Origin of the sequence: Streptomyces sp. NBC_00388 (genome assembly GCF_036061255.1) — a bacterium.
Classification (GTDB): domain Bacteria; phylum Actinomycetota; class Actinomycetes; order Streptomycetales; family Streptomycetaceae; genus Streptomyces.
The window spans coordinates 6,463,440-6,520,075 of record NZ_CP107948.1 but is presented as its reverse complement, the minus strand read 5'-3'; the positions used below and the strand labels follow the sequence as shown (position 1 = coordinate 6,520,075).

Below are 56,636 nucleotides of genomic sequence, written 5' to 3'. Positions count from 1 at the left end.
CGTGTGCGGGGCGATGAAGCCCGTGTTACGGCCGCACGAAATGAACGGCGCCCCCAGCTGCCCGCCCCGCCCTGACAACGCGCCCCCATGCTCTCCCGCATGGGGGCGTTTCTCCTGTTCAGAGGGGTCGGAGCCGTGCGCTCCGCGGACCGTGCGCCCCGCCCCGCGAGCCCGTTCACACACCCGGCCCGCGCATTGACGCCGTCTTCCCCGCATGGGTTACTGACGCCGGACCGGCCCGGTGGACCCCCGCCGGCCCGGCGGCCACGGCTCCGTGTGCCGCCCGTTCGACCGAGCGTCCCGGACGGACGCCTGTACGGCAGAGAGATCCAGGGTGAGCAGCATGGAGAGCGCACCGCAGAGGGCGGCAGCCGGCCACCTCCGCCGCGCCGTGCCGCGCCCCGGCTCCCGGTGCGCGCAGCCGCCCGCGGGTCCCCCCTGTTGCCCGTGTACCGGCGGGTCGCGGGAGTGCGCTCCGCACCGCGGCCGCTGACCGCCCGGACACAATCCGGCCGGCGCCCGAAGCCCGTCCGTACCGCCTTTCCAGGGCCCCTGCCCGGGGTTTCCGACTCAGCCCGACCGCTGCCCGCCGTCCGGCCAACTCTTGCCTCCTGGAGTACCCATGCCCGAGACGTCCGCGCCACCGGACGAGCCGGTGACCGCCGATTCGTCGCCCGTCCCGCCAGGACGGCCCCCGGCGCGTCCGGACACCGGTTCCGGCCCGGCGCACGACCCGCGGCTCGCGGCCGAGCGGGTACTGCCGCTGCGCCACCCCTGGCGCTGGGTGCTGACGGCCGTGGTCGTGGTCCTGGCCGCCCAGTTCGCGCACGGGCTGGTGAGCAACCCCTTCTACCAGTGGGACCGTTTCGCCTACTGGTTCTTCCGGCCCGTGGTACTCGACGGACTGGTGATCACCCTCGAAGTCGCGGCGCTCAGCGCGGTGGCCGGGCTCATCGGCGGTGTGGTCCTCGCGCTCTGCAGGCTCTCCCCCAATCCGGTGCTCAGGTCGGCATCCTGGGTCTACATCTGGCTGCTGCGCTCCGTACCCCTGATCGTCGTCCTGTTGTTCCTGTACAACTTCAGCGCGCTGTACCGGACGCTCAGCCTGGGCGTCCCGTTCGGCCCTGCCTTCTTCAGGTTCGACGAGTCCCGCCTCGCCACGGACATGGTGGTCGCCGTGGTCGGCCTGAGCCTCAACGAGGCCGCGTACGCCGCCGAAGTGGTCAGGTCCGGGGTGCTCTCCGTGGACCAGGGCCAGCACGAGGCGGCCTCGGCGCTCGGCCTGCCGCGCGGCTTCCAGTTCCGGCGCATCGTGTTCCCGCAGGCCCTGCGCGTCATCGTGCCCACCTACGTCAACCAGCTGATCGGCCTGGTCAAGAGCACATCCCTGGTGTTCTACGTCTCGCTGCTCGACCTCTTCGGCACCGTGCAGAGTCTGGGCAGCACCTATCCGGGGGACATCGTGCCGCTCCTGCTCGTCGCCACGTTCTGGTACATCGTCCTGACGAGCGCCGTATCGGTGGTCCAGTTCTACGTGGAGCGCCACTACTCGCGGGGCGCGCTGCGCACCCTGCCTCTCACACCGCTGCAGAAGATCCGGTCCGCGATCCGCAGCGCCCGTGCCCGTATCGCGGTCGGAGCCGGCATATGAGCGTCAGCACATCCGGGATCCCGCAGGCAACCGCCCGCTCGGCGCCGGTCGCCGTGGAGATCCACCGGGCACACAAGTGGTTCGGGAACCACCAGGTGCTGCGCGGCATCGATCTGACGGTGGAACCGGGATCGGTCACCGTCGTCGTCGGCCCGTCCGGCTCGGGAAAGTCGACGCTCCTGCGGGCGGTCAATCATCTGGAGAAGCTGGACATCGGCCATGTGACCGTCGGCGGCGACCCCATCGGGGTCCGCCACCACCGCGGGCGGCTGAAGGAGCTGCCCGAGCGGACGATACGGGCCCAGCGCAGCCGGATCGGCTTCGTCTTCCAGCACTTCAACCTGTTCCCGAACCTGACCGTGCTGGAGAACGTCGCCGCGGCCCCGACAGCCACCGGCCGCACCGGCCGGGAGGGCGGCCGGGACCTGGCCCGCACCCTGCTGGAGCGGGTGGGTCTGGCGGACAAGGCCGGCTCGTATCCGCGGCAGCTCTCCGGCGGCCAGCAGCAGCGGGTGGCCATCGCGCGGGCGCTCGCCCTCGAACCGGGGGTCATCCTCTTCGACGAGCCGACCTCGGCACTCGATCCGGAGCTCGTCGGCGAGGTCCTCTCCGTCATCAAGGAGCTGGCGACCGGCGGGACCACGCTGATCGTGGTGACCCACGAGATCGGATTCGCCCGCGAGGTCGCGGACCAGGTCGTCTTCCTCGACCACGGGCGCATCGTCGAACAGGGCCCGCCGGCTGAGGTACTGGACAACCCCCGTGCGGCCCGCACCCGGGAGTTCCTCGGCCGGGTTCCCTGACGGGTCGTCATCTCTCCTCGCCGACTTCCCCGTTGCCGCCCCACCGGCTCCTCCGTCCCGTTCCCCGTACTCACCCTCAAGGATGCCGCCATGCCCCGCCGCAGATCACGCCTCTCCACGCTCGCCGCCGCCGGCACCGTCCTCACCCTGGCCGCCGGGCTCAGCGCCTGCGGCAGCAGCGATGACGCGTCCGGCTCATCGGGCACCGTCGCCAAGGGGTCGGTGGTCATCGGCGCGTTCTCGAACGGCGCCGCCAGGAAGACCGTCCTGGACGTCCCCGAAGTGGCCGCGATCCGGGCACACCTGCCCAAGTCCGTGACTGCCGACGGCAAGCTGACGATCGGGCTCGGCATGCTCCCGGCGGGCTCGGCGCCCCTGGGATACGTGGGTGACGACCAGAAGACCCTGACCGGGTCCGAGCCGGACCTCGCCCGGCTGATCGCCGCGGTCCTCGGTCTGCAGCCGGACGTGAAGAACTCGACCTGGGAGAACCTGTTCGTCGGGATCGACAGCGGGCGCACCGAGGCGGGCTTCTCCAACATCACGGACACCGAGGAGCGGAAGAAGAAGTACGAGTTCGCCTGCTACCGGCAGGACAACCTCGGCTTCGAGGTGCGCAAGGACTCCGACTGGAACTTCGACGGCACGTACAAGAGCCTGGCGGGCAGAACCGTCGCGGTCGGAGCGGGCACCAACCAGGAGAAGCTCCTGCTGGAGTGGCGGGACAAGCTGGCGGCCGAGGGCAAGAAGCTGACAGTGAAGTACTACCAGGAGAGCAACAGTACTTATCTGGCGCTGAACTCGAAGAAGATCGACGCCTACTTCGGCCCGAACCCGAGCCTCTCGTACCACATCACCCGTACCGCCTCCACCCCGCAGGCCACCCGCAGCGCGGGCACCTTCTCGGGTGCCGGAGTCTCGTTGCAGGGCCTGATCTGCGCGACCGCCAAGAAGGACAGCGGCCTGGCCAAGCCCCTGTCCGAGGCCATCAACTACCTGATCAAGAACGGTCAGTACACCAAGTGGCTGCGGACATGGAACCTCGGGAACGAGGCCGTGAAGAGCGCCGAGGTCAACCCGCCCGGCCTGCCGGCCACCAACTCCTGAGCCCTGCCGCCACCCGCCCGGCGCGAGGACGTACGCGCGCCTCACCCCGCAGCGCGTGCCGCGGAGATGTCCCCAGCGAGAAGAGAAGGCGCCCCATGTCCACCGGCATCCAGCCGCCGCAGCACCTCCCCCTGCCCGCGCCGGGTCCGGCCGCCGGACCCGACCCCGCACATCTGCTGGACAACGCCGCCTGGGCGGCGCTCACCGGGCCGCACCGGCGGTTCGCCGAGACGGTCGGTTCCGCCGCGCGGTACCGGACGGACGTGGCGCCCTTCGTCGCGCTTGCGGATCCGGCGTCCCCGCAGGCCTGGGACGACCTGGCCGTACTGGTCGGCCCCGGTGAAGAGACCGCGGTCACCGGGGTCACGGCCGTACCGGACACCTGGGAGACGGTCCGCAGCGGCGCGGGAGTGCAGCTCGTCGCCGACACGCTGCGCACGGCATCCGACCCGGAGGCCGTGCGGCTGACACCGTCCGATGTGCCCGAGATGCTGGACCTGGTGGCACGGACCCGGCCCGGCCCCTTCCTCCCCCGCACCATCGAACTGGGCGCGTACTGGGGGATCCGGCGCGGCGGACGGCTGGTGGCGATGGCCGGTGAGCGGCTGCGCCCACCCGGCCACACCGAGATCAGCGCCGTCTGCACGGACGCCGGACACCGGGGCCAGGGGCTCGCCTCCCGGCTGGTACGCCATGTGGCGGACGGCGTCCGCGAGCGCGGGGACACACCGTTCCTGCACGCGGCGGCCGAGAACGAGAACGCCGTCCGGCTCTATCTGTCGATGGGCTTCAGGCTGCGCCGCCGCAGTCTGTTCGTCGTGGTCCGGGTCCCCGGCGGCAACTCCCCTCCCGTACCGGGGAGTTGACCAGCCGCAGACCGGCCGCCGCTCCCCCGCACCCCCCGCCGCCCCTCAGGAAAGGCACCTCGCGGACATGTCCCCCTCTCCCTCCCCTTCCTCACCCCCCGGCCCCCTGCATCTCGCCGTCGCACTGGACGGCACGGGCTGGCACCCCGCCTCCTGGCGGGAGACCGTGTCCCGTCCCGGCGAACTCCTCACCGCCCGCTACTGGCTGGACACCGTGCAGGAGGCCGAGAGCGGTCTCCTCGACTTCGTGACCTTCGAGGACGCCCTGTCGCTCCAGTCCACCGACCCGGCCGGTGACGACCGGCGCACCGACCAGGTCCGGGGCCGGCTGGACGCCGTGCTGACGGCGTCCACCGTGGCACCGCTGACGCGCCACATCGGACTGGTCCCGACCGCGGTGGTCACTCACACCGAGCCGTTCCACCTCGCGAAGGCCATCGCGACCCTGGACCACGTCAGCGCGGGGCGGGCAGGCGTCCGCGTACGGGTCTCCGCCTCACCGCAGGAGGTGGCGCACTTCGGGCGGCGGCAGCTGCCGGACGTCACGCCCGGGGAGGCCGGGGCTGCCGACCGGGAGAAACTGGCCGCCGAGCTGCTCGGTGAGGCCGCCGACTATGTCGAGGTGCTCCGCAGGCTCTGGGACAGCTGGGAGGACGACGCGGAGATACGTGACGTCGCGACCGGCCGGTTCATCGACCGCGCGAAGCTGCACTACATCGACTTCCGGGGCGACCGGTTCAGCGTCAAGGGCCCGTCCATCACTCCGCGCTCGCCACAGGGCCAGCCCCTGGTGACCGCGCTGGCGCACGGGTCCGTCCCGTACGGACTCGTGGCGAGGTCCGCCGACGTCGGGTACGTCACCCCGCACGACGCCGCAGGAGCGCGGGCCGCCGCCGGGGAGATCCTCGCCGCCCGGGACGCGGCCGGACGGCACGAGGACACCGTCCACGTCTTCGGGGACCTGGTGGTCTTCATCGACGAGAGCGCCGCCGCAGCGAAGGACCGCAGACAGCGTCTCGACGACACGGCCGGCGCCCCGCTGACCAGCGACGCCGAAGTGTTCACCGGCACCCCCGCCGAGCTCGCCGGCCTGCTCCTCGACTGGCAGCGCGCGGGCCTGACGGGATACCGGCTGCGCCCCGCCGTGACCGGTCACGACCTGCCCGCCATCACCCGGGGGCTGGTCCCCGAACTCCAGAGCCGGGGCGCCTTCCGTCGCGCCTACGAGGCCGACTCGCTGCGCGGGCTGCTCGGCCTGGCCAGGCCCGCCAACCGCTACGCCCAAGTCCGGGCCGGAGGACAGTCATGAGCGGCACCCAGAAGCAGATCCATCTCGCGGCCCACTTCCCCGGGGTCAACAACACCACGGTCTGGAGCGACCCCGAGGCCGGCAGCCAGATCGACTTCGCCTCCTTCAGCCACTTCGCACGCACCGCGGAACGGGCCCGATTCGACTTCCTGTTCCTGGCCGAGGGTCTGCGGCTGCGGGAGCAGGGCGGCGAGATCTACGACCTGGACGTGGTCGGCCGCCCGGACACCTTCGCCGTGCTCGCGGCGCTCGCCGCGGTGACGGACCGGATCGGACTGGCCGGCACGATCAACTCCACCTTCAACGAACCGTACGAGGTGGCACGGCAGTTCGCTTCGCTGGACCATCTGTCGGCCGGCCGGGCCGCGTGGAACGTCGTCACCTCCTGGGACGCCTTCACCGGGGAGAACTTCCGGCGCGGCGGCTTCCTCCCCGAGGAGGACCGCTACACGCGCGCCGAGCAGTTCCTGCGCACCGCCTGGGAGTTGTTCGACTCCTGGGCGGACGGCGAGGTGCTGGCCGACCGGGAGAGCGGACAGTATCTCCGTACGCCGGACGCAGGTACGTTCGCCCACCGCGACCAGCACTTCGACATCGCGGGCCGGTTCGACGTGCCGCGCTCCCCACAGGGCCGGCCGGTGATCTTCCAGGCCGGCGACTCGGACCAGGGTCGGGAGTTCGCGGCCGCCACGGCGGACGCGATCTTCAGCAGGCACTCCGCGCCGGAGGCGGGCCGCGCCTTCTACCGCGACGTCAAGGGGCGGCTGGCCCGCCACGGGCGCACACCGGAAGAGCTGCTGATCCTGCCCGCCGCCACCTTCGTGCTCGGCGACACCGACGCCGAGGCGGAGGAGCGCGCCCACGAGGTGCGGCGCGGCCAGGTCAGCGGACAGACCGCGATCAAGTTCCTTGAGCACGTCTGGAACCGGGACCTGTCCGGCTACGACCCGGACGGTCCGCTGCCGGAGATCGACCCCGACACCGGGGAGCACACACGGGCGCGCGGCCGGGCCAGCGTGCGGATGGTGCGTGACCCGCTGGCCACGGCGTCCGAGTGGCGGCAGCGTGCGAAGGCGGAGGGGCTCTCCATCCGTGAGCTGGTGATCGAGACCAGCGCGCGCCAGACGTTCATCGGTTCGCCCGCCACGGTCGCCGAAGCGGTGAACGCCGCCGTGCAGAGCGAGGTGTCCGACGGTTTCATCCTGGCGCCGCATCTGGTCCCCGGCGGCCTGGACGAGTTCGCGGACACGGTGGTCCCGCTGCTGCAGGAGCGCGGGGTGTTCCGTACCGAGTACGAGGGGGTGACGCTCCGCGATCACCTCGGGCTGCGCGTCCCGGACCGCCTGCCGCGGGTCCGCTGAGGTCCGGGGACACCGAGTGGGGGGGGCGGGCACCGGCGCCGGGGGCCCGGTCAGTACGCGGCGCCTGGCGTCAGGTGTTCACGCAGGACCGTGCGCAGGGCGATGGGCTCGCGGCCGAGCAGGGTGGTCAGCGTCGCGTCGACGGTGCTGAATTCGCCGGCGCGGCTCGCCGCGAAGATGCCCAGCAGCTGCTCCGCCGGCCCGGCGGGAACGCCATGGCCCACCAGCTGCTCCCGGTAGTGGCTGTCGGGAACGGTGGTCCTGGTGAGGGTGCGGCCCGTGACCTCGGCGGCGAGGCGCGCGATGTCCCCGAAGGTCAGCGCCTGCGCCCCGGTCAGCGGCGGCGTGGGCCCGTCGAAGCAGCCCTCGTCGGCCAGGATGACCGCGGTGGCCTCGGCGAGGTCGGCGTGCGCGGTCCAGGCGACAGAGCCGTCGGCGGGCAGCGCGAGGTCACCGGACTCCAGCCCGGGACCTGCCAGTTGAAGCGCGCTGGCGGCATAGAAGCCGTTCCTCAGCGACGTGAACGGCACGCCGGACGCGCGCAGCGCATCCTCGGTGGCGGCGTGGTCGCGGCAGGCCTGGAAGTGCGACGAGGCGCCCGCGCCCATCTGGCTGGTGTAGAGAATGCGGCGGGCGCCCGCGGCGACGGCTCCGTCGATCGCGGCGCGATGATCCCGCACGGTCTCCTCACCCATCTTGTCGACAGACACGATCAGCACCTGCGAAGCGCCCTCGAAGGCGTGGGCGAGGCTGTCCGCGTCGGTGAAGTCGCCGCGCCGCACCCGTACACCCCGGTCGGCGAAGGCCCGGGCCTTCTGCGGGTCGCGGACGCTCACCCCGACCCGGCCGGCGGGGACGCGCGTCAGCAGCCTCTCGACGATCCGTTGTCCGAGCTTTCCGGTGGCCCCAGTCACGACGATCATGATTCTCCCCAGCGGTAGTTCCATTGGAATCAATTTCAAGGTATCACCGATATTATCGAGGGAACAGTTCGAGCGGTATCGTTGATACATGCCATCACGCCCATCAGTCAGGGACGGCTCGGCCCCCATCGAGTCCGACGCCACAGCCACCGACGCGGCAGCCGCAGACCGGGATCCCCGGCAGCGGGTCATCGAGGCAGCCGCCGATCTGCTGGCACGCGAGGGCCGCGACGCCGTCACCACTCGCGCGGTCGCCGTCGCAGCAGGCCTGCAACCCCCGGCCATCTACCGGCTGTTCGGCGACAAGGCGGGCCTCCTCGACGCGGTGTCGGAGTACGGCTTCGCCTCGTTCCTCGCAACCAAGCAGGGCAGGCGCACCGAACCCGAACCGCAGGACCCCATCGAGGACCTGCGGGCGGGATGGGACCTGGCGGTCGAGTTCGGCCTGGCCAATCCCGCCCTGTACTCCCTGATGTACAGCGAACCCACCAGGGAAGCGTCAGCCGCCTTCCAGGCCGGGATGAAGATCCTGATGGGCCGCATCCGGCGCCTCGCCGCCGGCGGCTGGCTCCGCGTCGACGAGGAGCTCGCGGCCGCGCTCATCCACGCGACGGCGCGCGGCGCTGTGCTCACCTGGCTGTCGACGCCCGAGGATCGGCGCGACCCGGCGCTGCTGAGCACGCTGCGGGAGTCCATGGTCGCCGCCGTGACCAACGAGGAGCCGGCCGTACGGACCGCAGGCCCGGCGGGCGCCGCCCGCGCTCTGCAGGCCGCACTCCCCGACCAGACGACGCTCAGCGGCGCGGAGCAGCATCTGCTCGGGGAGTGGCTGACCCGCCTCGCGTCCGACGGCTGAGGCATCGCCACCCCGGCCCGCGGTCACGCCACCAAAAGGATCAGCCCACCCCGCCGCCGAGCCCGCCGAGCCGCAGCATCCCGTTCCTCTCGGCCGAGCCGGGGAAGCGGCCGGCCCGCTCGGCCTTGCGGCCTCCGAAAACGGTTCAGGGCCGGCCTCACCGAGGCGGGAAAGGACGCCCCCCCATGGGCAGGTCATGGAGGGCGAGTTCGGGGGCCGCAGCCGGATCCAGAACCCGGCCCACCAGGGCTCGCCACTGCGCAGGGCCCTCCCGCCGTGCGACTCCGCGCTCGGATGACAGCAAGCCGCGGCCGGGAATTCCGCCACGCCACCCCGCCCGCTGAGCCGCCACACCCCCGCTCCTCTCGACCCAAGCTCGACCGAAGAGTGAGCGCCTCGGAGGCCCATCGCACCGCGATCGACAGAACAGCCCTCAGGCGCCCCGGGCCGGCGAAGTACCGGACGGCAGCCCCCTGCGGGCGCGTGGGGGTGGTGCTGTTCACACCACCTCGCGTGAATCCAGCCATCTTGACCCCCTGGTGGCGCTCACCCCGTCGGCGGCATTGGCCAGAAAGACACTTTCGAGCAAAGAAACAAAAAAGTGGAACCCATGAATCCGTCAAGAACCGGACTCAGGGCCATCCCTATGTCCCTTTTATGCAAATTTTGAGGGCTCATGATCAGACCGTAAAGAAGAGGTCAAGCGAAATGATCAAGCAACGAGGAGAAAGATCGCTTCCCTGGACAACTAATCTCCGGTCATGAAAAGGTAATAACGAATTCACGGGGGAAGTGACAGCAATTTGCGAACCATCCGGTATCGGAGTGAACGCAAAAGCAGTTGCTTGACAAGGCGGCCGTCTGCCCTGTGGGTGACATGCGGGGTTGAATGCAGATCCCGGCGCCTTTGCATCAAGCGCCGGCCCTGCACAAACCCCTCGGTTCCGTGTCCTGCAGTAGCCGTTGAATGCAAGCCCTGGTGCAAGCCAGAGGCGCGAAGGGGAAAAATGAAGAAGAAGTTCGTCGCTGCGACCGGAGTCGCTCTGGGCGGTCTCGCCCTGGTGATCAGCACTCAGGGTTCCGCGCAGGCCGCGGCTCCGACCGCGGACGTCTCCGCTCAGGTCTCGGCCAAGCAGAACGATGACGTGCACCCGCAGGCGATCGGGGGCCTGGCGAAGCTGGCAGGCAAGGCGGCTGTCCACGTGAAGGCCGCGTGCCCGTCCGTCGCGAGTGCGGCCGGCAAGGTTGCCGGTGACTTCCTTGGGCTCCGCGTCACGCCGGCCGAGAAGACCAGCAACATCAACGAGATCGACACGGTCTTCGACAAGTGACACAACACATCATGGTCAGGAGGGCAGCGCTGATTTTCGGCGCTGCCCTCCTGGGCGCCTACTTCCTGCTCGCATCCTTTTCCCAGACCCCCCTCACCCCGGTCAAGGTGAAGTACTACGACCAGGTCAACGCGGTCATGCAACCCTATTTGGCGCAGAACTGGATGCTCTTCGCCCCGAACCCGATGTCGGAAGACCGGGGAATCCTGTCACGGGCCAGGTGCGCCGACGGCACAGTGACAGACTTCTACGACGTCACACAGCCCTATGTGGAAAAACTCCAGCACGACCGTTTCTTCCCGTCACGCGTAAGCCGGCTGGTCAGTGGGACCATCACGCAGCTGGACAACGGTGATCCGCTTTTGCAGAGGCTGAGGGACACCAGGAAGGAAAAAAAGAAGAAGCAGCTTCCTCTTCTGCCGTACGAGAAGACATCACAGGACCAGGCCGAGAGGTTCATGTCCCGGTACTCGCTCGCGCAGATGCCGGGCGTGTGCGACGGGCACCCTGCCGCGGTCCAGGTACGCGCGTACCTGCATGAGCTGCCACCGTGGTCCAAACGCAAGGATGCTTCCGCCACGGGGACCACAAAATATCAGGACCTGGCCTGGCGAGAGGTAGGCGAAACGAAATGAGGAGGGTATCGGCCCGAATCGACGGATGGGCATCAAGCCCCGTGAGCGTGGTCGGTGTATCAGGGACCAGAGTCCTCCTCGGATTCATCGGCCTCATGTTCTATGTGAGCCAGTACGGCGACCGCGGGTTCCTGTTCGGCCCGGACAGTGTCCTTCCGTGGCATGAGTTCACTGAACGTGTCGCGGCCAACGGCTCCTTCAGTCTCTACGCCCTCAGCTCGTCCGACGCCTGGTTCCAGGTGATCTTCCACTTGGGGATCGTCGCCGCGCTGATGGTCATGCTGGGCATAGGGGGGAGGGCAGGACTTGCTGTCCACTGGATTTTCCTGTGGTCGATATATGAGCGCCAGACGGTCCTGCTGGATGGCGGCGACAACCTCGCCTATCTCGTCGTCCTCATGCTTCTCCTGACACGCTGCTACGACCGATTCTCATTCCCCACCGGGATCGGCGAGAAGATCGTGGCCCGCCTCCCCGGCCACGTACGTGCCATAGGGGCCCCACTGCACAATATCGGCGTGGTCGGGATCGCTCTCCAAGTGTGTCTGGTCTACGTCGTTAGCGGCCTCTACAAGGTGCAAGGCCAGATGTGGCAGGACGGCACGGCACTCTTCTACGTCCTCAGAGTTCCGGAATTCAGCTTCCCCGCCCTGTCTCACTTTGTGTACGAGAATGATTTCCTCGTCTTCTCTGGGACCTACGTGACCGTGCTCTTCCTCGTCTACTTCCCCCTGGGCGTCCTGGTGCCGGCCCTTCGGCCGTGGGCCGCCGTCATGTCGATCGGTTTCCACCTGGGGATCGCCCTTCTCATGGGGCTGACTGGATTCGCGCTGACCATGGTGGCCTGCGATCTGGTCTTCCTGAGCAGGGGGCTCGACGAAGCGATCTCCCTGGCTGGCCGGCTGCTCCGGAGGGTTCGTTCACACACCGACAGAGGAAGTGCGCCGGGCGGGAGTTCGCCCGGCGGAAAAGACCTCTCCGCGTCCCCGCCGGCTGTGGAGAGAGTCGGTTAGCCGCCCCGCCGTGACCCGCCCCCTCACCAGTGCGACGCACAGCCCTGTCTCATCGAGAAACAGAACTGCCATCGACGTTCCTCCACTTCACGGCTCACATGCGGCAGCGCATCCAGGGGTCTGCATTTCGAACCGCGACGCAATCCCGTCGTCGGCCAAAGGATCGGATCCAGTACGCATTCCAGGAGGTAACGGGCATATCCCTGCATGGCCGGAAGGGCCACTGCGCGGGGCCCGCCCTGACATGATCGGGCCCCGCCGGCAAGAGGGGGAGCCGCCCGGCCCCGGAGCCGTGCGCATCCCGGAGTTGTCCCCCGACGATGCACGCGCCACCGGTGCGGCCCAGGTCGCGGGGACGGGCACACCCCTGTCCGTGATCGAGGAACGGAGCTCGGAATTGGGAACCTCATTCCCCCAGGACAACGATCGGCCAGGCAGCATGATCGGCCTGTTCTGGATAGAGGAATCCAGGGTGTGCCTCGGCGCGCCCCCGATCGAAGAAGCCCCCGGCGTGTACCTCTCCCCTGCCGGGCTGTCGGTCACCGGGCCCGGACAACGTGTCTGGGCCTGGGAGGAGATCACCGATATCCAGGTCCTGGACGTGCCGGTGCGGTCGGCTGCCGTCCGCTGGGCGACCCGGGTGACGACGGTCGTCGCTGCGGCCCTTGACGCCTGGGTACCTGGCAGTCCGGCACGGATGACCGTAGTGGTGCACACCCGGGACGAACGCGTCGGGACACCGGTCCTCTCCGCCGCGGCTGTCGCGTACACGCAGCGGGAAGTCGACCTTTCGCTCGGCCTGCTCGCCCACTTCGTCCGCGGCAGTGCCTCACCGTCCACCCTGACCCAGTGGTGGACGGAGAACCGGCCGGACGAACTCCTGCGCTCACGCCACCGGGAGAGAGCCCTGGAAAGCCGGCTGGCCCCCCTGCTGTGAACCGGCGCAGATCCGTTACCCCCTCCCCCGCGTCACGATTGCCGTCCCGTTCCCTTCCATGAAGAAAGAGGGTTGCCTCAGCCATGGGCGACACCGCCATGAACAGCACCGCGGCCGGCGCCACCGAACTCCGTGCCGTGCTGGCCTACGACGGGGACTGCGGCTTCTGCCAGGCCGCCGTCCGGCAGATCCAGCTCCGGGCCCGCCCCCGGACGAGGGCCGTCACCTGGCAGACCCTCCCACCGGAACTGACCCGGCCCCACCTGAAGCGCCTGGACAGGGAAGTGCTGCTGTTCGACGGGGGCCGAGTGAGCTGCGGCGGCTCCCCTGCCATCGCCGGATTCCTCGGCTCGTCCCCGGCCCGGCTGTACCGGGTCGTCGGGCGCTGCCTGCGGCTTCCCCCCATCAGCCTGGCAGCACACGTCATCTACCGGACAGTGGCCAGGAACCGACATCGCATGCCCGGCGGTTCAGCAGCGTGCGCGCTGCCCCGCACCACCGACTGAAAGCGCGCCATGCCCCAGGTACCCACCTGCATTCTCAGCAGCTCCCAGGCCCCCCGGGTCAGCCACGGCCACGCCCTCGACCGCTTCGTCCAGATCGGCTCACTGACCAAGCCACTCACCGGGACCCTGCTCGCCCAGCTGGCATCAGCAGGGGTGGTCCAGCCGGGCGACCCGCTCGACCAGTACCTGCCCGTGCCCGCCGGGACCGGCATCACTCTGCGGCACCTCGCGGAGCACACGGCCTCGCTGCCCCGGGTTCCGCCAGGTCTGCGACGACGCGACCCGTACGCCGGCTTCGGTCCCGAAGCCCTGAACGGCGTCCTGGAACATCTCGACACCCTCACCACCGGCCCTCCGGGAGGCGAGGCGGACTACTCCAACCTCGGCTACGCCATCCTCGGTGCGGCACTCTCCGCTGCGGCGGGCGCGCCGTACGAGGAGCTCCTGAACCGGTACGTGCTGGCCCCCCTGGACATCACCGAGGTCACTTCGGACCCGCCGCACGACGAGCGGCTCAGCGGACGCGGGTTCCTGGGCCGTCCCCTCCGTCCCTGGACCATGAGCAGCGCGATCCTGCCCGCCGGAGGACTGTGGGCCACCCCGCGCGAGACCGCACGTCTGGTGACAGCGCTCCTCGTCGAACGCAAGCTGGGTGAACCCGCGCTGTCCTGGCAGACGTCCGGCCGCCTGCGCTGGCACAACGGCGCCACCCGCGACGCCTCCGTCTTCGCGGGTGCCCTGGATGACGGCACCTGGGTCGTGGTCCACCGCCTCTCCGGGAAGCCGGCGCCGACCGAGGACATAGCTGTCCGGATCCTGAAGGACGCGGCCGCCGAGCCATCCGGCTGAGAGGAGCCGGACGCCGCCGGCGAACGAGTGGTGCGACCGGGGGTGGCCGGGGTGGCTGACGAGCAGCCGTCCGGCGGCCCTCGAAGGTGCTGCCGGAAAGCGTTCGGAGCAGCCTTCCGGCGCAGGTCCGGCGGATCCGCCCTGGACCGCGGGATCGACAGAAACGATCAAGGGCCGGTTTCGGATTGCTCCGAAACCGGCCCTGACCTCGACTCTCACGAGTCGGGACGACAGGATTTGAACCTGCGACCCCTTGACCCCCAGTCAAGTGCGCTACCAAGCTGCGCCACGTCCCGATGCCGATCCGGCCCGGGGCTTCCCCGGCCGATCGCGCACCGAAACAATACCGCACTCCAGCTGGTGATCACGAACCCGATTGCACGGCCGGCCACACGGTCGGCCCGTTTGACCTCAAGTGCGCTTGATGTTGGATCGTCGGCCGCATGGACACAGACCTGAACCGGCTGATGGCCCTCATGACGGGCGACGAGAAGCACGGCCCTGCGGCGACCTCGACTCTGGACGCGCTCTGGGTGCTGTACGACCGGGTTCTGCGGGTCACGCCGCAGACCGCCTCAGCGCCGGACCGTGACCGCTTCCTGCTGTCGAAGGGGCACGGCCCCATGGCGTACTACGCGGTCCTCGCGGCGAAGGGGTTCTTCCCCGAGGAACTGCTCGCGGGCTTCGGCTCGTACGACTCACCTCTCGGCCACCACCCCGACCGGCTGCTCGTGCCCGGCGCCGAGATCGGCAGCGGATCACTCGGGCACGGACTTCCGCTGGCCGTGGGCACTGTGCACGGGCTGCGGGCGCAGCGCCTCACCGCGCCGCGGGTGTGGACGCTGATCGGGGACGCCGAGCTGGACGAGGGCTCGGTGCACGAGGCCATCGCGTACGCGGGGCCCGCCGGGCTCGGGCAACTGCACACCGTGGTGATCGACAACGCGTCCGCGAGCCACGGGGTCCCCGGCGGGATCGCGGCCCGTTTCGAAGCGGGCGGGTGGTCGGTCCTGACCGTCGACGGCCGGGACCACGAGCAGTTGTACGCGGCCTTCACCGCACCGCATCCGGGCCGGCCGCACGCCGTGGTCGCCCGTGTCGAGCCCAAGGACACCTGAGCGCGACCCGCGGGACCAGCCGGCAGGACCACCCGAGAGGAATGTGTCATGGACAACATGCGAGAGCGCTTCGCCGCCACCACGTCGCGGCTGCTGGACGAGGACCCGCGGATCGCCGTCGTACTGGCCGAGATCACCCGCGACGGTTTCGCCGGCGCGGCGCGCGCCCACCCCGACCGGGTGGTCAATGTGGGGATCCGGGAGCAGCTGCTGATCGGTACGGGTGCCGGGCTGGCGCTGACCGGGATGCGCCCGGTCGTGCACACGTTCGCCAGCTTCCTGGTCGAGCGCCCCTTCGAGCAGATCAAGCTGGACCTCGGCCATCAGGGCGTCGGCGCCGTGCTGGTGAGCGCCGGGGGTTCGTACGACTGGCCGGCCGGCGGCTTCACCCACATGTCACCGGGCGATGTGGCCCTCCTCGACACCCTCGACGGCTGGACGGTGCACGTACCCGGCCACCCCGACGAGGCCGAGGCCCTGCTGCGCCAGGCCGTGCGCGGGGACGACCGGGTGTACGTACGGCTGTCGCTGCAGGCCAATCAGCGTCCTCAGCCGGTCACCGGAGTCGGCTTCCACACGATGCGGGAGGGCCACGGCGGGGTGGTGGTGGCGGTCGGGCCGATGCTGGACGCGGTCATGGCGGCGACCGAGGGCATGGACGTCGCCGTGCTGTACGCGGCGACCGTGCGGCCCTTCGACGGCGCCGCTCTCCGCAGGGCCGCCGACGCACCCGGCCGGGCCGACGTGGTGCTGGTCGAGCCCTGCCTGGCCGGCACGTCGACAGCGGCCGCGAACGACGCCCTGGCCGACCGGCCGCACCGGGTGCTCGGCCTGGGGGTCGGCAGGAAGGAGCTGCGGCGGTACGGCCGGATCGGCGAGCATGTCGCCGCGCACGGGCTGGACGCGGCGTCGCTGCACCGGAGCATCACCGCCTTCCTGGCGGGGCCGGGCGCACCACAGGGGTGAGCCCCGCGAGCCGGTCCGTAGTCCGGCTCGCAGTCCGGCTCGCAGTCCGGCTCGCGAGCCGCGGCCCGGTGTCCCGGCGGGTCACCCCGGCGGGTCACCCCGGCGGATCACCCCGTGCGCTGCTGGCCCCGCTCGAAGTATTCGACGAGCGCCGGTTCGAGCGGGGGCACCCTGCGCGGGGTTCCGCCGTCGCGGAGCGAGTCCGTGGCCCGGACCCCGGCGGCCACCGCCATCCGCGCGGCCACCGGTGAGGTGTCGGTACGGCCGCCCTCACGGACGAACCGCAGGAACTCGTCCATGAGGAGCGGGTCGGCGCCGCCGTGGCCCGCCTCGTCCTGCGCCTCCGGGACGGGGTGGATCTCGTCCGCGTCCTCCCGGTAGACGGAGCGGCGGGTGTTCCAGACCTTCACCGTGCTGCCCGGTCCGTCGCCGAAGTTCTCCAGGCGGCCCGCGTCGCCGATGACGGTGTAGTTGCGCCAGTAGTCGGGGGTGAAGTGACACTGCTGGTAAGAGGCGAGCACGCCGTTGTCCAGGCGCATGTTCAGCAGGGAGACGTCCTCGATGTCGATGACGGGATTGAGTCCGCGCTGGGTGTGCGGCGGCCAGTGTCCGTCCCTGGTGTACCAGTCGGCGGCCTTGGGCTCACCGGGCTCGCGGCGGTGCGGGTTGTCGCCGTAGACCATCAGGTCACCCATCGCCTGGACGTCGCGTGCGTACCCGCCCGCCAGCCAGTGCAGCACGTCGATGTCGTGGGCGGCCTTCTGGAGCAGCAGCCCGGTCGTGTACTGCCGCTCGGCATGCCAGTCCTTGAAGTACCAGTCGCCGCCGTAGCCGACGAAGTGCCGGACCCAGACGGTCTTGACCTCACCGATCGTGCCGGCGGCGATGAGGTCGCGCATCAGCCGGACGACCGGCATGTGGCGCATGTTGTGGCCGATGTAGAGGCGGGTGCCGGTCTCGTACGCGGTGCGCAGGATCTCGTCGCACCGCTCGACCGTGATGTCGAGGGGCTTCTCGACGAAGACCGGTTTCCCGGCGCGCAGCGCTTCGCAGGCCAGGCCGGCGTGGGTGTGGTCAGGGGTGAGCACCAGGACCGCGTCGATGTCGGGATCCTCGACGACCTTGTGGTGGGCGGAGGAGATCAGGGCATCGGGGAAGGCCGTGGCCGCCTCCGTACGGGCCGCCGGGTCGGGGTCGGCGAGTGCGGTGACACGCGAGCCGGCTCCCGGGCGGTGGGCGGTGCGGGCGATGCTGCCGCGCAGGCCGTAGCCGAGGACGCCGATACGGAGGTCGGACATGGGCTTCCTTCGCTGGTGCGGGTGGAGCGGATCTTCCGGACTGGCCCTACGGGTGGACGGCGACCTGGGCGAGACCGACGCGGCCGGTACCGGTGAGCTGGATCCTCACGTACCGGGTGTCGGTGTCCAGGTCCAGCACGGTGGGCCGCAGCGCCTTGCCGCTGACGTGGACGGCGCCCTTGTCCGTGCGTACGTCGAAGCCGGCCGTCGTGGTCGACGCGTCGTTCCAGATCTCGACCCGGCCGACATGGTGCACCGCCCCGAGATCCACCTGCCACCAGGCGCCCGGCTCCGAGAGGGTCCGGGTGTCCGTCGAGGTGTCACCGTCGACGGCGAGTGCGGCGGCGGCCCCGTCGGTGGACGACTGGGACGCGGTGCCGGTGCGGGCCAGGTCCGGGCTGAGCTGCTCGACGGGGCCGCGGTGCGCCCCGGCCGCGGAGGCGGTCCGCACCGCGGCGGCCGGGAGCCGGTCCAGGCGGGTGTGGTTCCCGGACATGGTCGAGCCCGTCCCCGCGATGGCGGGCGCGTCGGTGTCGACCCAGTTCCCGCGGGCGGTGTTCTGGATGCCGTAGTCGGCCCAGTTGGAGACCCACTTGTAGCCGAGCCGGGTCAGGACGTTGTTCTCGACGGTGATGTACGAGGACTGCTCGTCGAGGTAGATGCCGTTCCCGTCGCGCTCGGTGTTGCCGTAGGCGGAACGGTTGATGTAGTTCCCGGAGATCACCGTGCCGGGCTGGGCGCCCTGGGTGTAGATCGCGCCGCCGTCGTGCTGGGCGTCCTTGACCTGCATGACGTTGGTGATGCGGTTGTCGGTGATCCTGTTGTCGCGCAGTACCGACTTCTGCGACTCGGGCTGGTTCCAGCCCCAGCCGACCGAGATACCGGAGTAGGGAAGCTGGTCGAGGGTGTTGTGGTCGACCGTGAGCCCGGCTTCGTAGCCCGCCCAGACACCGGCCGCGTCGGTGTACTCGACGGCGGCACGGGTGACCGTGTTGTAGGCGAACGTGTTGCGCTCACCGGCCAGTCCGGGCGCAGGCACCGGCTCCGTGTCACCGATGTACGCGGCGCCCGACGACAGGTCGCTGAAGTCGGAGTGGGTGATCCCGGAGTCCTTCGTACCGGCTTCGAGAATCGCACCGGCCCCGCCGAGGTGGGTGAAGGACGCCCCTTCGACGGTGATGTGGCGGCCGCCCCGCACGGTGAGCGCGGCCGACGGCTTGGTGTAGTAGCGGCCCGCGTGGTCGGCGGGGCCGGTGGCACCGGTCAGGGTGAGACCGGCCTGCGTGCCGGCGTATCCCTCGCCGGTGTCCGGCTGGTGGTAGGCGGCGTACGCGAAGCCGATGCCACGGACGTGGACGTCGTGCGCGCCATCGATCGTCATCAGCTGCTCGGTGGCGGGTGTGACGGCCGTGGCGCGCCGCATGTTCTCGCCCTTGCGCGGCAGGTAGGTGATGGTGTGCGCCGCCGAGTCGTGCACGAACTCACCCGGCTGGTCGAGGAGTTCGGGAGCGTTCTCGAAGAAGGCGACACCCGGGTAGCGTGCCGAGTCGACCGTCGTGGAGTCCCAGGCAGGGCCGGTGCGGTCCGTGCCGCTCGCCGAGTTGGTCCAGCAGGGCTGGGCGAAGGTCAGGTTGTCGCCGCTGACCCCGGCGATCCGGCAGTGGTAGTTGCGCCAGCGGACCTTGATGACGGCCTCGGCATCCGTCGGCCGCTTCCAGCCGGCGATCCCGGTGGCCTTCGCGCCGGTCATGCCCGTCTTCGTCGCGTCGCAGACGCCGGCCGCGCAGGCTTCGCCGCGGGCGGGGGTGGCCCGGACACCGTCCACGAAGAGCTGGCGCGGTGTGATGCCGTCGGGTACCCGGGCGGTCCAGGCCCCGCCGGAGGTCTTCGTCCAGCCGGTGACCGAGCGCCCGCCGGAGAGGACGGGCCGGGCGCCGGGCGCGGCGGTCCAGGTGGTGCCGGAGTCGGCCGCGGTGAGCTCCAGGGCCGCGCCGCGGTGGTACGTACCCCCGGTGAGCCGCACGGTCACGCCGTGGCCGTGCAGGGTCCTGGCCTTGTCACGAGCGCCGTCCAGGGAGCAGGGGCGGCTGTGCGTACAGGACGCCCCCGCACCGTGCGGTGCCGCGTACAGGGTGTCGGTGTGCGCCGGGCGGGCGGCCTGCGCGAGGGGCGCGGTGGCGAGCAGGGCGGCGACGGCAGCCAGCGCCGTACCGATGTGCCGGGCGGCAGGACGGTGGGTGGTGCGGCGGGTCATGCGGCAGCCTTCCAGTCGGGGTGGCCGGGCATCGGCGGGTTGGTGGCGCCGAACAGCCAGTCGCGCAGAAACCGGTCCAGGCCCCGGTCACCCGTGACATCGACCGTGTGCCGGATGAACTTCTCGCTGGTGCAGGTCGAGTCCTTGAGGCGCCGGACCCACTCGCGCATGATCCGGTCGAAGGTCCGCTGCCCGACCTGCTGGTTGAGCGCGTACAGGACGAGCGCCCCGCCGTCGTAGATGTTGGCGCCGCCGAGTGCCCTGGGCAGCCCGGGCGGGCCGTCCTCGGCGCGGACCGCGTCGAGCGTCCCGTAGGTGGCCTTCATCTTGTCCGCGACGACCGACCAGCCGCGCTCCTCGCTGTACACGGCGGCGTAGTAGGTGGCGGGCCCTTCGTTGAGCCAGGCCTGCTGCCAGTCGTGCGGGGTGACCGAGTCGCCGAACCACTGGTGGGTCAGCTCGTGCACCATGGTGTTCTCGTACGCCGGGTTGCCGTCGGCGTTGGGCTTGAACCAGTTGGTGCCCATCAGCGTGAGGGTCTGGTTCTCCAGCGCGTCGGTGTATCCGTCGTAGATGTGGACCCCGTACGTGGAGAACGGGAATCGGCCGAACCTCGCCTCCAGCCAGGCCAGATGGTCGGCGGTGCGGGCCACGACCGGTGCGTAGGTGTCCTCCTGGCCCTCCGGCACGATGTGGCGCAGCGGCAGACCGGTGTGGCTGCTGCCGTACAGGTAGGTGCCCTTGACGACCGCGATGCCGAGCAGCTCGGTGGGCATCCGTTCGCGGAGTGCGAAGTGCCAGACGGCCGAGCCGTCCGCGCGCGGGGACTTGTGCAGCAGCTCGCCGTTGGCAGCGGCCACGTAGCCCTGCGGCGCGCTGATGTGGAAGGCCCAGGTCGCTTTGTCCGACGGGGTGTCGTTGCAGGGCAGGAAGGTATCGGCGCGGGACGACTGCACCGCTGCGGCGAATCCGCCCTCGCTGCCGAAGACCCAGCCGTTCAGGCCGAGCCGCTTGGCCTTGCCGTTGCCGTGGTAGCGGATCTCCACGGTGAAGGGCCGGCCGTCGTGCAGGGGGCGGACCGGGGTGACCGTCAGCTCCTGGCCGCTGCTGCCCGCCGAGAGCTGCCACGGGGCGGTGCGGCCGTCGACGGTGACCGCCTCGATGGTGTGGCCGTCGGTGTCCAGATTGAAGGCGGACAGGTCCTGGGTGGCCCGCGCCGATATCCGCACGGCGGCCGTGAAGTCGTAAGTGACGGGTGTGAAGTCGAAGGTCAGGTCGTAGTGGGTGACCTGGTAGCCGCCGTTGCCGAGGGTCGGGAAGAGCGGGTCGCCGACACCGCTGGACCCGGCCACCGGATCGAAGGAGCGGGCCAGGGCGGGGGCGCCGAGTACGGGTACGGCCGCGGCGGCGGCCACCGCCGTGCCGCCGAGCTGGAGGACGGTGCGCCGGGTGGTCACTTCTTCCCCTTCTGGACAGCCTCTTCGAACTCGCGACGCGCCTGCTCGGCGCCCTTCGCCAGGTACTCCTTGGTCAGCCGGTCGTAGTACGACATGGGCTTGCGGCCGGAGACGATGTCCTTCAGGCCGTCCTGCTTGAGCGTGTAGAGGCTGCCGTAGCCCTTGGAGTCCCAGGTGGGCGAGGAGACCTTGAGGGTCGGGTCCTGCTCCATGACCGGGATCATCTTCGCGTACGCCTCGTGGACGTACCGCACGCCCTTCTCGGTGTCGGTGCTGAACACCGCCGGGACGGCGGACGCGAGCATCTTCCAGGGGACCGTGACGTCCTGGCTGCCCTTCTTGGTGAGGATCGGGTTGCCCTTCGCGTCACGGGTGAAGTCGGTGCCCTCGACGCCGTAGTTCATCAGCGTGTACTCCTCGCTGCCGAAGGGCGATGCGGCGAAGTCGGCGAGCGCGAGGAGTTGCCTCACCCGCTCGGGGGCTGCCTTCCTGATGTGGGTGTTCTGGAGTGCGACGTTGTCCATCCAGGCGATGGCCTTGTCGCTGAACGGGGTGATGGGCCGGGGGTCGTACTTCTTGTCGACGGCCGCCATGGCCGCCACGTATCCGGTGCTGGGGGTGTAGTACGACGGCATCCCGTCGTACACATAGGCGCCCTTGCCGTTCTTGAACATGTCGGTGTACTGGGACTTCTGCGCGCCCGACATGCCGATCGTGCCCGGGTAGTAGCAGCCCGCCTTGTACAGCGTGCGCGCCGTCTCGATCGCCTGGCGGTACTCGTCGGTCTCCAGGTCCGTCACGAACTTGCCGGTCCTGGAGTCCATCCGCCAGCTGTAGGGCGCCCCCGCCGACATGGCGAGCAGGTTGTTGGCGCCCGCGATGATGGCGTACTGGTCCTTCTTCGGGCGGGTCAGCTCCTTGCAGACCTCGACGAACCTGTCGAGGCTGGTGATCTCGTCCAGGCTGGAGATCCCGACCTCGGCGAAGAGGTCGTGGCGGTAGAAGCCGGCACCGCCCGTGCCCATCCGGGAGATCGGTATACCGAAGAGCTTGCCGCCGAAGATGCCGCCCTGCCAGGCCGCCTGCGGAATGGCCGCCAGGTTGGGGTAGTCCTTGACCTTCTCGCCGGCCAGGAACGGCGTCAGGTCGGCGCACTTGGCAGCCAGGAAGGCGGCCTTGTTGTCGACGCCGCCGGTCTCCGGATACATGAAGATGTCCGGCAGGGTGTCGCTGGCGACCATCGTGGTGAACTTGGTCGAGTAGTCGTCGGTCGGGACCGCGGTGAGGTCGACCCGCCCCCCGAGCAGCTTCTCGATGGCCTGCCAGGCGGCGTTCTTGCCGCGTGCCGGAGGGGGCGGCGAGAAGGTCTCCATCGCGGCCGAGATCCGCTTCGCGCCCTTGAGCACCTGGCCCTTGGTGGCGCGGGGCGTACTGGCCGGGTAGGTGAAGAAGGCCTGCGGTACTCCCGCGGCGGTGCCCGGCAGGCCGGGCTTGAGGCCGATGTTGCGCACCGCGGTGGCCGGCAGCAGGCTCGCGCTCTTGGTCTCGGCCTCGGCCGCGGTCCCGCCGTCGCCGCAGGCGGCGAGAAGCGGGGTCGCGGCGAGGCCCAGGCCGAGGCCCGCGCCCATGCGGAAGAGTGCTCTGCGGTTGATCGGGGTGGAGCTCGGCACGGACATCTCCTTGAGAGAAGGGAGGGAAGGCCGGGGGGTGGCGGAGGCGGGAGCCCGGCTCAGCCCTTGATGGCGCCGGTGAGCACGCCCTTGGTGAAGTAGCGCTGGACGAACGGGTAAACGAGCAGGATCGGTACGACGGCGACCACCAGGACGCCCATCTGCACGGCCTCCTGCGGGGCGACGCTCTCGCCCGCCGCGGCGCCGCTCAGGCTCTGGCCCTGCAGCACGAAGGTGCGCAGCACCATGGGCAGCGGCCATTTGTCCGAGTCCTGGAGGTACAGCAGCGAGTTGAAGAAGGCGTTCCAGTACGCGACGGCGTAGAAGAGGCCGACGACCGCGATGACCGCCTTGGAGAGGGGGAGGACGACCTGGAGCAGGATGCGGAAGTCCCCTGCGCCGTCGACCCGCGCCGCGTCGTACAGCTCCTCGGGCAGGTTCATGAAGAAGGCGCGCAGCACGACCAGGTTGAAGGCGCTCATCAGGGTGGGGATGACCAGTGCGGCGTACGTGTTGTAGAGGCCGAGCTGGTTGACCAGGAGGAAGTTCGGGATGATGCCGGCGTTGAACAGCATGGTGAACAGAGCCGTCATCAGGATGAAGCGGGAGCCGGTGACGCTGCGGCGGGAGAGGCCGTAGGCCATGCCGATGGTGGCCAGCAGGCTGGCCGCGGTCCCGAGGACCGTGATGCCCACGCTCACCAGGAGCGCCCGGCTCACGACGCCGCCCGTGAAGATGGTGCGGTACGCGTCGAGTGTCGGGTGGTCGGGCCACAGGACAAGACCGGTGGACTTGATGATGTCGGTCTGCGAGGCGAAGCTCGTGCCGATCACCCCGAGCAGCGGGTAGGCCACGGCGAGCACGACGAGGACCAGGACGATGCCCTTGCCGGTGAGACCGAGCCGGGTGGGCCGCTCCATCCACGGCGGACGTCCGTCCGACGGCCTGATCACGGGCGCCGCAGCAAGGGGCGCCGCGGTGACGGGGGCTTTCGCCGGTGACTTCTCAGCTGTCCGCACCGCGGTACACCCCTTCATGGCCGAGACGGTGGGCGAACTTGTTCGCGCCCAGGACGAGGACGGTCCCTACGACTGCCTTCACGAGGCCGACAGCCGCCGAGATGCCCCACTGGTTGTCCTTGATGCCGTGGTAGTAGACGTAGGTGTCGAGCACTTCGCCGGAACCGGGACCGACCGCGTCGCGCTGGAGCAGGATCTGCTCGAAGCCGACGGAGAGGATCTGGCCGAGGTTCAGGATCAGCAGCAGGATGATCACCGGGGCGATGCCGGGGAGCGTGACGTGCCACAGCCGGCGCCAGCGGCTCGCGCCGTCGATGGCCGCGGCCTCGTACTGCTGCTTGTCGATGCCCAGCAGGGCGGCGAGGATGATGATCGTCCCCCAGCCCGCGTCCTTCCAGATGGACTGCAGCGCGATCAGCCAGGGGAAGGCGTTCGGGTCACTCATCATGTCGTAGCGGGGCAGCCCCAGGTCCGCGAGGAGGTCGGGCAGCAGCCCGGCGCCGCCCAGGACCTGCTGGAAGATCGAGACGATGATGACCCAGCCGATGAAGTGCGGCAGATAGACCACGCTCTGGATGAACCGGCGGAGCCGGTCGCTGACAATGCTGTTGAGCAGCAGGGCGAGCGCGATCGGGACCGGGAAGAAGAAGATCAGCTGGACGAAGGCGATCTCCACCGTGTTCACCGTCGCCGACCAGAAGGCCGGGTCGGCGAAGGCGCTGGAGAAGTTGGCGAAGCCCGTCCACGCGCTGTGCATGTACCCGAGATACGGCTGGTAGTCCTGGAAGGCGACCATGTAGCCGAGCAGCGGAATGTAGTGGAACACCACGAAGTACAGCAGGCCGGGCAGGGTCAGCAGCAGCATCACCCTGTCGCGCTTGATCCGCTGCCACAGGGACAGCCGGTGCCGGGCGGCGACAGGTGGTGAGGGTGCTTGGGACTTCCTGCGCCGCTTGTCCAGCGGCATCGGATGTGCTGTTTCAGCCATGGTGCGGTCCTGTTCGGCTGGGGTGGCGCAGAGCGAGCCTTCTGCCGCCGCAACGTAGTAAGCGGTTAACCCCAACGTCAAGAGATCAGAAGAAACGTCTGCGTTACGCGATGTTTCTGCCACCGGGATCGCCCCGACAGGTCCCCAAATAGCGCCGCATAAAGGGCAGATGGCCGCGCGGATCGCTTGACGTTTGCTATCCGGGATCCCTAGCGTGCCGCCCATCAATAGAACGCGTTTACTGTCCGGAGGCAGGGTGCGAACCACTGACAAGGCACCGGCCCAGACCGGTACGGATGAGCCGGACCCGCCCCCGCGGCGGCCCCGGACCGTACTGGCCATGGACCCCGGACTGATCGACGACATCTTCCCGCCAGGGGTCAGGACCCGTCTTGAGGAGTCGGCCGATCTCCATCCTCCGTACGTCATCAGGGAGTTCGGCTCCCCCGACGCCGCCGCCGCTCTGGCCGGCGCCGAGGTGCTGCTCACCGGCTGGGGCTGCCCGCCCATCGACGCCGCGCTGCTGGAGCGGGCGCCGGGGCTGCGGGCCGTCATCCACGCCGCGGGCACCGTCAAGACGTTCCTCGCCCCCGAGGCGTACGCACGCGGGATCGCCGTGTCCTCGGCGGCGGACGCCAACGCGGTGCCGGTCGCGGAGTTCACCCTGGCGGCGATCATCATGGGCGCCAAACGCGCCTTCCCGTTCGCCCGGCTCTTCCGCGACCGCCGTACCCACCGCACCGCCGCCGACCTCGACCGGCAGCACTGGATCGGCACCCACGGCCTCACCATCGGCGTCATCGGCGCCTCCAGGATCGGCCGCCGCGTCATCGAACTGCTCCGGGTGCTCGACGCGGAGGTCCTGCTGTACGACCCCTATGTGAGCCCCGCCGAGGCAGAGTTGCTGGGGGCCGCGTCCACCGACCTCGACACCCTGATGGCGACCAGCGACGTGGTCACCGTGCACGCGCCCGACACCCCCGTCACCCGGCACCTGCTCGACGGGCGGCGGATCGGGCTGATGCGCCCAGGCACCCTGCTGGTCAACACCGCGCGCGGACGCCTGGTCGACACCGAGGCCCTCACCGCGCACCTGGTCAGCGGACGGCTCGACGCCGTACTCGATGTGACCGATCCCGAACCGCTGCCCCCTGGGCACCCGCTGTGGGATCTGCCGAACGTCTTCATCACCCCGCACATGGCCGGCGCCCAGGGCAACGAGGTCGGCAGACTCGGGGCGCTCGCCGTGGACGAACTGTGCCGCTACGCGGGCGGCCTGCCGTTCAATCACCCCGTGCACCTGGCCGACTTGGAGCGAATCGCATGAATAGCCCCGTCCCGCAGGCCATAAGCTCAGCGCCACAGGACGACAACCAGGGGGTGGGCCGGATGCGCCGCCAGACCTCGGCAGCCGACAGCCGACGACGCGCGACCGTCACGGACGTGGCGCGGCTGGCGGAGGTGTCGACCGCGACCGTGTCCCGCGTGCTCAACCGCAACTACCCGGTGGCCGCGGCGACCCGGGAGCGGGTCGAGAAGGCCATGCGCGAGCTGGGCTATGTCGTCAACGCGCACGCCCGCGCCCTGGCCGGGGTGTCGGGGCGCACGGTGGGCATCATCGTCAACGAGCTGATCGACCCCTTCTACGCCTACATCGCACGCGGTGTGGAGCGTGAGGCGAGCCTCGGCGGACGGCTGTGCCTGGTCTGCTGCACCCAGGGCGACCCCACGCGCGAGCTGGCCTTCATCGAGCTGATGCACGAGCGCCGCGCCGACGCCGTGGTCGTCGTCGGCGGCAGCGTCGCCGACCGCGCCCACACCGCCGAACTGGCACGCAGGGCCCGGGATCTGGAGTCCGGTGGCTCGAAACTGGTGCTGTGCGGGCGTCCGCCGCTCGGCGAGGAGGCGCGCGGCGCGGCCGTCGAGTACGACAACGAGGGCGGCGCCTTCGCCATCACCGACCATCTGCTGACCCAGGGCCACGAGCGGATCCTCTACCTCGGCGGGCCGCCGGGGCTCTCGACCACCCGCGACCGGCTCGCGGGGCACCGGCGGGCGCTGGAGCTGCGCGGTGTGTCCCGCGACCCCGAGCTGGAACAGCTCGGCTCGTTCAGCCGCGCCTTCGGACGCCGCAGGATGGCCGAACTCCTGCGGGAGGGACCGGACTTCACCGCCGTCTTCGCGGCGAACGACATCGTGGCCGCCGGGGCGGCCCAGGCGCTGGAGGAGGCCGGTGTCCGGGTGCCGCAGGACATGTCACTCGCGGGCTACGACGACATCCCGGTGGCGCAGGAGCTTCGGCCCCGGCTGACGACCGTGCACATCCCGCTGGAGGAGATGGGGCGCCAGGCCGTGCGGCTCGCGCTGCCCGGCGGCGACGAGGACGAGTGGCGGGAGCCGGCCACCGGCACCGTACGGCTCGGCACTCATCTCGTCGTACGTGATTCCGTGGCCCCGCCGCCCCAGGGCCGCGGTCGCCGGACGTGACCGCTTACTGGGGCCCTGTCCCCAGTTGCCCATAGTAAAAGACAGTAACTTCCCTCATCCTCTTGCGGCTTGATAGCAACCGCTTACATGCTGACGCGCAGCTCGTACGCCACTCCACCACCTCTGTCCCTGGGAGTCCGGATGCGCCCTGCCCACCTGCCCTTCGCCGCCTCCGCGGTCAGCCGCCGCTCGGCGCTCGCCGCGCTGGCGGGCGCCGGCGCCGTCACTCTGTTCGGCGCCGGCAGCGCCTCGGCGGACAGCGCCACAAGCCGTACCGGCGGCCCTTCCCGCGGTTCCCACGACGGCGACACACTGCTGATCGAGGCGTTCCCCGGCGCGGAGACCGAGCGGCTGCGGCTCGACCGGTCGCTGCGCGCCAGCGAGTTCATCCCGACGGGCCGCTACACCGCCCCCGGCGCACAGGTCACGGTGCGGGTCCGCCCCGGGCACGGGGCACTGCCCGTCCTGCACATCGGGACGTTCGACGACTACAACACGGACCCCGGCCTGAAGGCCCCCCGGGTGTTCCCGCTGCGGGCCGGGCGCAACACCGTGTCGGACGTCTACGGCGGCCCCCTCTACCTGAGCTTCGCAGGCCACGGTCAGCGGGCCGCGGTCACCTTCGCGTCCGGCACGGCCCGGATGGCCGGCTTCGAGCTCGGGCGCACCACCGAGGCGGACTTCCAGCGGCAGCTGGACACCGTCACCGATGTGCCCTGGGTCGAGCTGACCACCGAGCACACCATCCTGACGCTCACCCGCGAGGGCGCGCTGCTCTACCGCGGCGAGGATCATGCCGCGCTGCTGCGGCTCTTCGACACCATCATCGACTCGCACAACAGGATCAGCGGCCTGGACGGCTCGGGGCCGCTGAACCGTCCCAAGGCCGGCCGTTACCACTTCAACGAGGTGAGCATCGTCCCCAAGGGGGTCGGCGCCTACGCCTGGCACGGATTCAACGGTTTTCCGCGTGCCTACATGGACCGCCTCTGCACCGTCACGGGGCTGCGCACCCGGGGCTGGGGCCTCTACCACGAGCTGGGCCACCTCAACCAGCAGGCCGCCTACCAGGCGGGCGGGCTCACCGAGGTCACCGTCAACATCTACTCGCTGGCCGCCCAGCGCACTCTCGGCCAGCCGTCCAACCTGCTCACCAAGGACCCCACGACCGGGCTCGACTGGTTCCAGTCCGCCGCGCCCAAGACCGGCACGCCGGGCATCGCGTACGAGACGACCTTCGGCCCGTACGAGCAGCTCGTCCCGCTGCGCCAGCTGGAGCTGGCCTTCGGCGACGACTTCTGGCCCCGGCTGCACCAATTGGTGCGCACCGAGCACCAGCACGACGCGCCCGTCGAGGACTACGACCACGATCCAGCCGCGGAGGCCCGGCAGTACCGGGCCCTCGCCACCTGTGCCAGCCGGGTCTCGGGCCACGACCTGACGGACTTCTTCGTACGGAAGTGGGCCTTCCCGGTCGACGCCGCCGGGATCGCCGAGATCGCCGCGCTGCGGCTGCCCGCCCCTCCCGTCGACCCCAGCACGCTGAGCGACTGACCCGCAGCCCTCCCCCGGAACCGAAGGGAACGCCATGGAACACCCCCATTCCGCCCTCAGCAGGAGAACGCTCCTGGCCGCCGGGGCCGCGTCGGTCGTCGTCCCGGCCGTCACCGGGGCGGCGGGCGCGGGAACGGCGGGGGCCGCCGCGCCCGCGTCCGCCCCCGCGCCCATGGACGGCGCTCCGGCAGCCGACGCGTACGAGAGTGCGCTGGCCCGCGCCGAACAGCTCCTGACCGGGGGCGGGTTCGACGCCTCCGATCCCGACTTCGCGGCCGCACTGGCCACGTTGAACGCGTCGGCGTCCGATATCTGGGACCGGCTGGACCGGAGCGCCGGACGCACCACGCTCTGGCCGGACTACGTCCCGGTGACCGACCCCGGGATGTTCAGCCAGAGCTACACCCGGCTGCGGACCCTCGCCACGGCCTGGGCCACCTCCGGCGCGGCGCTGAACGGGAGCGACGAGGTGGCGGACGCACTGGTGTCCGGGCTGCGCTTCCTGCACGACACGGCGTACAACAAGGACAGACGCGAGAGCGGCAACTGGTGGTTCTGGGAGATCGGGGCGCCCCGCGCGCTGCTCGACTGCTGTGTACTCCTCAGGGCGCGGATCCCCGCCGACGACCTGGCGGCCCACCTGGCGAGCGCGGGGAAGTTCGCGCCCGACCCGGACCGCCGCACCAACTCCCCGGCCCTCGCGGAGACCGGGGCCAACCGGGCGGACAAGTCCGTCATCGTGGCGCTGCAGGGGCTTCTGGCCCGGGACACGGCGAAGGTCGCGCTGGCCCGCGACGGCCTCTCCGACGTCCGTGACGAGGGCCGCAACAGCCTCTTCCAGTACGTCACCTCCGGTGACGGCTTCTACGCCGACGGCTCGTTCGTGCAGCACGACACGGTGGCGTACACCGGCTCGTACGGCGGGGTCCTGCTCGGCGGGACCGCGTACCTGAGCGCGCTGCTCGCCGGTTCGCCCTGGGCGGTCACTGACCCGCAGATCTCCGTGATGTACGAGGCGGTCACCCGTACCTTCTCGCCGGTGATCTTCGACGGGCTGATGATGGACGCCGTGCGCGGGCGGGCCGTCTCGCGTGAGCGGACCGCCGACCACACCGACGGCGCGGCAGCCGTGTCGGCCATCCTGCTGCTGGCCGGCTCCGCACCCGACTCCGTCGCCGACGGCTGGCGGGCCATGGTCAAGGGCTGGATCGAACGCAACCGCACCGACCCCTACCTCGGTCTTGTCGGGATCCCGCAGGTCGCGCTCGCCAAGGAGCTGCTCGGCGACCGCGGCGTCGTCGCGGCGGACCGGGTGTCGGGCCACCATGTCTTCGCGGACATGGACCGGGTGGTGCACCGGCGGCCGGGCTGGTCCCTGGCGCTCTCGCTCTCGTCGAAGCGCATCGCGGCCTACGAGGCGGGCAACGGCGAGAACCTGCACGGCTGGTACACGGGCGACGGCATGACGTACCTCTACACCGGTGACGACCTCGGCCAGTTCGGCGACGGCTTCTGGCCGACCGTCGACCCTTACCGGCTGCCGGGCACCACGGTGGACACCCGGCCGCGCGCGGACCTGACGACCGGTTCGGGTACCGGGACCTATCTGCCGGGTAACGCCGTCGCGGGCGGTGCGGTCCTCGACGGGCGGTACGGCGCGGCGGCCATGGAGCTGGCGGCGCAGGGCAGCACGCTGCGGGCCCGCAAGTCGTGGTTCTTCCTCGACAACGCGGTGATCGCGCTGGGAGCGGGCATCACGGCGAGCGACGGCAGGACGATCGAGACCATCGTGGAGAACCGCAGTCTGCACGCGTCGGACGACCGGCGGCTGACCGTCGACGGCGAGCGTCAGCCGTCCCGGCAGGGCTGGAACAGGACGTTCCGCGGGGCCCGCTGGGCCCATCTGGACGGCGTCGGGGGTTATGTGTTCCCGTCGGGGGGCGCCTCCCTGCACGCGCTGCGCGCGGAGCGCACCGGCCGCTGGAGCGATCTGGACACCGGCGCGGACACGGCAGGCTCCACCACACCGGTCACCCGCAGGTACGCGACGCTCTGGCTCGACCACGGGGTATCGCCCGCCGACGCCTCGTACGCCTACATCCTGCTGCCCGGCGCCACCGCGGCCGCCACCGCGGTCCAGGCGCACTCCCGGCCGGTCCGGGTCGTGGCCAACACGACCACCGCACAGCTGGCCGAGGTGGCCAGGACCGGGCTGACCGCCGCCACCTTCTGGGAGGCGGGGACCGCGGCAGGCCTCACCTCCAGCGGCCCGGCGTCGGTCCTGCTGCGCAGGCACGGCAGCGGTATCTCGGTCGCGGTCGCCGACCCCGGCCACGAACAGCGCACCCTGACGCTCGAACTGCCTTTCCGCGTACGGGAGGTGGTCCGTGCCGACGACACGGTGACCGTCACCACGGGGCGCCGCCCGGCCCTGACGATCGCGGTGGCCGGCTCGCGCGGCCACACGCACACCGCCGAACTCCGCTGACGCCCGCCCGCCGTCGCCGCCGGGCCCGCACGCCGGGCGGCGACGGCATACTTCCCACAGCCCAGGAGCACCACCCGGATGACCCCGCCGTACCTCTGTCTCCCTCCCACCGACCGTCTGCTCTCCTCGCGCACCGGCTGGACCCGCGCCCACTGGGAGACGCTCGCCGACCGGCTCCTCGACGCGCTCGTGCCGTACGCCACCCCGGGTCTCGCGCAGTACCGGCTGCCGGGACGCGGCAGCTGGTCGGGGGTGGTGTCGGACGGCCTCGAAGGGTTCGCGCGCTCCTTCCTGCTCGCCGCGTGCCGGATCGCGGGGGCGGGCGACGGGGCCGATCCGCGGCTCGTGGAGCGGTACGCGCAGGGCCTGGCCACCGGCACCGATCCGCAGTCGCGCGAGGCGTGGCCGCGCCTGACCGAGTGTTCCCAGCAGATGGTGGAGGCGGCGTCGGTCGCCGTGGCCCTGCACGAGACCCGGCCCTGGATCTGGGACAGGCTCGACACCCGGGTCCAGGAGCGGGTCGTCGACTGGTTCTCCGGCTTCGTCGGGAGCCGGACCTGGGACAACAACTGGCGGCTCTTCCAGGTGGTGTCCGAGCAGTTCCTCGCCTCGGTCGGCGCCCCGTACAGCCAGGCCGATATCGACGGCGGTCTCGACCGGATCGAGGACTGGTACGCCGGCGACGGCTGGTACACGGACGGAGACGGTCAGAATTTCGACTACTACATCGGCTGGGCGCTCCATCTGTATCCGCTGCTCTGGTCCAGGATCGCCGGTGAGGATCCGGACGCCGGGCGCACCAAGGTCTACCGCGAGCGGCTCAGCCAGTTCCTCGACGGCTATCAGCACTTCTTCGGTACGGACGGCGCCCCCGTGCACCAGGGGCGTTCCCTGACCTACCGGTACGCGGCGCTCGCCCCCGTCTGGATGGGCGCGCTGGCCGACTGCACCCCGCTCTCCCCCGGCCGTACCCGGCGTCTCGCGTCGGGGACCATGCGGCACTTCGCGGAGCGCGGGGTGCCCGACGAGCGCGGGCTGCTCACGCTCGGCTGGTACGACACCTTCCTTCCCGCCACCCAGCCGTACTCGGGGCCGGCTTCCCCGTACTGGGCGTCCAAGGGCTTCCTGGGGCTGCTGCTGCCGGCCGACCACCCCACCTGGACCGCGCGCGAACAGGCGCTGCCCATCGAGGAGTCGGACCAGTACACCGCCCTTCCGGCGCCCGGCTGGCTGCTGCACGGGACCCGGCACGACGGCATCGTCCGCCTCGTCAACCACGGGAGCGATCACAACGCGCCGCAGGGTGAGGGGGAGGACGATCCGCACTACGCCACGTACGGCTACTCGACGGCGACCGCGCCCGAGTCGGCGCCGCACGCGCGCGAGCGGGCGGTGGACAACCACCTCGCGGTGACCGGCCCGGACGGCGTGCCGTCGCGGCGGCGGCGCATCCACCGGCTGACCTGTGCGGGACGGTCGGCTTCCTCCTGGTACGAGGACGCGGGGGCCCGGGTGGAGACGACCAGTGTGCTGCACGGCCCCTGGGAGATCCGGGTGCACCGGGTGGACGCCGCGCAGGGTGCGACCGTGCGCGAGGGCGGGCACCCGGTGGCCGCCCGGGAACGCCCGTACTCCGAGGAGGGCGCCGGGTGGGCACTGGCCCGGACGGCGGACGGGCTGACCAGCGCGCTCGTCGGCCTGTACGGCTGGGACCCGGCGGTGGCGGCAGTCGCACGCGACGTCCAGGCGAACGCGTACGGCCCGCACTCCGCCACGCCGGCCCTGAGCCACGGCCCGCACCCCGGCGGGCGGAGCGTGCACGTCAGCCTGGTCGCCCTCTCACGGGACACCGTGCACCCCCGGGCGCTCCAGGAGTCGATCACGGTCTCGGTCACGGACGGCTCGGTCGGGCTGGTGTTCCCCGACGGGTCGACGGTGACGGCGTGACCTCCGCCCCCGGGTGCGGACGGCCGCAGTGGGTCAGATCCTGCCGTCCTCCCGGTGGTGGATCTGCGCGACCAGTTCGGCGGCCGCCGCTTTGATGGTCTGCAGACCGGCGAGCCCCCACTGCCTCGGCACGGTGTCCACGACACACACCGCGCCGAGTGCGATGTCCGTACGGTCGATCAGCGGCGCGCCCAGATACGAGCGGATGCCGATCTCGTCCACCACCGGGTTCCCGGCGAACCGGGGGTAGTCGCAGACGTCCTCAAGGACGAGTGCCTTGCGGCGGGCGACCACATGCGGGCAGTAACCGTGGTCGCGCGCCATGACCCGGTTGATCCCGCAGGCGGCGGCGACCGCGCTCAGGTCGCTGCCCGAGTGCGTCCCGGCCGGGGTGTGCAGGCCGGCGAAGAACTGCCGGTTCTCGTCGATGAAGTTGACCAGGGCATACGGCGCCCCGGTCACCTCGGCCAGCCGCCGGGCGAACTCGTCGAAGACCGGGTCGGGGTGCTGCCCCAGGCCGAGTCTGCGCAGCCGCCTGCCGCGCACGTCCCCGTCCCGGTCGGCGGGGGTCAGCAGGAGACGCCCTGTCGGGTCGTACGTCATGGGTGGACTCCCTGGGTGGTGACCGGGTCGGTCTCCGGCACGGTGGCGAGCAGATGGCCTACGAGCGTGACCAGGGTGCGGATCCCGGAACTGGCGATACGGGCGTCGCACAGCACCACCGGGATGCCCGCTCCGAGATCGAGCGCCGCCCTCACCTCGTCCTCCCCGTACCGGAACGCACCGTCGAACTCGTTGACGGCCACGATGAATCCGATGCCCCGCTGCTCGAAGAAGTCGATCGCGCCGAAGCACTCGGTGAGGCGGCGGGTGTCGGCGAGCACCACGGCGCCGAGGGCGCCGGCGGAGAGTTCGTCCCACATGAACCAGAAGCGCTCCTGGCCGGGTGTCCCGAAGAGGTAGAGCACATGCTGCCGGTCGAGGGTGATCCTGCCGAAGTCCATGGCCACGGTGGTCGTGGACTTGGACTCGACGCCCTCCAGACTGTCCGTCTGCTCACCGGCCTGGGTGAGCATCTCCTCCGTGCTCAGCGGGGAGATCTCGCTGACCGCTCCCACGAAGGTCGTCTTGCCGACCCCGAAGCCACCCGCGACCAGGATCTTCAGCGCGGTGGGGAAGAGATCAGAGCCGTCGTCGTAGGCCATCGAGCACTGCCTCCAGCAAGGAAAGGTCGGTGGGGTCTTCGTCGGGGCGGGGCGCCCGCGTGGTGACGATCCCGCTGTCCATCAGGTCCGAGAGCAGCACTTTGGCGACGACGACGGGCAGCCGCAGATGGGCCGCGATCTCCGCCACCGACGTGGGCCGTTCGCTGAGTCCGAGTGTCTGCGCGTGTTCCGGGCCGAGATGGGCGGGGAGCGGCACTCCGGTCGCCATGACCTGGGAGAGCAGGTCCAGCTGGGCTGTGGGGCGGGTGCGGCCGTTGCTCACGGCGTACGGGCGGATCAGCCGGCCGGCCGCGTCGTCGAGCCATGGACTGTCCTGCTGGAACGGCACGTTCAGCGCCCCGTGGCGCTCGATGCGCCGACCCGGCTGCGGGCCGGTGTCACGAGATAGGGCCGGACGCTCTTCACCAGCATGGCCATCTCGTATCCGAGCACCGCGGCGTCCGTCTCGCGCCCGGCCAGTACGGCCAGGCAGGTGCCCGAGCCCGCGGTGGAGACGAACAAAAGCGTGGAGTCGAGTTCGACGACGACCTGCCGGACCTCTCCGCTGTCGCCGAAGCGTGCTCCGGCGCTGCGCCCGAGCGAGTAGAGCCCGGAGGCGAGGGCCGCCATGTGGTCGGCGCTGTCGGCGTCGAGGCCGTGCACGGACTTCACCAGGCCGTCGGCGGAGAGCAGGACCGCGTTGCGGGTGAAGGGGACGCGCTGGACAAGACCGCTCAGCAGCCAGTCGAGATCGGTCACGTGCGCGGTCGGCGCTTCACTCACCATGGTGCATCTCCTCCTTGGAGAAATCGTCGTCGCGGTGCGGCCGTTCGCCGGTGTCCCGCTTCTCGGGTTCCGCCTCGGCGAGGCTGATACCGCGCTGGAAGGCCGCCATCAGCCCCGGGTCGTGGACGGCGGGGTGCTCCTCGTCCGTCCGGGGCGCCGGCACCTCCTTGAGCTGGGGGACCAGATGCTCCTGGCTCCTGCGCCGGGGCAGATCCGGTCGGAGCGCGGGCGGGAGCGGCGCCACGGGCCCGGCGTCGTACGGCACGGTGCCGGTCGCCGTCCCGGTGTCCGGCAGCTGGGCGTAGTGGGCGCCCGGGAGGGCTGCGGCGGGATTGGGGCGCACGCTCTCCTGCTCCCGCACGGGCAGCGGCGGGGCGAGCGGCCGGTGCACCGGTTCGACCGGGGCTTCCGGGCTCGGCGAGGCCTGGGCGTGCGGGTCGTGGTGGGCCTGCGGGACGTGCGGGACCTGTGCGGTGTCCGGGGCTGCGGCGTGCGGGGCTGCGGCGTGCGGGTCTGCGGCGTGCGGGACTTGCGACGGGCGGGCGGCCGGCGTCTGGAGTCCGCTCTGGTCGGCGCCCAGCAGGGCGGCGGGCAGGATGAGTACGGCCTGCACCCCGCCGTAGATGTTGCTCTGGAGCCGGACCGAGACGCCGTGCCTGCGGGCCAGGGCGGCCACGACGTACAGACCGATGCGTCCGTCCTGCAGCAGATGGCCCACATTGACCTGATCGGGCTCGGCGAGCAGGGCGTTCATCCGGTCCGTCTCGGTGACGGACATCCCCAGGCCCCGGTCCTCGACCTCGACGGCGAGTCCGGCGGTGACGTGCTGGGCGCGCAGCAGCACCTGTGTGTGCGGGGCGGAGAACACCGTGGCGTTCTCCACCAGCTCCGCCAGCAGATGGATGACGTCGGCGACGGCGTGGCCCCGGAGGGTCCCGTCGACGGGCGGCACGAGCTTGACGCGCGGATACTGCTCGACCTCGGCGACGGCGGAGCGCATCACCTCGGTGAGGGTGACGGGATTGGACCACTGACGCCGGGAGATTGCGCCGCCGAGCACCGCGAGGTTCTCCGCGTGCCGGCGGATGCGGGTGGCCAGATGGTCCACCTGGAAGAGGCCCTTGAGCAGTTCGGGGTCCTCGACCTGGTTCTCCAGCTCGTCGAGCAGCTGGATCTCCCGGTGCACCAGTGACTGCAGGCGCCGGGCCAGATTGACGAAGACCTCGACCTTCTGCTCGTCGACCGTGGCCGCCGTGGGGCGGGTGATACGGGCAGCTCTGACCACCGATTCCACGGCGGCCTCCTGGGCCCGGCCCAGCTCGACGGCGAGCAGGTCGAAGGCGTCGCCCCGGGACGGGGTGGCGGCGCCGCCCGCCCCGCCGGGCGGCGCCTCCCCCCGGCTGAGCCGGTCGACGACGGCCCGCAGATCGGCCTGGCCGCGCACGCTGGAGCGGCGGAGCGCGCTGCACCGGTCGAGGACGGTCCTGGTGACCCGGTCGGCGCCCAGCGCCGCGGCGGCCATGGCGGCTGCCGCGAGTGCGGCGCATGCCGCCAGCACCCCGCGCAGCGCGGGCGAGGGGTGCACTCCGGCGGAGTGGATCGTGAAGACCACGGCCGCCGTGCCGCTCAGCGCCGCCACGACGGTGGGAAGAATGGCGGTACGCAGAAGCTGAGGCCGTATGCGGGCCTCGGGCGTCGGCGGTACGGACCGTGAGCGGCGGGCGGACGGAGCCGGAGAGGGGCCCGGCCGGGGGGCCGGGCGGCTGCCCGTCCGGCCGTGCCGCCCGCCTTCCGGCCGGTCGTTCCGCGCTTCGGGTGCGCGAAGTTGAGACATCAGCTTCCTCGGTACGTGGGATACCAGGGCTCACCGACAGGGGATACAACTCGCCTGCCGCGTCTCCCTGTTGATCAGCAGCCACTCACAGTAGTCGCCACGCCGTCGCGTTCGATGTCTAGTTGCGGAACTTGCGCGCCGAGCGTCCCGCTCTGGTATGAGCGTTCGCACGCCCGCCCGAAAACTATGCCGCTGTCACGGCGCGTCCCGGGCAGGGCGCACGGAGCGACGCGGGCGTCGGTGCTGCGACCGCGCGGAGCGGGGCGCGGAACGCCCGCTCATATGGGCCGGGCAGTATTGCCGGTATGACGAATATCCGTTCACGCATGACCACCTGGCTGGGCCGCCGGTATCTGGCGAACATCCGCAAAAAGGGATTCGATCTGTCGAGCGCGGCGCTCCTCCCCGAGTCGACCCTCATGCCGCTGCGGCGCACCGGGCTCGACCCGGTGGCCGATCTCGGCGACCTGCGGGACCGGGAACCGGTCAGCAAGCTGTCCGTGCCGTTCCCGATGAACGTCTGGCTGGTCAGCGGCTACGAGGAGACCAAGGCGGTACTGGGCCGCACGAAGGGCTTCAGCAACGACTTCACCAACCTCATAGGCAGCTCCGCCGTCACGGAGGGCCAGCAGCACCCCGGCGGCCTCGGATTCTCGGATCCGCCCGTCCACACGCGCCTGCGCCGCCTGCTCACGCCGGAGTTCACCATGCGCAGGCTCGCCCGGCTCACGCCGCGCATCCACGAAATAGTCGAGGAACGGCTCGACGAAATGGCCCGGGCCCCGGGCCCGGTCGACCTCGTGCAGGCCTTCGCGCTGCCGATCCCCTCACTCGTCATCTGCGAACTCCTGGGCGTCCCCTACGAGGACCGGGAGGACTTCCAGCGCCTGGGCACCACCCGCTTCGACCTCTTCGCCGGGGCCGACGCCTCGTTCGGCGTGATCTCCGAGTCCCTCTCCTACCTCCGCGACATCGTCAAGAAGCAGCGCGAGACGCCGGGTGACGGTCTGCTCGGCATGCTGATCAAGCAGCACGGCGACGCGATAGACGACGAGGAGCTCACCGGGCTCGCCGACGGCGTGCTGACCGGCGGCCTGGAGACCACCGCCAGCATGCTCGCCCTTGGCACCCTGGTGCTCCTCCAGAACCCGGACCACTTCGCGACCCTCCGCGACGACGACGCCGCCGTGAGCCCCTTCGTGGAGGAGCTGCTGCGTTATCTCACGGTGGTCCAGGTCGCCTTCCCGCGCTTCGCCCGGGAGGACATGGAGATAGCCGGGACCGCGATATCCGCCGGCGACGTGGTGTTGTGCTCCCTCAGCGGCGCCGACCGGGACGCCTCCCTGGGGCCGGGCATGGACGCGTTCGACCCCGCCCGCCCCGCTCCGCACGTCGCCTTCGGTTACGGCATCCACCGCTGCATCGGCGCCGAACTGGCCCGTATGGAGCTGTGCGCGGCCTACCCCGCCCTGCTGCGGCGCTTTCCGGGCATGTCGCTGGCCGTACCGGAGGAGGAGCTCACGTTCCGCAAGTTGTCAGCGGTGTTCGGCGTCGACTCCCTGCCGGTACACCTGGGCTGACCACCCGGTCGGCGCGCGGCCTGTGCCGCCGCGCGCCTGAGGTCAGGCCGTCGACTCGCCGTTCCGCACGGACGCTACGAAGGTGGCCCAGCCGTGCGCGGCGAAGGCGATCACGGGGCCGTCCGGGTTCTTGCTGTCGCGTACGGGGACGACGGCGGCGAGGCCGTCAGCAACCTCCAGGCACTGGCCGCCGTCCTGGTTGCTGTAGCTGCTCTTGTGCCAAGTCACTGCGGTCAGGTCGAGGGATCGCACGGTACTTCCTCCAGAATGCGCAGAATGAACTTCCGCGACTCGGCTGGTGTCAGAGCCAGGTCGCGTACCGAATCGTACGCACGTTGCAGCCGTTCAACGGGGGTAGTTTCCTCGATGAGTTCACCTCTGTAACCGTTCTCGGCATAGGCCACGGTACGCCCCTCGGGCAGACGCAGAAACATCACGTCAGCGTTGGTGAGGCCGTGGAGCCCGGCACAGAACGGCGCGACTTGAACCGTCACTTCACCCTGCTCTCCGGCCTCAAGCAGATATTCCAGCTGTTGCCGCCACTGCGTCGGGCCTCTCAGTGGTGTCCGCAGTACTGCCTCCGACAGGATGGTCCGGAACTGAGGCGGGTCTTCACCGGCCAGTAGTTCTCGACGCCCCATCCGTGCCTCGACCTGTTGGTCCAGGGCTTCTCCCTTGAGTCCGCCCGCCGCCAGCACCTCCCGCGCATACCCCGGCGTCTGCAACAGCCCCGGCAGCACGCTCACCGCGAAGTGCCACAGGCTCGTCGCCTCCGCCTCCAGCGCCATGTACTGGCGGTACCGCTCCCGGAACTGCGTACGGTCCCCCGACGCCAGCTCCCAGAGAGCCAGCATCATCCCCGGCGTCCCGAAGTACTGGTCCAGCGCCTGGACCACCTCGGGCCCGCCGAGCGTCTCGCCCTTCTCCATCTTGCCGAACAGCGAGTAGTCCCAGCCCAGCCGGTCACCGAGCTGCCGCAGGGTGTCGCCGCGCTGGGCGCGCAGTCTCCGTAACTCCTCCGCGAACCGCTGACGCGGCTCCTGGCTGCGGCTGGTGACGAGGCGTCGCTGCGGCATGGCGCTCCTTCCGGGGCGCCCCGGTCCACCCGGAACCCGCCCCCGTACCGGTACACATACACGCGCGCCCGCGGGTCCACCGCATTCCATGTGGAAGGTGTGGAACGTGGGCGTGCGGCAGGGGAACGAGAACGAGCTGTCGGCCCAACCCGGCCCGCCCTGGCGGCATCCTCGTAACACCCCCACTACGCAACGTAATTCACCGCTGGTGGGACCGGCAGCGAAACCACACAACACCGGGCCCGGAAACACTCCACTCGCCCGGACGCCGACCGCAAGGAGACCCCGGCCATGTCCACGCCTCCCCCACTCCCCCGCCGCACCCCCCGTCGCCACTCCCCCGGAAGCCCGAAGGTCCAGGAGGCGCTCGACGCACGCGACGCGCTCGCCGAGGCCCTGACCCGAGCCGGTGTCCAGCTCCCCGCCATGGACGTACGCACCCCGTGGTTCGAGGCCGGCCCCGAGCGGGACGACGGACCGACGAGCACCCGGTACGCCCTGGTGTACCTCGGTGTGTGCTCCGCGCCGGTCGCACTCGCCCTGGCCGCCGTCGTCGCGAAGGGAGCGGGCCGGTGAACGCCGACCGGCAGCCGGACCAGGAGTCCGTGCTCCCCTGCCCAGGGACGGCCGTCCGTGACATCGCGAGCAGCCGCGTCGGCATCGTCATGGGCCACGAGGGCCCCTGGCTCCAGCTCCGGCCGCTGGGCGGCGGTCGCGAGTGGGACGCGGATCCGGCCCGCGTACGGCCGGTCGGCCCGGCCGAGTTGCTGCAGGCCCGGGTGGCCGAGACCGGCGCCCGGAGCAGCTCCTGGCCCGGGGCCGACGTCGTACCGGAACCCTCACCGAACGGTCCGGCCGAGGCCGGGCACGGCGGCCGACAGGACTGATCACGACCGACCCGGCGCCGTGCTGCGTCTCCTGCCCGACCGGCGCATCCGGCCCGCTCTCAGGAGTGCTGCTCCTCCGCCAGGCCGAGACCGCTCGGGGCGGCCGGGGTGCTGTCCGAGCCTTCGGCGCTCCGCCACGGGCGGGCGATCTCCGGGGACACCGCTCGCCACCACGGTTCGGACGGGAGCTTGCCCGACGGCTCGAAGGGCTCGCCCGCCCGGGGCAGCGCCACCGCCTGGCCGGCCTCCCCCGCGGCGTCCCGCGTCCACTCGCCGGGCTCCGCCCACGGGTGCAGGGCGAGGTTGAACGTGCCCCAGTGAATGGGCAGCAGGACGCCACCTGGCTTCCCGCCCTGGAGGTCCAGATGTGCCCGCACGCCTTCGGCGGGTGTCATGTGGATGTCGGGCCAGTACTCCGAGTACGCGCCGATCTGGATCATCGTGGCGTCGAAGGGGCCGTGCCCGGCCCCGATGTCCTTGAATCCGGGGAAGTACCCGGTGTCGCCGCTGTGGTAGATCCGGTGCTCGGGCCCGGAGACGGCCCAGGACGCCCAGAGCGTGTGCTGCTGGTTGCGCATCCCGCGCCCGCAGAAGTGCCGGGCCGGGGTGGCGGTGAGCCGGATCCCGGCCACCTCCGTGGTCTCGTTCCAGTCCAGCTCCCGCAGCCGCGCCGCGGGCACGCCCCAGCGCTCCAGATGCGCGCCCACGCCCAGCGGTACGGCGAAGACCGTCTCCGTACCGGCGAGTGCCTTGATGGTGGGCAGGTCGAGATGGTCGTAGTGGTCGTGCGAGATCACCACGACGTCGACGGGGCCGAGCGCGGCGAGCGGCAGCGGTACCGGGTGCAGTCGCTTCGGCCCGGCGAACGAGAACGGTGAACAGCGCTCGCCCCAGACCGGGTCGAACAGCACCCGCGCCCCGTCGATCTCGGCGAGCACGCCTGAGTGCCCCATCCAGGTGAGCCGCAGCCCGGATGCCGGCGGCTTGGCGAGGTCGGCGACGGTGGTGGCGTGGACGGGGACGGTCCCCTCGGGGAACCTGCGGGCCCGGTCCTCCTTGCGGAAGTAGCCCTTCGCGAAATCGGCCATGGAGCCGGAGGGACGCGTCCTGGCACCCACCGGGTTCTGGAACGTTCCGTCGGCGAAGTTCGGCGAGCGGCGGATACGCGCCATCCGCTCTCCGGCCGGGTCCGCGCCGAAGCCCTCCGGCCGCATCGCGCGGATCCGGGGCGGCAGAGAACGGGAATCGGGCACGAGGACCTCCAGGTGTGCGATATCGATCCATTATGTGCGGCCCGCCCCGACGGTGGAGGAACGGCCCCGTGAACGGTGCCTGCCGTCGCCGTGCCGGGGATCCTTCCGCGGACACGCCCCTGACGGGCGGGCGGGGGCCGGAGCCGGGCCACAGGAGCCGGGCCACCCGCCCTGCCCCGACCGGACGCGGTCCTGCGGGCGCTCCGCCGGGCATGCTCCGCAGGGCCGTCCCGACGGCCTCCCAGAGGGCTCCCCGCCGGGCGCGCCGGTTCCCGGCTCGGTCAGAGCGGCAGCAGGTCGGGGCGCTTGGCCGCGACGTGGTCTCCCGAGGACTCGCCACGGAGCCTGCGGCCTATCCACGGCACCAGGTGCTCGCGGGCCCACTGGATGTTGTCCCTGCGGACCGCGGCCGACCCCCGCGGCGGTTCCGGCGGCCACGGCTGGTCCGGGTCGGCGGGCACGTCGAGCCCCAGCACCTGCGCCGCCCTGAGGGCGACGCGGGTGTGCCCCTCGGGCGACAGGTGCAGCCGGTCGGCGTCCCAGGCGCGCCTGTCCTGGATGGTCTTGAGCGACCAGAGGTCGAGTACGGGGGCGCCGTGCCGTGCGGCGATGACCCGCACGTGCTCGTTGTACGTAGCGATCTTGCCGCGCAGATGGCGCAGGACCGGCACACCGCGGGTGTCGAATCCGGTGGTCACCATGACGGTGCCGACCGAGGCGCTGAGGTCGGTGAGTGCCCGCTCGAAGCGCTCGGCCGCGTCGTCGGGATCAGAACCCGGCCGGATGATGTCGTTGCCGCCGGCCGAGAAGGTGACCAGGTCGGGGGCGAGCTCCTTGGCCCGCGGGACCTGCTCGTCGACGATCTGGTCGAGGAGCCGTCCGCGCACCGCCAGGTTCGCGTAACGGAAGGTGTGCTCGGGGACGCGGTCGTCCAGAAGTACGGCGAGCCGGTCGGCCCAGCCCACGAAGGCCCCGTCGGGCCCGGGGTCCCCGACGCCCTCGGTGAAGCTGTCGCCGATCGCCGCGTACGACCCGATGATGTCTCTGTTCTTGATTGCCGAATCGTCTGCCACAACGGCCCATCCTGCACCTCGGGATGTGACCTACGCGACCGTAATAAGGGGGTGACAGGCCGTGAGAAAACCCACCTGGCCAGTTTGCCTGAAGACGGAATAAGGGCCGGCGTCCCCCTTGTCCGGGGCGCGATGACTGCATGACGCACCGATGTCGTATCGTCAAAAATCCAGGGCCGTACGACACGGCCGGACCGCCAGGTCCACACGCGCCGACGGCGGCGGCCAGCCACGCCGGCAGGACACCGAGGAGCGCCGTGACGCAGCAACTTCCGCAGGTCCCGTCGGCAGAACCCGACCTTGCCGGGGTGCGCAACTTCCGTGACGTGGGCGGGCTGCCGACCGTGGACGGACGGCGGGTGCGCCCCGGCAGGCTGTTCCGCAGCGGTCACCTCGCCCACGCGACGGCCGAGGACACCGCCTACCTGTCGTCGCTCGGTCTGCACACGATCTTCGACTTCCGCAACGCCGCCGACATGGCCCTGGACGGACGGGACGTGGTCCTGCCGGGCGTGCAGCATGTGAACATCCCGCTGACCGACCCGGCGGACGGCTCCGAGTTCTGGCGGATGGTCCGCGACGGCGATCTGGAACAGCTGCGCCGGGTGCTCTCCGAGGACCGGGCCGCACGCCGGATGGCCGACTCGTACCGGTCGATCATCACCACCAGGACCGCCGAGCACAGCCGGGTGCTGCACGACCTCGCCGAGGACAGCGTGCCCGCCCTGATGCACTGCGCGGCCGGCAAGGACCGGGCGGGCCTCTCGGTGGCGGTGACCCTGCTCGCGGTGGGTGTGGAGCGCGACGCGGTCGAGGCGGACTACCTCAAGTCGAACGACCCCCGCAGGCGTTACCTGGTCAAGCGCGGCGACGAGTCGGCCGGCGCGCACTCCGGCGAGGTCATGCAGCTGCTGAGCCCGCTCTTCGAGGCCCGCGCCGCGTATCTGGAGACGGCCTTCGCGGCCATCGACGAGACGTGGGGCTCCACCGAGCGCTATCTCACCGAGGGCCTGAAGCTCGCCCCCGAGACACGTGAGAGGCTGCGCGCCCGGCTGCTCGACGACGCGTCCTGAGCCGCGCCCGGCCGGACGGCTACTGCTGACCGCCCAGCGTGAAGAGCAGATAGACGAAGCCGGCGAACAGATGGCCCGCCACCAGATAGGCGACCAGCCTGATGACGAGTCCCCTGGGGAACTTCTTCTCCTCGTGCGCTTCTGCGTGTGTCTGCGGCATGGCAGGACCTCTCGTCGTCTCGTCGGAACGGATCTCGTGCGGTGCACGCGCGGTGCGATGCGGCGCAGTGCGGCGGCAGCCCGGCGGGCCGGCGGGCCGCACGCGCTCAGTGCAGGTCGGGGCTCTGCAGCAGGGTGTGCATGAAGAGCAGCTCGGTCCCGTCCCGGGTCGCCGCCGCGATCCGGTGCGGGGTGAGTGAGTCGAAGTGCGCGCTGTCCCCGGGGCCGAGGTCGTGGGCGGCCTCGCCGAGGGTCAGCCGGAGCTTCCCGCTGAGGACGTACAGCCACTCCTCGCCGGGATGGACCCGGACGAGCTCGCCCTGGGCCCCGTAAGGCACCTGCACCCGCAGGGCCTGCATCGCGCGCCCCGGGGAGCCCGCCGTGTGGTACGTCCAGCCGTCGGCCTCGACGGAGTCCTCGCGGTCGCCCCGGATGACGGGGTCACGCTCGGGCGGTACCTCGCCGAGCAGTTCCGATACCGACGTACCGTAGATGCGGGCGAGTGACAGGAGCATGGGCAGCGAGGGCTGCCGCGCCCCGGTTTCGAGCCGGGAGAGGTGCGCCGGTGAGAGACCGGCCCTGCGGGCCGCGGCCTCCAGCGTGAGCCGGCCGCGGCGGCGCAGTTCGCGCAGGCGCGGGGCGACATCGGGCAGGTCCTCGGGCGGGGTGCTCATACAGCAATTGGGCCAGCAGAATGCCCCAGAGGCAAATTTCTTGCCTCTGGGGCAAAAAGCATCGGTGGAAAGGTCTCAGCGGTTAGCGACGGCCTGCTTCACCAGGGTCCGGCCGAAGTCCCACATGAGTCCGCCACCGCCATGCGCGTCGTCCATCACCGCGGTGAACGCCTCGACGAAGCGGTCCACCTCCGCCTCCCCGATGACCAGCGGCGGGATCAGTTTGATCACTTCCAGATGGTCCCCGGAGACCTGGGTGAGGATGCGGTGCTTCTGCAGCAGCGGCACGACGACCATCTGCGCGAAGAGCCCCTTGCGAGCCGCCTGGAGCATGGTCCACCGGCTGCGGAGCTTCAGTGAAGCCGGGCGGCCGAACTCGATACCGATCATCAGCCCCCTGCCGCGCACGTCGTGCAGCAGCTCGTACCGGGGAATCAACGCGGCCAGCCGGGACTTGAGCAGCTCACCGGTGGCCCGGGCGTGGGCGACGGTCTCCTCGTCCTCCATCACCGAGAGCACGGCGAGCCCGGCGGCCATCGCCTGGGCGTTGGCACCGAAGCTGGCCGAATGGACCAGCACCCGGTCCATGGACGAGTAGACCTTCTTGAAGATCCAGTCCTTGCCCAGCGTCGCGCTGACCGGTACGTACCCGCCCGAGAGCGACTTGGCCACACAGACCAGGTCCGGTTCGACCCCCTCCTCGTGCTGGTAGGCGTAGAAGTCCCCGGTCCGTCCGAGCCCCGTCTGCACCTCGTCGGCGATCAGCAGCGCCTTGTGCCGGTGCAGCAGCTCCTGAGCCGCCCGCAGGAATCCAGGCGGGCTCTCCAGGACGCCCTTGCCCTGGATCGGCTCTACCACGAAGCCCGCCACGTCCCCGCGCTTCAGCTCGCGCTCCAGCGCGGCCAGGTCCCCCATGGCGATCGCCGTGTCGGGCAGCAGCGGTGCGAAGCCGTCCCGGAAGCCGTCCTCGCCGTTGACCGAGAGCGAGCCGGTCGTCAGCCCGTGGAAGGCGTGGGTGCAGTAGAGGATCCTCGGCCTGCCGGTGGCGTACCGGGCGAACTTCAGCGCCGTCTCCACGGCTTCCGTACCGCTGTTCCCGAAGAAGACCCGGTCCAGGTGGGGCGAGTGTGCCAGCAGCTTCTCGGCGAGCAGACCGGGCAGCGGCTGGCAGTCGAAGCGGGTCAGGTCGGCGAGCGAGGCGTCGAGGACGTCGTGCAGGGCCTTGCGGACGACCGGGTGGTGCCGGCCGAGGCCCATGACCCCGAAGCCCGCGAGCATGTCCAGGTAGTCGTTGCCTTCGGCGTCCCAGAAATGGGCGCCCTCGGCGCGCTCGTAGACGTTGTCGAAGCCGATGGTGTGCAGCATCCTCGGCAGCTGGTGGTTGAGGTACCGGGTGTGCAGCTCGTAGCGCTCGGCACCTCGCTCGGCCAGCAGGGTCGTCAGATCGAACCCCTTGGGTGCGCCTTCCGTCATTCCGTCTTCTCCTTGGCTTTCAGGGCGGCGCTGATCCGTCCTGCGATCTCGACGGGCGTGAGCCCGATGTCGGCCAGCACTTCGGCACGTTTGGCGTGCGGGAGGAACTGCTCGGGGATCCCGAAGGTGCGCAGCGGCACGTCCACCCCCGCGTCGCGCAACGCCTGGCCGACCGCCGAACCCACGCCGCCGCTGCGGCTGTTGTCCTCGGCGACCGCGACCAGACGGTGTTCAGCGGCGAGTTCCGGGAGCGCCGCGTCCACGGGTTTGACCCAGCGCGGGTCGACGACCGTGCAGCCGGTCCCGCTGCTTTCGAGGAGTTCGGCTGCCCGCAGGCAGACCGTGGCGAGCACCCCGACGGCGACCAGCAGGACCTGGGGGCGGTCGGCCCGGTGCAGTACGTCCATGCCGCCGACCCGGTCGATGGCCGGGACGGGCGGGCCCACCGACTCCTTGGGAAAGCGCAGCATGGTCGGCGCGTCGTCCACCCGGACCGCCTCCCGCAGCTGGGCCCGGAGCTGGTCCGCGTCGCGCGGCGCGGCTATGCGCAGCCCCGGCACGGCCTGCAGGACGGACATGTCCCACATGCCGTTGTGCGAGGGCCCGTCGACCCCGGTGACCCCCGCCCGGTCGAGGACGAACGTCACCCCGCACCGGTGCAGCGCCACATCCATCAGCAGCTGGTCGATGGCGCGGTTGAGGAAGGTCGCGTACACGGCGACCACCGGGTGCAGGCCGCCCGTGGCGAGTCCGGCCGCGGAGACCGCCGCGTGCTGCTCGGCGATCCCGACGTCCCAGACCCGGTCCGGGAAGCGCTCGGCGAACTCGGTGAGACCGACCGGGTGCAGCATCGCCGCGGTGATGGCGACGACGTCGGGGCGCTCGGCACCGATCGCGGCGATCTCCGAGCCGAACACGGAGGTCCAGGAGGGGCCGCCGGGCGGGGCGAGCGGAGCACAGGTCAGCGGGTCCATGACGCTGACGGTGTGGAAGCGGTCGGCCTCGTCCTCCAGCGCGGGCGGGTAGCCTCGCCCCTTCTCGGTGAGGCAGTGCACGAGGACCGGCCCGTGGAAGCGCCTGGCCTGGCGCAGGGCCGACTGCAGGGCCGACAGGTCGTGCCCGTCGACCGGCCCCACGTACTTGAGCCCGAGGTCCTCGAACATGCCCTGCGGCGCGAAGGCGTCCTTGAATCCCTTCTTCGCGCCGTGCAGCGACTCGAACAGCGGCTGACCCACGACAGGGGTCGCCTGCAGCACCTCCTTGCCCCAGGCGAGGGCCCGCTCATAGCCGTCGGTCGTGCGCAGGGTGGCGAAGTGGCCGGCCAGGCCGCCGATCGTGGGGCCGTACGAGCGCCCGTTGTCGTTCACGATGATGATCAGCGGGCGGTCCGCGGCGGCCGCGATGTTGTTGAGCGCCTCCCACGCCATACCGCCGGTGAGCGCCCCGTCGCCGGTCACCGCGACCACATGGCCGGTCCTGCCGAGCACCTCGCCGGCCTTGGCGAGGCCGTCCGCCCAGCCGAGCACCGTGGAGGCGTGCGAGTTCTCGATGACGTCGTGCCCGGACTCCTCACGCGAGGGGTAGCCGGAGAGGCCGCCCTTGCTGCGCAGTTTGGAGAAGTCCTGCCGGCCCGTGAGCAGCTTGTGCACATAGCTCTGGTGACCGGTGTCCCACAGGATGCGGTCGACGGGCGAGTCGAAGACCCGGTGCAGTGCGATGGTGAGTTCCACCACCCCCAGGTTCGGCCCCAGGTGTCCCCCGGTCCTGGCCACCGCCTGGATCAGGAACTCCCTTATTTCAACGGCCAGTTCACCGAGTTCCGCCTCGGCGAGCGCCTTCAGGTCACGCGGTCCCCGGATATTCTCCAAGATCGACACGCGCGGGCCCCCTCTCGGATTTCGTATCGCTCACACACCCCGGACCGGTCGGTGACGGAGCCCGCGCCCGGCACCGGCGGCGCGGCAGCGGCGCGGATGCGCCGACAGCCGCCGCCCCGGCCTGGACAGGCCGGGGCGGCGGCTCGGGGAGCCCGGGTGCGCGAGGCTTCCCCTGCGCCTCTCACGTCACCCGCGGTTGCCCGAAACGGTCTCGCGGGCGGCCCGGATGGTCTCCTTGAGGGAGCTCATCGTGGCGAGCACGGCGGTCGGTTCGTAACCGCAGTGCGCCATGCAGTTGGCACAGCGGTCGTCCTTGCCGCGCCCGTACTTGTCCCAGTCGGTCTTCTCGACGAGCTCCTTGTACGTGGGGACGTACCCGTCGTTCATCAGATAGCAGGGGCGCTGCCAGCCGAAGAGCGAGTAGTTGGGGATGGCCCACGCGGTGCACGGGAAGTCCACCTTGCCCTCCAGGAAGTCCAGGAAGAGCGGCGAGTGGTTCAGGCGCCAGCGGCGCCTGTTCCCGCCCGAGAAGGACTTCTTGAAGAGCTCCCGGGTCTGTTCGACGCCCAGGAAGTGCTCCTGGTCCGGGGCCTTCTCGTAGGCGTAGGCGGGCGAGATCATCATCTCGTCCACCTCCAGGTCGTCATTGAGGTAGTTGAGCACCTCGATGATGTTCTGCGGGGTGTCCGTGTTGAAGAACGTGGAGTTGGTGGTGACCCGGAAGCCGCGCTTCTTGGCTTCCTTGATGGCCTCCACGGCCTCGTCGAACACTCCCTCCTTCGCAACCGACTCGTCGTGCCGCTCGCGCAGCCCGTCGATGTGCACGGTGAACGCGAAATACGGCGACGGCGTGAACTTGTCCATCTTCTTGCGCATCAGCATCGCGTTGGTGCAGAGGAAGACGTATTTCTTCTTCGCCACGAGCTGTCGCACGATTTCATGGATCTGCGGGTGCATGAGGGGCTCACCGCCCGCGATGGAAACCATCGGAGCACCCGATTCAAGGACGGCCCCCACTGCCTGCGCCACCGGCATGCGCTGCTTGAGCACGCCCGCCGGATGCTGGATCTTCCCGCAGCCCTCGCATGCGAGGTTGCACGCGAAGAGCGGCTCCAGTTCGACGATCAACGGGAACTTCTCACGCTTGCGGAGCTTCTGTTCGAAGAGATACGTCCCGACCCTGATGGTCTGACGGAGCGGCATGGCCATCTAGCTCACCTCCTGGGGAGCAGCAAAGAACGGTGCCATTCATAGAAAGCTGGAAGGACGGCACGGAGTACGCGGAAGGCCGATATTCCACCGCGCACCGTCCCAATACGGACGAGTTCATGTTCTGGAGCGTCCACGACCACTCGTACGGCCGCAACCGGGCGGGGCCCGGCCCGTACGGCGCTCCAGAGCGTCGCCGCGGATTCCATGTCCACGGCGATCGCCCCTGTGGCACGCAGCTCGGCCCGTTCGTGGCCGCGTACAACATGGTCTGACCCGGTCAGCGGACCGGTGTGCACAGTTCGCCCGGGCAGTGCGGCGGCGAGCGCCTTCGCGAGCACCTCGGTGCCCACACAGGCGGTGGCGCCCCTGCTGTCCCTGGTCTCATCGGCGACGATCACGTCGCCCGGATGCATTCCGGGTGCGAGACCGGCGCAGAAGCCGGACGCGATCACGGCGGAGCCCCGTGAGGGGGGCTCGCCGAGTGTGCGGGTGACGGCGTACGCGGCCGACTCGGGCCCCATGCCCGTGCGCAGTACGGTCACCGGGCCGGGTGCGCCGCCGCGGCCGGTACCCGTACGCAGGGCGAACCGCTCGATGCCCAGCGCGCAGGCGATGAGCAGCGGGGCGCCGCCCTGGGCCCCGGCCATCAGCTTCCCTGCCGGGTGGCGGCGAAGGGCTCACCGTGGACGTACCGTCCCAGCGCGGTCAGCGGGAAGACCTGACGGTAGAGGTGGTAGTTGATGGAGAAGTCCCACGGGAAGCCGGTGCCGGTGAAGTACGGCTCGTCCCAGGCACCGTCCTGACGCTGCGTCTCGGCGAGCCAGGTGACTCCCCGCTCCACGGCCTTGTTCTCCCGCTCCCCCGCCGCGAGCAGCGCGAGGAGCGCCCACGCGGTCTGGGAGGGCGTCGACGCTCCGTGGCCGATCCACGCCTCCTCCTTGTAGGAGCGCAGGTCCTCGCCCCAGCCGCCGTCCTCGTTCTGTACGGACTCCAGCCAGGAGACCGCCCTGCGGATCGCCGGATGGGAGACGGCCATCCCGGCCGCGGTGAGGGCCGGGACCACCGACCCGGTGCCGTAGATGTAGTTGACACCCCAGCGGCCGAACCAGGCGCCGGTCGCCTCCTGTTCGGCGAGCAGCCACTCGATACCGCGGCGGGTGCGCGGGTCGTCCGCCTTGCCCTCGACAGCGAGCATCTCCACGACGTGGCCGGTGACATCGGCCGAGGGCGGGTCGATGACCTCACCGAAGTCGCAGAACGGCAGCCGGTTGGGGAAGGGGCTGGTGTTGTCGGCGTCGAAGGCGCCCCAGCCGCCGTCCCTGGACTGCATGCCGAGGTTCCAGCGCACACCGCGCGCGATGGCACCTTCGAGCCGTGCCCGGTCCGGCACCCTGACCCGGCGCAGTGCGAGGGCGACCTCGGCCGTGTCGTCGATGTCCGGGTAGTTGTCGTTGTGGAACTCGAAGGCCCAGCCGCCGGGGGCCAGTTCCGGGCGGCGCACCGACCAGTCGCCCGGCCGGTCGATCTCCTCGGCGAGCATCCACTCGGCGGCTTTGACGAGCGCCGGGTGGTCGGGGCTCAGCCCGGCGTCGGCAAGAGCGATGGTGGCCAGACAGGTGTCCCACACCGGGGACTGGCAGGCCTCGATCATGCGGGCGCCGTCCTCGCGCCAGATGGCGAACCGGTCCAGGGACGCGAGCCCCGCGCGCATCACGGGGTGGTCGATGTCGTAACCGAGCAGATGGAGCGCGATGACCGAGTAGACGGCGGGCGGCTGGATCCCGCCCCAGCAGCCGTCGTTCTCCTGGCGCTCGATGATCCAGCGGGCCGCGGCGTTCATGGCCGTCCTGCGGAGTCTTCGCGGGGCGACCTTGTGGTAGACGTGCAGCGCCCTGTCGAGGTGCTCGAACGCTCCGTCCCAACTGACCAGCGGGGCAGGGCGCCTGGCAGGATTCGGGTCGGCGGGGTCGGTGTGCAGCTCGTCCAGCGCGAACGGCGCCGGGCGGACCGGGCGCTTCGCGGAGACGACGGTCAGCGGCACGATGGTCTGCCGGGCCCAGCAGCCGAAATCGTAGATGTTGAGCGGGAACCACTTGGGCAGGAAAATCATCTCAGGTGGTAGCTCGGGGAGGTCGTCCCATTTCCACCAGCCGAAGAGAGCGAGCCAGATCCTGGTGAACACCCGGCTCGCCGCCACGCCGCCGCTGGCGCGGATCCAGGCGGACGCCAGCGCCATGTGCGGTGCGTCGGGGGCGTCCCCGGCGAGCCGCAGCGCCACGTACGCCTCGATGGTCGCGGAGAGCTCGCCGGGGCCCTCGAAGAACGTGGCCCAGGTGCCGTCCGCCCGCTGCTCGCCGCGGATGAACTGTCCGGCGGCCCGTGTCGTGCGCTCGTCCAGGATTCCCATGAACTGCCGCAGCAGCAGGTCTTCGGCGTCCATGGTCACATTGGTGGCGAGGTCGCCCTTCCACCAGCCCTCGGCGTCCTGGGCTTCCAGCAGGTACTCGACCGAACGCCCGGCTGCCCGCTCGGCGGCTTCGCGTACGGGGTGACCGGCAACAATCGTTTCAGTACTGTCAATGGTTTCAGCTGTTCCGGCTGCCGAGGCTGCGCGGGGCTCCGTAGCTCCGGGGCTTCCGTCGGTCGTCGCTGTCATGGCTTCCCCTTCGTGCAGTGCTTCCTCTGCTGTGCTGGGGTCTCCGTCGGCCGGTGTCCCGGGGACACCGGCCGGCGACCGCGAATTATGTGGCGATGGTGATCATCTCTTCCGTACTACGACGAAGTCGGCGAGCGCGATGAGCTGCGCCCGCACCCTTTCCGGCATCTCGACCCCGGTGAGCGCGTCGATCGCGATCGCGTGCTGCCTGCGGGCCTCCTGCGAGGTCCACTCCCGGCCGCCCGCCTCCTCGATCAGAGCCGCCCGCGCGGCGAACTCCTCCTCGGAGAAGGTGTCGAAGTCGCTGCTCTTGGCGTCGGCGGCGAGCAGTTCGCCCAGCTTCTCCGACGCCGGGCCGCCGGCCGCGAGTGCCGCGACGACGGGCAGGGACTTCTTGCGCTGGCGCAGATCGCTCCAGGTCTGCTTTCCGGTGGCTTCCGGGTCGCCCCAGATGCCGAGCAGGTCATCGACGGCCTGGAAGGCCAGGCCGAGGTGGTAGCCGTACGCCTCCAGCGTGTCGGCCGTGCGGTCGTCGGCACCGCCGAGCACCGCGCCGATGGAGACGGCGCAGGCGAGCAGCGCCCCGGTCTTGTTGCCCTCCATCTCCAGGCACTCCTCGACGGTGACCCGTTCGCGGTGCTCGTAGGAGATGTCCTGGGCCTGACCGTCGATCAGTTTCCGGGTGGCGGTGGTCAGCCGGCGCGTGGCGCGGCCGGCCTCGACGGTGCCGAGCTCCAGCAGGATCTCGTTGGCCAGCGCGAAGAGCGCGTCGCCCACGAGGATCGCCTGGGCGGGCCCGTGCACCTTCCAGACGGTGTCCCGGTGGCGGCGCTGTTCGTCACCGTCCATCAGGTCGTCGTGCAGCAGCGAGAAGTTGTGCACGAGCTCCACGGCGACGGCGCCGGGGATCCCTGCCTCGGCCGCCGCTCCGGCGGCCTCCGCCGAGAGCAGTGCGAGCGCGGGACGTACGGCTTTGCCGCCGTCCCCGTCGGCGGGGCGCCCCTCGGCATCGATCCAGCCGAAGTGGTAGGCGGCGACCGTGTCCATGGGCGGTGCGAGCCGGTCAATGGCAGCGCGCAGCACCGGTGAGGACAGGGTCCGTCCGCGCTCCAGGAGCGCGACAATATCGACGGTGTCTGCGGCCGGGGTCACAGGCTCTCCTCTTGTTCCAGTAACAGTGCTCATGCCGCCTCCTGAAGCGGATGATCGTGGGTACGGCCGAGCGCGGCGAGCACGGTACCGGCGGCGCTGAGACCGCTGCGCACCGCGCCCTCCATGGTCGCGGGCCAGCCTGTGGCGGTCCACGCTCCGGCCAGGCCGAGACCGGGGATCCGGGTGCGGGCACCGGGACGGAGCCGTCCCACACCCGGGGCGGGCGCGAAGGTCGCGGTCCGCTCGCGGGTGACGAAGAAGTCGCGCACACCGGCGCCGCGGGCCGCGGGCAGCAGCCGCTCCAGCTCCGGGAGATAGCGCTCTCTGAGAACGGAGACGGGCTGGTCGATGTCGTCGTCGGCCGCGGACTGGGACAGGGCGATGTACTGACCGCCGCCCTGGAGTCCCGAGGCGTCCGTACGGTCGAAGACCCACTGGACCGGGGTGCCGAGCGCGGCGAAGAAGGGCTGCCGGAGCACCTTGCGCTCGTACACCACGTGCACGTTGAGGATCGGTGACATACCGATCTCCAGCAGCCCGGCCTGGTTGTCGAGCGCGCCGTCGGGCAGCAGTGCGTGGGCCTCGCGCTGCGGTACGGCGAGGACCACGGCGTCGGCCTCCAGCGTCCCGCCGTCCGTCTCCACCCGCCAGCTCCCGTCGGCCGTCCGCGCGGCACCCGTCACCCGGGTGCGCAGTTCGGTGCGGACTCCCGCCGCGTCGAGGGCCTTACGGGCGAGGGTGTGGTGCAGTTCGCCGAGCGGCACCCGGGCCCAGCCGATGTCGGCCGCGCCCGCTTCGGAGAGCAGGCCGGTCTTGAAGACCATCGCGGCGAGAGCCAGCGAGGCGTGCGGCGCTGTCGCGTTGAGCGTCGCGACGCCCACCAGGTCCCAGAGTGCCTCGATGGTGCGCTCGGACTGACCGTGCCCGCGCAGCCAGGTCGCGAAGTCGGTGTCGTCCAGGGCGGGGTCGGTGAGGTCGAGTCCTTTGAGCGCCAGTGCGGCCCGGCCGACGCTCGCCCGCTCGGCGAGCGAGAGGTGCGGGTACGTCGCGAGGCTCCTGGCGAGGTGCAGCGGGACGGGCAGCCCGCTGCGGCGCAGCCGGCCCAGCCGCGGGCCCGCCGCCGGCGCGATGTCGAGCACGGGCACGTCGAGCCGGTCCTGGAGCGGCGCGAGTGCGGTTCCGCCGATCCGGTCGAGGAGCCAGCGGTACGCGGTGCAGCAGCGAAGGTACACATGCTGGCCGTTGTCCACGGTCAGCTCTCCGCGCCGGAAGGAGAAGACGAGGCCGCCCAGCCGCGGACGGCCTTCGAGCAGGGTCACGCGTACGCCCGCGTCGGCGAGTTCGAGCGCGGCGGTGGTCCCGGCCAGCCCGCCGCCGACCACGACGGCGCGCGCCGCTTCGGCGGTCATACGCCCCCCTTCCGGAACCGGCCGCCCTGATGCGGGAGGCGGCTTGTCGGATGCAGGGACGCGTGATCTTCCCCGGAGGTTGAGTACCACTCGGACGGCAGTGGCGGAGCAGGTCTGTCGAGGGGCATCAGGCGCGCCTCCGGGCGCTCTGACGTGTGATGTTCCTGGCGTCGAGACCGGAGAGGCCGCGGACGGCGACATACGCCTTCTCCCGGCCGGGGAGGGAGACCCGGCCGCGCAGGACCGCCTCGGGGTCGCGCTCGATACGGTCGAGCAGGCGCCGGTAGATTCCGGCCATCGCGGCGACGCACGCGCCGCTGCGGCGGTCGAGGAAGGGCAGCAGCCGGTACCCCTCGGCGAACAGGCTGCGGGCCCTGCGGACCTCGAAGTGGACCAGCCCGGCGAAGTCGGAGCCCGCGGGCGGCGACGCGCTGTGGAAGCCGTCCGAGCAGCCGAACTTGGCGAGGTCCTCGGCGGGCAGATAGGTGCGGCCGTTGCCGGCGTCCTCCCGGACGTCCCGGAGGATATTGGTGAGCTGCAGGGCGAGGCCGAGCGTGTCGGCGTAGTGGGACGCCCGGTCGGCCGCGGCGGCACTCGCGGCGTTGCCGAAGACACCGAGCGAGAGCCGGCCGATGGCGCCCGCGACGCAACGGCAGTAGACCTCCAGGTCGTCCCAGGTCTCATAGGTCTCGCCGCGCACGTCCATCAGTACGCCGTCGATGAGTTCGTCCAGCCCGCCCAGCGGGATCGGGAACCGGCGTGCCGCGTCGCTCAGGGCCACCGCGACGGGATCGGTGTCGTCCTCGTCGAGGACGCCCTCACGGATCCGGTCGAGGAGGTCGCGTGTCGACTCCAGCCGCTCACGCTTGACTTCGGGTGCCAGCTCGCCGTCGCCGATGTCGTCGACACGCCGCGAGAAGGCGTAGAGCGCGGACATCGCCTGCCGCTTGTCGGCGGGCAGCAGCCTGATGCCGTACGCGAAATTACGCGCCTGCTGTCCTGTGACGGCCTCGCAGTACGTGTACGCGGCCATCACGGGCCCCGAAACCGGCGTTTGTCCCTCCACTGTCCGGCTCACCCCTCTCTACGCGTTCCTCGCAAGACGGCTGCCACTTCGCGCAGCAGGCCGAGCCTGGTGGGTTTGGGCGGTCCGGGAAGCACGTCGAATCCGGCAGAGGACACCGCCTGGAGAGCGGCGCTTCCGCCGGCCACGAATCCGGCGAGCAGCAGCTTGAGCCTGCCATGGACGCTACCCACCAGCGGGGCGCCTTCATTCAGCAGACCCCGGGCGCGTTCGGTCTCGTAGGCGATCAGTGCGCGCACCGAGGCGCCCGCGCTCGGTACCGCCAGATCCGCCTCCTGGACGTGAAACTCCTTCATGTCCTGGGCAGGCAGGTAGATACGGTCGCGGCCGAGGTCCTCGGCGACGTCCTGCAGGTGCTCGGCGATCTGCAGCGCCGTGCAGACGGCGTCGGAGCGGCGGATGCGCTCGGGGCTCGCCGTGCCCGTGATCTGGAGGACGAGACGGCCGACGGGGTTGGCCGAGAGCTCGCAGTAGGCGAGGAGGTCGTCGAAGGTCTCGTAGCGCCGGACCGTCTGATCCTGGCGGTTGGCCGCGATCAGCCCGAGGAACGGCTCAGGGGTGAGGGCGCAGCGGCGGACGGTCGTCCGCAGGGTGCGCAGGATGGGGTGGAGCGGCGGCTCACCCGGTCCCGCGAACACGCGGCGGAGGTCGGCCTCGAAAGCGTCGAGCATCGCGAGGCGGTCGTCGGCCTGCGCGGGTCCGAGGCCCAGGAGACGGGCCTCGGTGGCCGGTGACGCGAGGTCTCCGTCGCCGATGTCGTCGACGAGCCGGGCGTAGCCG

General features: G+C 70.8%; 51 protein-coding genes and 1 tRNA gene (1 of these 52 only partly in view). 24 read left to right on the top strand and 28 right to left on the bottom strand.

The annotated features are described in order from the left end of the window. The first annotated feature begins 622 nt into the window (after positions 1–622). From OG917_RS29015 to OG917_RS28990, 6 genes are all read left to right on the top strand, one after another. Entirely contained in the window at positions 623–1,651 is a 1,029-nt protein-coding gene (locus tag OG917_RS29015) for an amino acid ABC transporter permease (protein WP_328321170.1), read from the top strand. Continuing rightward, entirely contained in the window at positions 1,648–2,454 is an 807-nt protein-coding gene (locus OG917_RS29010; protein ID WP_328321168.1) for an amino acid ABC transporter ATP-binding protein, read from the top strand. Before OG917_RS29015 ends, OG917_RS29010 begins: the two co-directional genes overlap by 4 nt. Before the next feature lie 90 nt (positions 2,455–2,544). Continuing rightward, entirely contained in the window at positions 2,545–3,561 is a 1,017-nt protein-coding gene (locus OG917_RS29005) for an ABC transporter substrate-binding protein (RefSeq protein WP_328321167.1), read from the top strand. A 95-nt stretch (positions 3,562–3,656) separates the two neighbouring features. After that, entirely contained in the window at positions 3,657–4,427 is a 771-nt protein-coding gene (locus tag OG917_RS29000; RefSeq protein WP_328321165.1) for a GNAT family N-acetyltransferase, read from the top strand. Positions 4,428–4,494: 67 nt separating this feature from the next. Beyond that, a complete protein-coding gene (locus tag OG917_RS28995) occupies positions 4,495–5,736 on the top strand; it encodes an LLM class flavin-dependent oxidoreductase (protein WP_328321163.1) in 1,242 nt (413 codons plus the stop codon). Continuing rightward, positions 5,733–7,097 carry an NtaA/DmoA family FMN-dependent monooxygenase gene (locus OG917_RS28990; RefSeq protein ID WP_328321161.1) on the top strand — a complete coding sequence of 455 codons (1,365 nt, stop codon included), beginning with the start codon at positions 5,733–5,735 and terminating at the stop codon, positions 7,095–7,097. The genes OG917_RS28995 and OG917_RS28990 overlap by 4 nt, the downstream gene beginning before the upstream one ends. 50 nt (positions 7,098–7,147) lie before the next feature. Here the strand turns inward: OG917_RS28990 and OG917_RS28985 are convergent, their stop codons facing one another. Then, complete coding sequence (locus OG917_RS28985) at positions 7,148–8,020, bottom strand: SDR family oxidoreductase (RefSeq protein WP_328321159.1); 873 nt, start codon at positions 8,018–8,020, stop codon at positions 7,148–7,150. 88 nt (positions 8,021–8,108) lie between these two features. Between OG917_RS28985 and OG917_RS28980 the strand changes: the two genes are divergently transcribed. The 7 genes from OG917_RS28980 (at position 8,109) to OG917_RS28950 (ending at position 14,147) form a co-directional block, all read left to right on the top strand. Continuing rightward, entirely contained in the window at positions 8,109–8,876 is a 768-nt protein-coding gene (locus OG917_RS28980) for a TetR/AcrR family transcriptional regulator (RefSeq protein WP_328321157.1), read from the top strand. 1,007 nt (positions 8,877–9,883) lie between these two features. Then, positions 9,884–10,207: a hypothetical protein gene (locus OG917_RS28975; protein ID WP_328321155.1), complete on the top strand. Its 324-nt coding sequence runs from the start codon at positions 9,884–9,886 to the stop codon at positions 10,205–10,207. Further along, positions 10,204–10,842: a DUF5819 family protein gene (locus OG917_RS28970; RefSeq protein WP_328321153.1), complete on the top strand. Its 639-nt coding sequence runs from the start codon at positions 10,204–10,206 to the stop codon at positions 10,840–10,842. The genes OG917_RS28975 and OG917_RS28970 overlap by 4 nt, the downstream gene beginning before the upstream one ends. A 41-nt stretch (positions 10,843–10,883) precedes the next feature. Further along, on the top strand, positions 10,884–11,855 hold the full coding sequence (locus OG917_RS28965) for an HTTM domain-containing protein (RefSeq protein WP_328321151.1): 972 nt from the start codon (positions 10,884–10,886) through the stop codon (positions 11,853–11,855). Between the two features lie 511 nt (positions 11,856–12,366). Next, complete coding sequence (locus OG917_RS28960) at positions 12,367–12,792, top strand: hypothetical protein (protein WP_328321149.1); 426 nt, start codon at positions 12,367–12,369, stop codon at positions 12,790–12,792. A gap of 83 nt (positions 12,793–12,875) precedes the next feature. Next, a complete protein-coding gene (locus tag OG917_RS28955) occupies positions 12,876–13,298 on the top strand; it encodes a thiol-disulfide oxidoreductase DCC family protein (protein ID WP_328321147.1) in 423 nt (140 codons plus the stop codon). Positions 13,299–13,307: 9 nt separating this feature from the next. Continuing rightward, entirely contained in the window at positions 13,308–14,147 is an 840-nt protein-coding gene (locus tag OG917_RS28950) for a serine hydrolase domain-containing protein (RefSeq protein WP_328321145.1), read from the top strand. Positions 14,148–14,369: 222 nt separating this feature from the next. Here the strand turns inward: OG917_RS28950 and OG917_RS28945 are convergent. Then, positions 14,370–14,443, bottom strand: a tRNA-Pro gene (locus OG917_RS28945). A 147-nt stretch (positions 14,444–14,590) separates the two neighbouring features. Here OG917_RS28945 and OG917_RS28940 point away from each other — a divergent pair. Both OG917_RS28940 and OG917_RS28935 read left to right on the top strand, forming a co-directional pair. Continuing rightward, the gene (locus tag OG917_RS28940; protein WP_328321143.1) at positions 14,591–15,265 is read left to right on the top strand and encodes a transketolase; all 675 of its coding nucleotides are present in this window, start codon (positions 14,591–14,593) and stop codon (positions 15,263–15,265) included. Between the two features lie 48 nt (positions 15,266–15,313). Further along, the gene (locus tag OG917_RS28935; RefSeq protein ID WP_328321141.1) at positions 15,314–16,231 is read left to right on the top strand and encodes a transketolase family protein; all 918 of its coding nucleotides are present in this window, start codon (positions 15,314–15,316) and stop codon (positions 16,229–16,231) included. A 107-nt stretch (positions 16,232–16,338) separates the two neighbouring features. Here the strand turns inward: OG917_RS28935 and OG917_RS28930 are convergent, their stop codons facing one another. The 6 genes from OG917_RS28930 to OG917_RS28905 all read right to left on the bottom strand — a co-directional run bounded on the left by OG917_RS28930 (position 16,339) and on the right by OG917_RS28905 (position 24,917). Further along, positions 16,339–17,529: a Gfo/Idh/MocA family protein gene (locus OG917_RS28930; RefSeq protein WP_328321139.1), complete on the bottom strand. Its 1,191-nt coding sequence runs from the start codon at positions 17,527–17,529 to the stop codon at positions 16,339–16,341. Between the two features lie 46 nt (positions 17,530–17,575). Next, complete coding sequence (locus OG917_RS28925) at positions 17,576–19,783, bottom strand: right-handed parallel beta-helix repeat-containing protein (protein ID WP_328321136.1); 2,208 nt, start codon at positions 19,781–19,783, stop codon at positions 17,576–17,578. Then, the gene (locus tag OG917_RS28920; RefSeq protein WP_328321134.1) at positions 19,780–21,240 is read right to left on the bottom strand and encodes a M1 family metallopeptidase; all 1,461 of its coding nucleotides are present in this window, start codon (positions 21,238–21,240) and stop codon (positions 19,780–19,782) included. Before OG917_RS28920 ends, OG917_RS28925 begins: the two co-directional genes overlap by 4 nt. After that, positions 21,237–22,910 (bottom strand): extracellular solute-binding protein, encoded by a 1,674-nt coding sequence (locus OG917_RS28915; RefSeq protein ID WP_328321132.1) that lies wholly within the window; start codon positions 22,908–22,910, stop codon positions 21,237–21,239. The genes OG917_RS28920 and OG917_RS28915 overlap by 4 nt, the downstream gene beginning before the upstream one ends. Positions 22,911–22,969: 59 nt before the next feature. Beyond that, the gene (locus OG917_RS28910) at positions 22,970–23,830 is read right to left on the bottom strand and encodes a carbohydrate ABC transporter permease (RefSeq protein ID WP_328321130.1); all 861 of its coding nucleotides are present in this window, start codon (positions 23,828–23,830) and stop codon (positions 22,970–22,972) included. Between the two features lie 85 nt (positions 23,831–23,915). Continuing rightward, positions 23,916–24,917: an ABC transporter permease gene (locus tag OG917_RS28905; protein WP_328321128.1), complete on the bottom strand. Its 1,002-nt coding sequence runs from the start codon at positions 24,915–24,917 to the stop codon at positions 23,916–23,918. A 340-nt stretch (positions 24,918–25,257) separates the two neighbouring features. Between OG917_RS28905 and OG917_RS28900 the strand changes: the two genes are divergently transcribed. The 5 genes from OG917_RS28900 (at position 25,258) to OG917_RS28880 (ending at position 33,393) form a co-directional block, all read left to right on the top strand. Beyond that, positions 25,258–26,244 (top strand): hydroxyacid dehydrogenase, encoded by a 987-nt coding sequence (locus OG917_RS28900; RefSeq protein WP_328321125.1) that lies wholly within the window; start codon positions 25,258–25,260, stop codon positions 26,242–26,244. A gap of 62 nt (positions 26,245–26,306) precedes the next feature. Continuing rightward, entirely contained in the window at positions 26,307–27,404 is a 1,098-nt protein-coding gene (locus OG917_RS28895) for a LacI family DNA-binding transcriptional regulator (RefSeq protein WP_328322264.1), read from the top strand. Positions 27,405–27,545: 141 nt separating this feature from the next. Further along, positions 27,546–28,958 carry a M60 family metallopeptidase gene (locus tag OG917_RS28890; RefSeq protein WP_328321123.1) on the top strand — a complete coding sequence of 471 codons (1,413 nt, stop codon included), beginning with the start codon at positions 27,546–27,548 and terminating at the stop codon, positions 28,956–28,958. Between the two features lie 34 nt (positions 28,959–28,992). Beyond that, on the top strand, positions 28,993–31,446 hold the full coding sequence (locus tag OG917_RS28885; protein WP_328321121.1) for a polysaccharide lyase 8 family protein: 2,454 nt from the start codon (positions 28,993–28,995) through the stop codon (positions 31,444–31,446). A gap of 78 nt (positions 31,447–31,524) precedes the next feature. Further along, on the top strand, positions 31,525–33,393 hold the full coding sequence (locus OG917_RS28880; protein ID WP_328321119.1) for a DUF2264 domain-containing protein: 1,869 nt from the start codon (positions 31,525–31,527) through the stop codon (positions 33,391–33,393). Between the two features lie 33 nt (positions 33,394–33,426). Here the strand turns inward: OG917_RS28880 and OG917_RS28875 are convergent, their stop codons facing one another. From OG917_RS28875 to OG917_RS28855, 5 genes are read right to left on the bottom strand one after another with little or no spacing between them, the layout of a single operon-like run. After that, complete coding sequence (locus OG917_RS28875) at positions 33,427–33,996, bottom strand: GAF domain-containing protein (protein ID WP_328321117.1); 570 nt, start codon at positions 33,994–33,996, stop codon at positions 33,427–33,429. Further along, positions 33,993–34,598, bottom strand: a complete 606-nt coding sequence (locus OG917_RS28870) for a GTP-binding protein (RefSeq protein ID WP_328321115.1) — start codon at positions 34,596–34,598, stop codon at positions 33,993–33,995. The genes OG917_RS28875 and OG917_RS28870 overlap by 4 nt, the downstream gene beginning before the upstream one ends. Next, positions 34,576–34,947 (bottom strand): DUF742 domain-containing protein, encoded by a 372-nt coding sequence (locus tag OG917_RS28865; protein ID WP_328321113.1) that lies wholly within the window; start codon positions 34,945–34,947, stop codon positions 34,576–34,578. Before OG917_RS28865 ends, OG917_RS28870 begins: the two co-directional genes overlap by 23 nt. A gap of 2 nt (positions 34,948–34,949) precedes the next feature. Further along, positions 34,950–35,384 carry a roadblock/LC7 domain-containing protein gene (locus OG917_RS28860; RefSeq protein WP_328321111.1) on the bottom strand — a complete coding sequence of 145 codons (435 nt, stop codon included), beginning with the start codon at positions 35,382–35,384 and terminating at the stop codon, positions 34,950–34,952. After that, complete coding sequence (locus tag OG917_RS28855) at positions 35,374–37,218, bottom strand: sensor histidine kinase (protein WP_328321109.1); 1,845 nt, start codon at positions 37,216–37,218, stop codon at positions 35,374–35,376. Before OG917_RS28855 ends, OG917_RS28860 begins: the two co-directional genes overlap by 11 nt. Before the next feature lie 305 nt (positions 37,219–37,523). Here OG917_RS28855 and OG917_RS28850 point away from each other — a divergent pair, with 305 nt between their 5' ends. Next, complete coding sequence (locus OG917_RS28850) at positions 37,524–38,798, top strand: cytochrome P450 (protein WP_328321107.1); 1,275 nt, start codon at positions 37,524–37,526, stop codon at positions 38,796–38,798. Positions 38,799–38,840: 42 nt separating this feature from the next. On the opposite strand, the gene OG917_RS28845 is transcribed toward OG917_RS28850, so the two are convergent. Next, a complete protein-coding gene (locus OG917_RS28845) occupies positions 38,841–39,050 on the bottom strand; it encodes a DUF397 domain-containing protein (RefSeq protein ID WP_328321105.1) in 210 nt (69 codons plus the stop codon). Continuing rightward, complete coding sequence (locus tag OG917_RS28840) at positions 39,032–39,874, bottom strand: helix-turn-helix domain-containing protein (RefSeq protein WP_328321103.1); 843 nt, start codon at positions 39,872–39,874, stop codon at positions 39,032–39,034. The genes OG917_RS28845 and OG917_RS28840 overlap by 19 nt, the downstream gene beginning before the upstream one ends. A gap of 291 nt (positions 39,875–40,165) precedes the next feature. Between OG917_RS28840 and OG917_RS28835 the strand changes: the two genes are divergently transcribed. Next, positions 40,166–40,450, top strand: coding sequence for a hypothetical protein (locus OG917_RS28835; protein WP_328321101.1), 285 nt, complete (start codon positions 40,166–40,168; stop codon positions 40,448–40,450). After that, positions 40,447–40,761 carry a hypothetical protein gene (locus tag OG917_RS28830; protein ID WP_443059032.1) on the top strand — a complete coding sequence of 105 codons (315 nt, stop codon included), beginning with the start codon at positions 40,447–40,449 and terminating at the stop codon, positions 40,759–40,761. Before OG917_RS28835 ends, OG917_RS28830 begins: the two co-directional genes overlap by 4 nt. A gap of 59 nt (positions 40,762–40,820) precedes the next feature. Here OG917_RS28830 and OG917_RS28825 read toward each other — a convergent pair whose 3' ends face one another. After that, complete coding sequence (locus OG917_RS28825) at positions 40,821–41,975, bottom strand: MBL fold metallo-hydrolase (protein ID WP_328322261.1); 1,155 nt, start codon at positions 41,973–41,975, stop codon at positions 40,821–40,823. Between the two features lie 320 nt (positions 41,976–42,295). Beyond that, on the bottom strand, positions 42,296–43,087 hold the full coding sequence (locus OG917_RS28820) for an SGNH/GDSL hydrolase family protein (RefSeq protein ID WP_328321099.1): 792 nt from the start codon (positions 43,085–43,087) through the stop codon (positions 42,296–42,298). Positions 43,088–43,344: 257 nt separating this feature from the next. On the opposite strand from OG917_RS28820, the gene OG917_RS28815 reads away from it, so the two are divergent. Beyond that, positions 43,345–44,160: a tyrosine-protein phosphatase gene (locus tag OG917_RS28815; protein WP_328321097.1), complete on the top strand. Its 816-nt coding sequence runs from the start codon at positions 43,345–43,347 to the stop codon at positions 44,158–44,160. Between the two features lie 19 nt (positions 44,161–44,179). Here OG917_RS28815 and OG917_RS28810 read toward each other — a convergent pair whose 3' ends face one another. From OG917_RS28810 to hpnC, 11 genes are all read right to left on the bottom strand, one after another. Beyond that, entirely contained in the window at positions 44,180–44,320 is a 141-nt protein-coding gene (locus OG917_RS28810) for a DUF6126 family protein (protein WP_328321095.1), read from the bottom strand. Positions 44,321–44,426: 106 nt separating this feature from the next. Then, positions 44,427–44,993, bottom strand: a complete 567-nt coding sequence (locus OG917_RS28805) for a helix-turn-helix domain-containing protein (RefSeq protein WP_328321093.1) — start codon at positions 44,991–44,993, stop codon at positions 44,427–44,429. A 75-nt stretch (positions 44,994–45,068) separates the two neighbouring features. Beyond that, positions 45,069–46,466: an aspartate aminotransferase family protein gene (locus tag OG917_RS28800; RefSeq protein ID WP_328321091.1), complete on the bottom strand. Its 1,398-nt coding sequence runs from the start codon at positions 46,464–46,466 to the stop codon at positions 45,069–45,071. Continuing rightward, complete coding sequence (gene dxs / locus OG917_RS28795) at positions 46,463–48,343, bottom strand: 1-deoxy-D-xylulose-5-phosphate synthase (protein ID WP_328321089.1); 1,881 nt, start codon at positions 48,341–48,343, stop codon at positions 46,463–46,465. The genes OG917_RS28800 and dxs overlap by 4 nt, the downstream gene beginning before the upstream one ends. A gap of 186 nt (positions 48,344–48,529) precedes the next feature. Next, complete coding sequence (gene hpnH, locus OG917_RS28790; RefSeq protein ID WP_328321086.1) at positions 48,530–49,552, bottom strand: adenosyl-hopene transferase HpnH; 1,023 nt, start codon at positions 49,550–49,552, stop codon at positions 48,530–48,532. Between the two features lie 5 nt (positions 49,553–49,557). Then, positions 49,558–50,202 (bottom strand): phosphorylase family protein, encoded by a 645-nt coding sequence (locus tag OG917_RS28785; protein WP_328321084.1) that lies wholly within the window; start codon positions 50,200–50,202, stop codon positions 49,558–49,560. Beyond that, positions 50,202–52,211, bottom strand: a complete 2,010-nt coding sequence (gene shc, locus OG917_RS28780; protein WP_328321082.1) for a squalene--hopene cyclase — start codon at positions 52,209–52,211, stop codon at positions 50,202–50,204. Before shc ends, OG917_RS28785 begins: the two co-directional genes overlap by 1 nt. A 102-nt stretch (positions 52,212–52,313) precedes the next feature. After that, the gene (locus tag OG917_RS28775; protein WP_328321080.1) at positions 52,314–53,396 is read right to left on the bottom strand and encodes a polyprenyl synthetase family protein; all 1,083 of its coding nucleotides are present in this window, start codon (positions 53,394–53,396) and stop codon (positions 52,314–52,316) included. Then, a complete protein-coding gene (gene hpnE, locus OG917_RS28770; protein WP_328321078.1) occupies positions 53,393–54,772 on the bottom strand; it encodes a hydroxysqualene dehydroxylase HpnE in 1,380 nt (459 codons plus the stop codon). The genes OG917_RS28775 and hpnE overlap by 4 nt, the downstream gene beginning before the upstream one ends. A 127-nt stretch (positions 54,773–54,899) precedes the next feature. Continuing rightward, positions 54,900–55,850, bottom strand: a complete 951-nt coding sequence (gene hpnD / locus OG917_RS28765) for a presqualene diphosphate synthase HpnD (RefSeq protein WP_328321076.1) — start codon at positions 55,848–55,850, stop codon at positions 54,900–54,902. Further along, positions 55,847–56,636, bottom strand: the 3' portion of a protein-coding gene (gene hpnC / locus OG917_RS28760; protein WP_328321074.1) for a squalene synthase HpnC. 131 nt of this gene lie beyond the right edge of the window; only the last 790 of its 921 coding nucleotides appear in the window; its start codon lies off the right edge, out of view; it ends in the stop codon at positions 55,847–55,849. The genes hpnD and hpnC overlap by 4 nt, the downstream gene beginning before the upstream one ends.

Bases quoted from the DNA above. Each gene is read 5' to 3' on its own strand.
- OG917_RS29010 (WP_328321168.1), top strand. From the start codon at position 1,648: ATGAGCGTCAGCACATCCGGGATCCCGCAGGCAACCGCCCGCTCGGCG.
- OG917_RS29000 (WP_328321165.1), top strand. From the start codon at position 3,657: ATGTCCACCGGCATCCAGCCGCCGCAGCACCTCCCCCTGCCCGCGCCG.
- OG917_RS28950 (WP_328321145.1), top strand. From the start codon at position 13,308: ATGCCCCAGGTACCCACCTGCATTCTCAGCAGCTCCCAGGCCCCCCGG.
- OG917_RS28880 (WP_328321119.1), top strand. From the start codon at position 31,525: ATGACCCCGCCGTACCTCTGTCTCCCTCCCACCGACCGTCTGCTCTCC.
- OG917_RS28905 (WP_328321128.1), bottom strand. From the start codon at position 24,917: ATGGCTGAAACAGCACATCCGATGCCGCTGGACAAGCGGCGCAGGAAG.
- OG917_RS28855 (WP_328321109.1), bottom strand. From the start codon at position 37,218: ATGTCTCAACTTCGCGCACCCGAAGCGCGGAACGACCGGCCGGAAGGC.
- OG917_RS28955 (WP_328321147.1), top strand. From the start codon at position 12,876: ATGGGCGACACCGCCATGAACAGCACCGCGGCCGGCGCCACCGAACTC.
- OG917_RS28890 (WP_328321123.1), top strand. From the start codon at position 27,546: ATGCGCCCTGCCCACCTGCCCTTCGCCGCCTCCGCGGTCAGCCGCCGC.
- OG917_RS28925 (WP_328321136.1), bottom strand. From the start codon at position 19,783: ATGACCCGCCGCACCACCCACCGTCCTGCCGCCCGGCACATCGGTACG.
- OG917_RS28870 (WP_328321115.1), bottom strand. From the start codon at position 34,598: ATGGCCTACGACGACGGCTCTGATCTCTTCCCCACCGCGCTGAAGATC.
- OG917_RS28835 (WP_328321101.1), top strand. From the start codon at position 40,166: ATGTCCACGCCTCCCCCACTCCCCCGCCGCACCCCCCGTCGCCACTCC.
- OG917_RS28975 (WP_328321155.1), top strand. From the start codon at position 9,884: ATGAAGAAGAAGTTCGTCGCTGCGACCGGAGTCGCTCTGGGCGGTCTC.
- OG917_RS28995 (WP_328321163.1), top strand. From the start codon at position 4,495: ATGTCCCCCTCTCCCTCCCCTTCCTCACCCCCCGGCCCCCTGCATCTC.
- shc (WP_328321082.1), bottom strand. From the start codon at position 52,211: ATGACAGCGACGACCGACGGAAGCCCCGGAGCTACGGAGCCCCGCGCA.
- OG917_RS28930 (WP_328321139.1), bottom strand. From the start codon at position 17,529: ATGTCCGACCTCCGTATCGGCGTCCTCGGCTACGGCCTGCGCGGCAGC.
- OG917_RS28940 (WP_328321143.1), top strand. From the start codon at position 14,591: ATGGACACAGACCTGAACCGGCTGATGGCCCTCATGACGGGCGACGAG.
- hpnH (WP_328321086.1), bottom strand. From the start codon at position 49,552: ATGGCCATGCCGCTCCGTCAGACCATCAGGGTCGGGACGTATCTCTTC.
- OG917_RS28825 (WP_328322261.1), bottom strand. From the start codon at position 41,975: ATGCGGCCGGAGGGCTTCGGCGCGGACCCGGCCGGAGAGCGGATGGCG.
- OG917_RS28850 (WP_328321107.1), top strand. From the start codon at position 37,524: ATGACGAATATCCGTTCACGCATGACCACCTGGCTGGGCCGCCGGTAT.
- OG917_RS28910 (WP_328321130.1), bottom strand. From the start codon at position 23,830: ATGGAGCGGCCCACCCGGCTCGGTCTCACCGGCAAGGGCATCGTCCTG.
- OG917_RS28935 (WP_328321141.1), top strand. From the start codon at position 15,314: ATGGACAACATGCGAGAGCGCTTCGCCGCCACCACGTCGCGGCTGCTG.
- OG917_RS28980 (WP_328321157.1), top strand. From the start codon at position 8,109: ATGCCATCACGCCCATCAGTCAGGGACGGCTCGGCCCCCATCGAGTCC.
- OG917_RS29015 (WP_328321170.1), top strand. From the start codon at position 623: ATGCCCGAGACGTCCGCGCCACCGGACGAGCCGGTGACCGCCGATTCG.
- OG917_RS28785 (WP_328321084.1), bottom strand. From the start codon at position 50,202: ATGGCCGGGGCCCAGGGCGGCGCCCCGCTGCTCATCGCCTGCGCGCTG.
- OG917_RS29005 (WP_328321167.1), top strand. From the start codon at position 2,545: ATGCCCCGCCGCAGATCACGCCTCTCCACGCTCGCCGCCGCCGGCACC.
- OG917_RS28840 (WP_328321103.1), bottom strand. From the start codon at position 39,874: ATGCCGCAGCGACGCCTCGTCACCAGCCGCAGCCAGGAGCCGCGTCAG.
- OG917_RS28900 (WP_328321125.1), top strand. From the start codon at position 25,258: ATGGACCCCGGACTGATCGACGACATCTTCCCGCCAGGGGTCAGGACC.
- OG917_RS28875 (WP_328321117.1), bottom strand. From the start codon at position 33,996: ATGACGTACGACCCGACAGGGCGTCTCCTGCTGACCCCCGCCGACCGG.
- OG917_RS28885 (WP_328321121.1), top strand. From the start codon at position 28,993: ATGGAACACCCCCATTCCGCCCTCAGCAGGAGAACGCTCCTGGCCGCC.
- OG917_RS28775 (WP_328321080.1), bottom strand. From the start codon at position 53,396: ATGAGCACTGTTACTGGAACAAGAGGAGAGCCTGTGACCCCGGCCGCA.
- OG917_RS28800 (WP_328321091.1), bottom strand. From the start codon at position 46,466: ATGACGGAAGGCGCACCCAAGGGGTTCGATCTGACGACCCTGCTGGCC.
- OG917_RS28810 (WP_328321095.1), bottom strand. From the start codon at position 44,320: ATGCCGCAGACACACGCAGAAGCGCACGAGGAGAAGAAGTTCCCCAGG.
- OG917_RS28895 (WP_328322264.1), top strand. From the start codon at position 26,307: ATGCGCCGCCAGACCTCGGCAGCCGACAGCCGACGACGCGCGACCGTC.
- OG917_RS28805 (WP_328321093.1), bottom strand. From the start codon at position 44,993: ATGAGCACCCCGCCCGAGGACCTGCCCGATGTCGCCCCGCGCCTGCGC.
- hpnE (WP_328321078.1), bottom strand. From the start codon at position 54,772: ATGACCGCCGAAGCGGCGCGCGCCGTCGTGGTCGGCGGCGGGCTGGCC.
- OG917_RS28990 (WP_328321161.1), top strand. From the start codon at position 5,733: ATGAGCGGCACCCAGAAGCAGATCCATCTCGCGGCCCACTTCCCCGGG.
- OG917_RS28985 (WP_328321159.1), bottom strand. From the start codon at position 8,020: ATGATCGTCGTGACTGGGGCCACCGGAAAGCTCGGACAACGGATCGTC.
- OG917_RS28860 (WP_328321111.1), bottom strand. From the start codon at position 35,384: ATGGTGAGTGAAGCGCCGACCGCGCACGTGACCGATCTCGACTGGCTG.